The sequence below is a fragment of the Limnohabitans sp. Rim28 genome, from assembly GCF_000293865.2.
Classification (GTDB): Bacteria; Pseudomonadota; Gammaproteobacteria; order Burkholderiales; family Burkholderiaceae_C; genus Limnohabitans_A.
Genome location: NZ_ALKN02000015.1, coordinates 1 through 55816 on the forward strand (window position 1 = coordinate 1; position 55816 = coordinate 55816).

Genomic DNA, 55816 nt, shown 5'->3' on the forward strand with positions numbered 1-55816 from the left:
AGCACGTTAGACCTTGGCGCCGAGCCTTGCCAGTTCGCGGGCCGTGGCTTCACCGAGACCAGAGCCTCCGCCGGTGACCAGTGCGGCTTGTCCTTGGATGTTCATGTCAGTTCCTTTTGTAGATGTTGTTCTTTTTTTGTAGGAGCCCACCCTGTGGGCGATGGTTTTTTAGGGCGTGTGCCACGCCCATCGCCCACGGGGTGGGCTCCTACATGGGGGTTATGCTGCTTCGGGGTTTTCGATCAAGAGCGCAATGCCCTGACCGCCGCCCACGCATGCGCTGGAGATGCCATAGCGCAAGCCGCTGCGTTGCAATTCGCGCGCCAAGGTGATCGTCAGGCGCACGCCAGTAGCGGCCAGGGGATGGCCGAGGGCGATCGCGCCGCCGTTGACGTTGAGTTTGGACATGTCCAGCCCCAACTCGCGGCCTACGGCCAAGGTTTGCGCGCCTTGGGCTTCGTTGATCTCAAAGCGGCCAATGTCAGACAGCTTCAAGCCGGTGCGCTCGAGCAACAAGCGGATGGCAGGTGCCGGGCCAATGCCCATGATTTCGGGCGGCACACCCACGGCCGCAGCGGCCACCACGCGGGCCAATGGTTTTTTGCCTTGGGCTTTGGCCAATTTCTTGGCGAACTCGCCCGAAGTGACCACACAGGCCGCTGCCGCATCGACCAAGGCCGAGCTGTTGCCACCGGTCTGCACGCCGCCCTCGTAAACGGACCGGAGCTTGCCCAGCACCTCGGCAGGGGAGATGCGCGGGTGCGTGTCTGCACTGACTTCGGTCACTTTGCCTTGCAGCTTGATGCCGCGAGCGATGTAGCCTTCCAGCTCGAATTTTTCGGTCACCACCGGCACGATCTCGCCCGCATGAAAACCTGCGGCTTGAGCGGCCACCGCTTTGGCAAACGATTCAGAGGCGAATTGGTCCACCTCTTCACGGGTGATCTTGTACTTTTTGGCCAGGTTCTCGGCGGTCTGGATCATGTTGATGCCTGCGGCCGGGTCCTTCAGGGCTTCCCACATGAAATCCTTGAAACCCACGGGCGCGCCCAGCTTGAAGCCAGTGCGGTGGTCAAAAGCAGCAATCGGGTTGCGCGTCATGCTCTCGGTGCCGACCACCAAGGCGGCATCGCACACCCCCGCTTGAATTTGTTCGCCAGCTTGTCGAAACAGCTCAAAGCCGGTGCCGCAAATGCGCTGCACCATGATGGCGGGTACCTCTTGCGGTACGCCTGCGTAAAGGCCGATGTGGCGTGGCAGCACAAACTGGTCGAAGTCGCCCGGGGCCATGTTGCCGGTAATCACCGAGCCGATTTCGCTCGGCGCGATGCCCGCGCGCTTGAGCGCCTCGCGCGCCGCTTTGATGCCCAGGTCCGTGGGCGAGATGTGGCCCAAAGCCCCGCAGTAATCGACCATGGGCGTGCGCACGCCCTCGTGCATCCACACATCGGCAAATGCGTTGAAAAATCCTTTGGCGCTCATGGTTTTCTTTCTATGTTGTGTAGGAGCCCACCCCGTGGGCGATCCCCTTCGGTTTGTCCAGCGGCTAATCGCCCACAGGATGGGCTCCTACATGGGAGTCATTGGGGTTTGAGGATGTTGGGCAAGCCATCTGCGTGCAAAGCGGCCACTTGGTCGGCACGGTGCGCCAGCACCGAGCGCTGGTTGATCGAGCCTTTGTCGGTGATCTCGCCTTTGTCGATGGTGGGTGGCTCACTCAGCAGGCAAAGGCGGGCAATGCGGTTGGCGCTGCCCGTGGCGGTTTGCGCCAGTTCATTGACGATGGCTTGAAACTTGGCCAGCACGGCAGGTGATGCCAGCACATCGGCCAAAGGGGCCCCGGCGGGCAAGTCGCACAAACTGCGCACGGCGGGAGTTGGGAAGATCATGGCACCGACTTCTTTCAGGTTGATGCCTGTCAGGACTGCATCTTGGATGAAGGGCGCGCCCAAAGAGATGATCTTGGCCCGAAGAGGGCCCACGCTGACGAATGTGCCCGTGGCCAGCTTGAAGTCTTCGGCAATCCGGCCGTCAAATTTCAAACCCAAGTGTGGGTTGGTTTCGTCGATCCATTGGACGGCATCGCCGGTTTTGAAGAACCCTTCTTCGTCAAAAGCGTCGGCGGTCTCTTGCGGTGCGCGCCAATAACCGGGTGTGACGTTGGGGCCGCGGTAGCGCACCTCGGTCTTGCCTTGCATGTCCACCAGTTTGAGTTCCATGCCCGGGGTGGGCACGCCCAAATCACCCGCCTTGACGTTGGGGTTGGTGACAAAAATACCAAATGGACCCGATTCGGTCATGCCCAAACCCGTGGTCATCACAATCCGCTCACCCACTTCTCGCTCTTGTGATTCGTACAGGCTGTCCCAAATCGGTTGAGCCAATGCCGCCCCGGCATAGAAAAACATTTGCACCCGCGAGAGCAAGGTTTTGCGCAGCGCGTCGTCGGTTTTCATGGCGCTGGCAATGGCGTCGAAACCCGTCGGCACATTGAAGTAAACCGTGGGGGCAATTTCGCGCAGATTGCGCAGAGTCTCTGGGATGAGGGCCGGTGTGGGCTTGCCATCGTCGATGTACAAGGTGCCGCCATGGAACACCGTCATGCCAAAGTTGTGGTTACCGCCAAAGGTGTGATTCCACGGCAGCCAGTCCACCAGCACCAGCTCCGTGTCGGCCAAAACGGGCATGGATTGAGCCATTTGCTTTTGGTTGGAACACCACAGTCTTTGTGTGTTGATCACAGCCTTGGGCAGCTTGGTCGATCCGCTGGTGAACAAAAATTTAACAATGGTGTCCGGTCCGGTGGCTGCAATCGCAGCGTCTACTTGCGCGGTGGCCGGTGTGTCGCACAAGCTGTCAAATGAGGTGGTGTTGTGGCCAGGCACCGTGCCTTGTGCCATGACCACTTCCATGTCAGGGCTGACCGTTGCGGCGATGGCTTTGGCGTAGCGTTCATCCGACGCAAACACCAAGCCCGGTGTGACGGTGCGCAGCACATGCTTGAGTTTGTCGTAATCAACACTGACCAAGGAGTAGGGCGGGGAAGTCGGCACAAAAGGCACGCCGGCCAGCATGCAACCCAAAGCCAACAGCGCGTGTTCCAGGCTGTTCTCGCTCAGGATGACGACGGGCCGTTCGGTGTTCAAGCCTCGGTTGATCAGACTTTGCGCAATGTTGCGTGCGGTGTGCCAAGCCTGTCCGTAGGTCAGGTGTTTCCAGTCGCCCCAGGTGCCATCGGCTTGCGGGACACGCCGCGCCATGAAGGTGTGCTGTGGCTTGACTTGCGCCCAATGCTGCAGCCGGTCGGTCAACCGGTCGGGGTAATCTTGCAGCGCTTGGTCGGCTTGGACGTATCGGGTGCCTGGGGCGCCGTCTTTGAGGGCCACGCGCGTGACGCCAAATTTCAGGGGGCGGAATTGAATGTCGCTCATGGAGTCAGTGCCTCGGTTGGGGCTGGGTGTTCAGCTTTTTTGGACCTTGGCCGCTTTGCCTTCGAGGAAGGCACGCACGCGGGCTTTGGCCTCGGGTGCCGCTTGGGCGATCGAGGCCATCAGGGCTTCTGTGAACAGACCGTGGTCAGCGGGTTGTTCGGCAATGCGCGGCATGGCATGCGTGAGCGCAAAATTGGTCAAAGGCGCGTTGGTGGCGATGCGTGTCGCCAGCTCAATGGCTTTGCTCAAAGCCGAGCCTGTGGGCACCCGGTATTGCGCAAAACCCACACGTTCGCCCTCTTGCGCGTCGTACACGCGGCCTGTCAGCATCATGTCGACCATGCGCGCTGTGCCAATGAGTTTGGGCACGCGCACCGAGCCACCGCCACCCACAAAAATGCCGCGGGTGCCTTCTGGCAAAGCGTAAAAAGTGCTGTCGTCGGCGACGCGGATGTGGCTGGCGCTGGCCAGCTCCAGCCCACCGCCCACCACCGCGCCGTGCAGGGCGGCGACCACCGGCACCCGGCCTTGTTCGACGGCATTCAGGGCCACGTGCCATCCGCGCGAATGGTGAATGCCTTCACCTGCATCGCGCTCTTTGAGCTCCGACAGATCGAGCCCTGCGCAAAAATGATCGCCTTCACCGTGGATGACTGCTGCACGGGCTTGGGCAGGTAAATTTTGAAACACGTCGCGCAGCGCTTCGATGAGGCCGTCGTTCAGCGCGTTGCGCTTGGCTGGACGGCACAAACGCACCACCGCCACAGCCCCTTGCATGTCCAAGGCCACGCCGTTGGCTGCCGCACGTTCAAGGATGGGGTTGGGCGCGAGAGAGGGAGAAAGGGTCATTCATGGCTCCAAGGAGGGCTTGGCGTAAAGGCCAATAAGGTTATTCTTGATAATCATATTGTCCCCACATGAGTGGCGGTTGAATCTAGGTGATTTCCCTTGGTTTTGAACCCCAAGGGGTGAGCCAAATCGCTGCGGCGGTCAGGACGCCGTAGGCCACCATGGCCACGGCCACCAGCATGTAAAAGTGGCTGGCGGTGCCTTGGTTTTGTGCCAAAACATAGCCAACACCGGCCACCAACACCAGCCGTGCCGTGCCCGCCAACACGGGGCCTATGACTTGCCCTGCCCCTTGAGACGCAAAGTACAAGGTCAAGCCCAAGCCAAAAAAGGGAAAAGCGGGGCCGGCGGTCACCAAGTATTGCCGTGCAAAGCTCAGCACCGCCTCGTCTTGGGTGAACATGCGGGCCCACAGGTCGGGTGCGAATGTGACCACGGCGCCGATCAATCCCAAATTGAAGGCCGATACACCGCCTGCCGTCCAGGCGACCCGCCGTGCGCGGTCCACCAGGCCAGCGCCCATGGCCATGCCCACCATGGGAACAGCCGCCACGCCGATGCCAAATGCGATCGGGATCAATAAAAACTCCAAGCGCTGCCCAATGCCGTAACCGGCCAGGGCTTCGGTGCCTTGTTGCGCCAACAGACCCGTGAAAACCAAGATGGCCAATACCGATTGAACCGGCGACAAGCAGGCGACGGCACCGACTTTGAGGATGTCGGAAAACATGTTTTTTTGCAGCGCAAACCGCTGCACTTTCAACTGCAAGCGGCCTTGCCCTTGCACCAGATAAACCCAAAAATAGGCCACGCCAGCCGCACTGGCGATCAGGTGTCCCCAAGCCAAACCCACCATGCCCATGGCGGGAAAAGGCCCTGCGCCCAAAGCCAAGACGCCGCTCAACACGATTTGCAGTCCGGCTGTTGCCACCAAGATCACCGATGGGGTCTTCATGTTGCCAGTGCCGCGTAAAACCGAGGCCAGTGTGTTGAGCAACCAAACCAAAACAGCCCCTGAGAACAAGACCTGGCCATATTGAGTCGCCTCTCGCAGGACCTCTCCTTGCCCGCCAAGCAGGGCATAAAAGTGAGGCCCACCCCACACAAAAATCAGGCTGTACAAGACACCCGCGCTCAGACCAATCACCAGGGCATGCTGCAGCAAGGAGTGGGCCCGAACCAGGTTGCCTGCGCCCAAGGCTCGGCTGATGGCCGCCGACACGCCGCCGCCCATGGCGCCCGCAGACAGCATCTGCGTGAGCATGGCAAACGGAAAGACCAAAGCCATGGCCGCCAAGGGTGCTGTGCCCAGTTGCCCCACAAAATAAATCTCGGCCACGCCCACCAGCACCGACATGGTCATGGCCAGCACATTGGGCGCAGCCATGCGCAACAAAGTGGGCAAGATGGGGGCGGTCAACAGCCGCTGCAAATCGGGGTGTGCCCCGCTCACAGTCCAGACCCCTGCGGCGCTGAGACGGGTGTTTGCAACAGCAGGTCCATGGGCCAATGGAGCAGTTCGGCCAAGCGGCACACCACCCAGCGCGCCTCCAGGGGCGTGACCACGGCAGGCGAGGTCAATAAACCGGTTTCGCATTGCTGCAACACCAAATCTTCGGTGATGCCCAAGGTGAACTGCAGGTTGGCGGCTTTTTCAGTCAGCAAGTTGGCCAAGTCTTCGCACAACTCATAGCGCCCAGCCAGGTCGCGCTGCCCCAATGTGGGTTTGATTTTGCCGGGTGGCACATACAAGGCCATGAAAGAGGGCGGGATGTCGATCTGGAATTCGTCGGTCATGCAGGTGCGTTAAGTGAAAAACGGGCGCATCAAGCCCAAAGCTGTGCAAACACCCAAAACAGTGACCACGCCCATTTGGCGCTTGATCAACAGCCAGGTGGCCAATGCCGTCAGGGCCATGGCCGCCAGATCTGGGAGCATGTGCCAGCCGCCGGGCAGCCAGGTTTGCCTTGCAAAAACGCCAGCCAATTGAACGATCACACCGATCACAGCCGCCATGATGCCCTGCAGTGGCCCAGCCAGCGAGGGCATGTGGCGGGTCGATTCGACCAGAGGGCCACCCGCCAAAATAAAGACAAATGAAGGCAAAAAAGTGAACCAGGTCACCACGCAGGCGGCCACCACGCCGCCCAGCACCGGGTGGCCGAGCAGGGCTTGGCTGTGTCCGCCCAAAAAGCCCACAAAGGCCACCACCATGATCAAAGGCCCGGGTGTGCTTTCGCCCAAGGCCAGGCCATCCATCATTTGCGGTGCGGTCAACCAACCGTACTGGTCGACAGCCGCTTGCGTCACATAAGGCAAAACCGCGTAAGCGCCGCCAAAGGTGAGCACAGCCGCTTTTGTAAAAAAACCACCCATTTGCGTCAAGGCGTGACCCAGCCCCAACAGCAGCGCGAGCAGCCCCAAGCTCAGTGCCCACAAACCCAGCCCCAAGCCCAAGGCGCGCAGCAAACGGGGGAGGCTGAAGCGGGTGTGGGCGGGTTGCGGCGTCTCATCGTTCAGCCAAGTCATGCGGCTGTCGGGGTCTGCATGGGGTGCGGCTTGAGGCGACCCATGGGGCTGAGCGCTCGATGGCGCAGGCCTTGGCGAAAGCGGCCCATCCGTGCGGGTCATGTAAAACCCAGCCGCTGCTGCGCCCAAAATGATCCAAGGAAAAGGCAGCCCCCACAGCATGCCCAGCAAAGACAAGGCCGCTACCCCCCACAACCAGCGCGCTTTCAAGGTGCGCAGCCCCAAGCGGTAGGCCGCATGCACAACCAGTGCGGTCACCGCAGGCTTCAGGCCCCACAGCAAGGCCTGACCCCAAGGGTGACTGCCCCAAGCGGTGTAAGCCCAGCTCAGCAGCACCAACAACACCAAAGAGGGCAGCACAAACAAGGCACCTGCGGCAAGACCGCCGCGCGTGCCGTGCATCAACCAACCGGTGTAGGTGGCCAATTGCTGCGCCTCAGGGCCAGGCAGCAGCATGCAGTAATTCAGGGCGTGCAGGTAGCGTTTTTCAGAGATCCACCTGCGGCGCACCACCAGTTCCTCATGCATCAGGGCGATTTGTGCGGCAGGTCCGCCAAAACTCACGCAGCCCAGCCAAAACCAAAACCTCAAAGCCTGCCTGAAGCTGACCGGCGCCGTGGCCCCAGTGGGGTCTGGGTGAGGCCCTGCAGTGCTCATGCCAGATCGAACTGTTCGCAAAATGCTTGGACAAAAGCTGGCGTGCCGCTGAGGGTCAGGCTGAGCGCCATGTGTTGGTCGGCCTGGGGCTGAGGCATCAGGCTCAGCTGGCCGGTGCTGGGCACAAAGCGGGGGGCGACCACCTGCGGTGCTTGGCCTTCGGGCAGCAAGGTGATCTGAAGGTCAAAGTCCCAGTTGGCGCCATTTTCCAGGGGGCCTGGGCCTTGGGTGTCAAAACTGTGGGCCCAGACCAAGACCTGAACGACCTCTTGAAGCAAAGCGGGGTTGAACGCAGGAGCCGGTTGTGCCAAAGCATCCCAACAGACCACCCCCTCGGCGTCGTCACTGCAGTCAAAGTCCAGCAATTGCAAATTCATGTCGGCTCACTCCTTGTGGGCCTGATTGTCACCGCCTTGCGCCTCGTTGATGGGCATGGAGACGGGTTTGATGCAGCTTTTTATCAAGGACATCATGCGGAACTCGGCATTTTTGGGATACAAAGATGCGGTTTTGGATGGGTTTTTGGCCGAAAATAGAATCATTGAAGTTTTTTTTGTATACATTGAGGGGTTGAGCCCAACCCATTTGGTTTTTTTGAACAGCATGCACGCCATCTCTCACACGGCCACGCTAGACCCTGCCATTCATGGGTCGGAGGAAGGCGGCTCTCAAGCCGTCAAGGCCCAACAGCGCCTGCGAGAACTGATTTTGGCGGGCGACTTGTCTGCGGGCACCCGCATCACCGAGTTGGCCATGGTTGAGCGCTTGGGCATGTCGCGCACGCCGATCCGCGCGGCCTTGATGCGTTTGGGCCAAGAGGGTTTGCTGTTGGCTTTGCCCCACGGGGGCTATGCGGTGCGAACATTTTCCGAGGGTGAAGTGGCCGATGCCATCGAACTGCGCGGCACGCTGGAAGGCTTGGCGGCTCGTTTGGCTGCGGAGCGTGGCGTGGCCCCGGTCTTGCTCAGTGAAGCGGGTGCCTGCTTGGACCAAATTGATGAGCTCTTGCGTGAAGGCGGTTTGGACGACGAGGCCTTTTCGGGCTATGTGCGCTTGAATGCGCAATTTCACAAGCTCTTGTCGGACATGGCCGACAGCAGCGTGTTGGCGCGGGAGATCGAGCGGGCTTGCAGCTGGCCTTTCGCATCGCCTTCTGGTTTTGTCGGTGTTCAGGCCCACAAGCCAGGTGCACGCGATACCTTGGTGGTGGCTCAGCACCAGCACCGGCAAGTGCTTCAAGCGATTGCGCAGCGCGAGGCCGGGCGCGCCGAAGCCTTGGTGCGCGAACACTCGCGCATCGCCCGTCAACACCTGAGTCTGGCCCTCCAAAATCCACAACACGCGGCCACGCCGGGTGTTCAACTCATTCGAAAAAAGGGGTAATGCATGTTCATCAAAAACACTTGGTATGTGGCCTGCACCGAGGCCGAACTCGAGGGCATGGGCACCCGGCCTTTGGGACGCACCATCTGCAACGAGAAGATGGTTTTTTTCAAAGGCCCGGACGGCCGAGTTGCCGCGGTCGAAGATTTTTGCCCGCACCGCGGCGCACCTTTGTCGCTGGGCAAAGTGTGCGACGGCAAGCTGGTGTGCGGCTACCACGGCCTGGAGATGGGCTGCGAAGGCAAAACCGTGCACATGCCGGGTCAGCGCGTGCGCGGTTTTCCGGCCATCAAGGCGTATGCCGTGACCCAGCGCTATGGCTTTGTCTGGGTCTGGCCAGGTGACCCCTCCAAGGCCGATGTGGCCCAAATGCCGGTGTTCGAGTTCTTTGACAACCCGGCATGGGCTTATGGCGGCGGGCTGTACCACGTCAAGGCCGATTACCGCCTGATGGTCGACAACCTGATGGACTTGACACACGAGACCTATGTGCACGCCAACAGCATCGGCCAGCCCGAAATCGACGAAACGCCTTGCGAAACCAAGGTGGAGGGCGACCAGGTCATCCTGCAGCGCCACATGCAAGGCATTCAAGCCCCGCCGTTTTGGCAAATGGCCATGAGCGCTAACGGGCTGGACCCGCAGGCCAAGGTCGACCGCTGGCAAATTTGCCGCTTCACGCCACCGACCCACATCATGATCGACGTGGGTGTGGCCCTGGCGGGCAAAGGCGGCTTTGACGCTGCGCCCGAGCACAAGGCCTACAGCGTGGTGGTGGACTTCATCACACCCGAGACCGAAACTTCGCATTGGTACCACTGGGGCATGGCACGTCAGTTCAAGCCGCACGATGCTGAGCTGACGGACAAAATCCGCGCAGGGCAGGGCGGCATCTTCAACGAAGACATGGAGATGTTGCAATTGCAACAAGCCAACATCAACCAGTGGCCTGACCGCAAACTGCTCATGCTGAACATCGATTCGGGCGGCGTGCAGTCGCGCCGCATCATTGACCGCATGCTGGCAGCCGAGCAGGCCCAGGGAGAAACCGCATGAGCCAGACCGATCTGACCCAAACGCCGGTGCCCTCCGATGGCTGTTTTGAGTTGCATTTGCAAAAAAGTGCCAAAACTTTGCAGGTACAGCCCAGCCAATCCATCCTCAAGGTCCTGCAAGACGCCGGACATGAGGTGCCTTTTTCTTGCTCTGAAGGCGTGTGCGGCACCTGCCTGACCCCGGTGCTGGCGGGTCAACCCGACCATTGGGACATGTACTTGACCCCCGAAGAGCAAGCCAAGGGCGATGTCATCATGGTGTGTTGTTCTCGCAGCCAAACGGCACGCTTGGTGCTCGATTTGTGATGGCGCTTGGGCAGTGCAAGCTGTTTGACCCCTTCAATTGACAGCCGACCCGCTGTCGGTTGGGGCATCAGTTGGGGTTGAGCCACTGCACAGCCAATTCGGTCAACAAGGCCAATGTGGCTTGCTGCGTCAAAGTGCTGGGGCGTTGCGCACTGATGGCGGTGGTGAGTTGGATGTTCAGGGCCGGTTGTTGGAGGCGCCGAACAGAAAATGCCGAAGGCCGAACCGAGCGCATGACGGCATTGCGCGGCAAGATGGCATAACCCGCGCCGTCGGCCACCAAGTCGAGGATGGCGCTCACGCCGTCGATCTCCAGCGCAATGAGGGGGCGGCAGCCGATGGCCGCCATTTCAGACTCTACGTGCATGCGAATCGCGTTGGGGCGGGTGGGGATCACCAGGGGCAGGGCGGCGACTTCTTTCAGATGGATGGCGGGTGGCGGCGGGTCTTCTTGCAAGCCCGGCGGGCGCGGCTGCACCAGCAGCAGTTCTTCTGCGACCAAAGGGGTGTGTTCGATGCCCGGCATGGGGCTGGGGTTGTAGAGCACGGCGATGTCCAAGCGCCCGTTTTGCAAGTTTTCCTGCATGGCGCTCGACAGGCCTTCGCTGATGGACAACTGGGCTTCGGGCATCTTGGCGCGGAAGGCGCGGGTCAAGGGCACCGTGAGCACTCGCGCCACGCTGGGCGGCAGGCCCAAAGCCACTCGGCCCGAAAGCCCTGTGCGCACCCGCCCCAGTTCTTCTCGCGCCCGCTCCACCTGGTGCAGGATGCCTCGGCCGTGTTCCAGCAGCAGCAATCCGGCTTGGGTGGGCGTGGCGCCGCGCCCGTTGCGGACCAACAAGTTTTGCCGCAACTCAACTTCGAGCAGTCGCACTTGGCGGCTCAGGGCCGGTTGGGCGATGTTCAGAGCTTGGGCGGCACGGGTGAAACTGCCCAGTTCGGCCACGCGCACAAAATATTCGAGTTGTTTGAGGTCCATGAGGATCTGAGGGAAAGGGCGTTCTGTTGATCTGATTTTGTCATACCTAATGCTGGGTTATGCGAATTTGTTCTAGCTGGTAGATGGGCCGGAGGCTTGGGTCGTCCGCCAGGAGCCTGCACAATCTGAACCAACCCTTTGTCCATCAGGATTGACCATGAGCCCAACGAAACCCTTGATCATCGACGTGCACGGCCACTACACCACGGCCCCTAAAGCGCTGGAAGACTGGCGCAACAAACAAATTGCGGGCATCAAAGACCCATCTTCCATGCCCAAAGTGTCCGAGCTCAAGATCAGCGACGACGAATTGCGCGAAAGCATTGAGCTCAACCAACTGGCCAAGATGAAAGAGCGCGGCTCGGACATCACCATCTTCAGTCCCCGCGCCAGCTTCATGGCGCACCACATCGGTGACTTCAACGTCTCTTCGACATGGGCGGCGATTTGCAATGAGCTGTGCTACCGCGTGGGGCAACTGTTTCCTGACCATTTCGTGCCTGCGGCCATGCTGCCGCAGTCCCCCGGCGTGGACCCCGCTACTTGCATTCCCGAGCTGGTCAAATGCGTCGAGCAATATGGCAACGTCGGCATCAACCTGAACCCCGATCCGTCGGGCGGCCACTGGACTTCACCACCCCTGAGCGACAAGGCCTGGTACCCGATTTACGAGAAGATGGTCGAGTACGACATCCCCGCCATGATCCACGTGAGCACCAGCTGCAACAGCTGCTTTCACACCACCGGCGCGCACTACCTGAACGCCGACACCACCGCCTTCATGCAGTGCCTGACCTCAGACCTCTTCAAGGACTTCCCGACCTTGAAGTTTTTGATCCCCCATGGCGGCGGTGCCGTGCCTTACCACTGGGGCCGTTTCCGCGGCTTGGCGCAGGAGCTGAAAAAGCCCCTGCTGACCGAGCACCTGCTGAACAACATCTTTTTTGACACCTGCGTGTACCACCAGCCCGGCATCGACTTGTTGACCAAGGTGATCCCGGTCAAAAACATTTTGTTTGCCTCCGAGATGATCGGTGCGGTGCGCGGCATTGACCCCGAAACCGGCCACTACTTTGACGACACCAAGCGCTATGTGCAAGCCACAGCCAACCTGAACGACGAAGAGCGTTACATGGTCTACGAAGGCAACGCCCGCCGCGTGTTCAAGCGTCTGGACGACCAACTCAAGGCCAAAGGCATCTAAGGACTTTGCGTGACAGATCTTTAGCTCTGTCACCAACTGATTAACAAAGGAAAGAATATGTACGAACTCGGCGTTGTTTACCGCAACATCACCCGCGCGGACCGCGCAGCCGCTGACGGCCTGGGTGCACTCGGCTCGGCCACTGTGCACGAGGCCATGGGCCGCGTCGGCCTCATGAAGCCATACATGCGACCCATCTATCCCGGTGCGCAAGTCTCGGGCACGGCCGTGACGGTGCTGCTGCACCCTGGCGATAACTGGATGATGCATGTGGTGGCCGAGCAGATTCAGCCCGGCGACATCGTGGTCGCGGCCATCACGGCCGATTGCACCGATGGCTACTTTGGCGACCTGCTGGCCACCTCTTTCCAGGCCAGAGGCGCACGCGCTTTGATCATCGACGCCGGCGTGCGCGATGTGAAAGAGCTGCAAAAAATGAACTTCCCTGCATGGAGCAAAGCCATCAGCAGCAAGGGCTGCATCAAGTCCACCATTGGTTCGGTCAACATCCCTGTGGTGTGCGCCGGCATGGTCGTTCACCCTGGTGACGTGATCGTGGCCGACGACGACGGCGTGGTGTGTGTGCCCCAGGCACTGGCTGCCAAAACGCTGGCGGCCGCACAAGCCCGTGAAGCCAACGAAGGCGAAAAACGCGCCAAGCTGGCCTCGGGTGTGCTGGGTCTGGACATGTACAAGATGCGCGAGCCGCTGGCGGCTGCGGGCCTGAAATACATCGACTGAAGCTTGGGTGATGCCATTTTTTGAACTGACCGAATCAACTGAAAGACTGGAGATGCTATGCCTTTGAAGCGAAGATTTTTGAACACCCTCTTGATCGCATTTGCCGTTTTTTTGAGCGCTTGTGCCAGCTTCCAAACGCTTCCAGATCTCAAAGTTCGTGAGGCTTTGGCACCAACCGGTACGCTGCGCGTGGGTGTCTATCAAGGCAGTCCCACTTCCTTGGTGGTCGATGCCAAAACGGGGCAGCGCGCCGGGGTTTCACTGGAAATGGGGCCTCTTTTGGCGCAGAAACTCGGTGTCCCTGTGCAGGTTGTCGAGTTTCCGAGGCTGGCGCTTGTTCTCGATGCGCTCAAAACCGGTCAAATTGACTTCACCGTCACCAATGCCACAGAAGCGCGTGCCCGCGACATGGACTTCACCCGGCCACTCGTCCAGTTGGAGTTGGGTTACTTGGTCATGAAAGACTCGCCCATCGCCTTGATTGAGCAAATCGATCTGGCCGGTGTTCGGGTGGGTGTGAGTCAGGGCAGTACATCCCAAGGCGTGTTGACGCGTGAGTTCAAAAACGCCAAGGTGGTCCCCGCTGCGAGCCTCAAACAAGCACAGGACATGCTCAAACAAAAAACCATCGATGCTTTTGCCACCAACAAAGGCATTTTGTTTGAAATGTCTGACGAGTTGACCGGTTCCCGAGTCCTTGCGGGACGCTGGGGCCTTGAAAACTTGGCCATTGCCATCCCCAAGGGCCGCGATGCTGGACGACCTTTTGTGAATGCGTTCGCGGAGCAGATCCGTGAGAACGGTCAATTGCAAAAATCTGTGCAACGAGCGGGTTTGCGCGGCACCACGGCAGCGCCTTGAGCCCTGGAACTTCAGTTCTGATTGAGAAATTTCATGAGCAAACCTACATCTGGTGACTTCACCAAAACCGCAGGCTGGATGGACTGGTACACCGGTCCGTCCAAGCCTACATTCAAACTGCCCGCAGGCGCGGTCGATGCGCACTGCCATGTGTTCGGCCCCGGCGCAGAGTTCCCTTATGCGCCCGAGCGCAAATACACGCCTTGTGATGCCTCTAAACACCAACTGTTTGCGTTGCGCGACCATTTGGGTTTTGCGCGCAATGTGGTGGTGCAAGCCACTTGCCACGGGGCAGACAACCGGGCGCTGGTCGATGCACTGCTTCATTCAGGCGGTAAGGCGCGCGGCGTGGCCACGGTCAAGCGCAGCGTGACCGACGAAGCAATCCAGGCCATGCACGACGCGGGCGTGCGAGGTGTGCGCTTCAACTTCGTCAAGCGCTTGGTGGACTTCACACCCAAGGATGAACTGCTGGAAATCGCTGGCCGCATCCAGAAGTGGGGCTGGCATGTGGTCATCTACTTTGAAGCGGTGGACCTGCCCGAGCTGTGGGACTTTTTCACCGCGCTGCCCACCACGGTGGTGGTGGACCACATGGGGCGGCCCGATGTGTCGTTGCCGGTGGACGGCCCGCAGTTCGCGCTGTTCCAGAAGTTCATGCGCGAACACAGCAATGTGTGGAGCAAAGTGTCTTGCCCCGAGCGGCTGTCGGTGACCGGCCCCAAGGCTTTGAACGGTGAGCAAAATGCCTACCAAGACGTGATCCCATTTGCCAAGCGCATCGTGGAAGAGTTTCCCGACCGCGTGCTCTGGGGCACCGACTGGCCCCACCCCAATCTGAAAGACCACATGCCCGACGACGGCCTCTTGGTGGATTTCATCCCGCACATCGCCCCAACCGCAGCGCTTCAAAAAAAACTGCTGGTGGACAACCCCATGCGCCTTTATTGGCCGGAAGAAGTGAAAGCTTGAACCATGGCCCTCGACAAACCCTATTTGGATGTGCCCGGCACCATCATCTTTGACGCCGAGCAATCGCGCAAAGGCTACTGGCTCAACCAGTTTTGCATGTCCCTGATGAAGGCCGAGAACCGCGAACGCTTCAAGGCCAACGAGCGGGCTTATCTCGACGAGTGGGAGATGAGCGAAGAGCAAAAGCAGGCGGTGCTGGCGCGCGACCTGAACTGGTGCATGCGCACGGGCGGCAACATCTACTTTTTGGCCAAAATTGGTGCGACCGACGGCAAGAGTTTTCAGCAGATGGCGGGCTCTATGACCGGTATGACCGAAGAGGAATACCGCAACATGATGATTGCAGGCGGACGCAGCGTGGAAGGCAACCGCTACATTGGCGAAAACGGCAGCGCCCAAGCGCAGAACCAGCCCCAAGGCGCAGCCGGGAAGAAAGCATAAACATGGCCAAAATTACCGCATCCGTTTACACCTCGCATGTGCCTGCCATTGGCGCAGCCATGGACTTGGGTAAGACGCAAGAAGACTATTGGAAACCCGTTTTTGCGGGCTATGACTTCTCCAAGCAGTGGATGAAAGACAACCGTCCCGACGTGATCATCTTGGTGTTCAACGACCACGCCACCGCCTTCAGCTCTGACCTGATCCCGACGTTTGCCATCGGCACGGCGGCCCAGTACTTGCCGGCAGACGAAGGCTGGGGGCCACGTCCGGTGCCCGTGGTCAAAGGCCATCCTGAGCTGGCCAGCCACATTGCGCAGTCGGTCATTCAGCAAGACTTTGACCTGACCATCGTCAACAAAATGGATGTGGACCATGGCCTGACGGTTCCACTGTCGCTCATGTGTGGTGAGCAAGACCCCAAGCAGGGCGCGTGGCCTTGTCCGGTCATTCCATTTGCGGTGAATGTGGTGCAGTACCCCGTGCCCAGCGGCCAGCGCTGCTTCAATCTGGGTCAGGCCATACGCAAAGCGGTAGAAAGTTTTGACGAAAACCTGAACGTGCAAATTTGGGGTACGGGCGGCATGAGCCACCAGCTGCAGGGTGCGCGCGCAGGCCTGATCAACCGCGCATGGGACAACGCTTGGCTGGACCAGTTGATCAAAGACCCGGCAGCCTGTGCGGCCACACCCCACATCAACTATGTGCGCGAAGCAGGCAGTGAAGGCATCGAGCTGGTCATGTGGCTGATCGCTCGGGGGGCGATGAGCGATATTGAAAGTGGCCAAGCCACGGGCCCAGCGCCTCAACTGCGTCACCGTTTCTACCATGTGCCCGCCAGCAACACGGCGGTCGGGCACGTCATCCTTGAAAACACCTGAGAGGTTTCACCCATGACTCAAACCATCAAAGTCGCCCTCGCTGGCGCAGGTGCCTTCGGCATCAAACACTTGGACGGCATCCAAAACATCGACGGCGTTGAAGTGGTCTCGCTGATCGGCCGCGAGTTTGCCAAAACCCAAGAAGTGGCCGACAAATACGGCATTGCCCACGTCACCACCGACCTGAACGAGTCCTTGGCGCTGAAAGAAGTCGACGCCGTGATTTTGTGCACACCCACGCAGATGCACGCCAGCCAGAGCCTGGCTTGCCTGAATGCGGGCAAGCATGTGCAGGTCGAGATCCCGCTGTGCGATGTCTACAAAGAAGGCCAAGAAGTTTTGCGTGTGCAACAGCAAACCGGGTTGGTGGCCATGGTGGGGCACACCCGCCGTTTCAACCCCAGCCACCAGTGGGTCAACCACAAGATCAAGGCCGGTGAATTCAACATCCAGCAGATGGATGTGCAAACCTATTTTTTCCGCAGAACCAACATGAACGCCTTGGGTCAGGCGCGCAGTTGGACCGACCACCTGTTGTGGCACCACGCTGCGCACACGGTCGATCTGTTCGCCTATCAGTGCGGCAGCCCCATCGTCAAAGCCAATGCGGTTCAAGGCCCGATCCATCCCGCTTTAGGCATTGCCATGGACATGAGCATTCAGCTGCAAGCGGCCAATGGTGCGATCTGCACTTTGTCGTTGAGCTTCAACAACGATGGTCCGCTGGGCACTTACTTCCGCTACATCGGCGACACCGGCACTTATTTGGCGCGTTACGACGATTTGTTCACCGGCAAGGAAGAAAAGATCGACGTGTCCAAAGTGGATGTGTCGATGAACGGCATTGAGTTGCAAGACCGCGAGTTCTTTGCTGCGATCCGTGAGGGCCGTGAGCCCAATTCGAGCATCGCGCAGGTCTTGCCTTGCTACCAGGTCTTGCACGATCTCGAACAGCAATTGGCTTGAGCGTGCTCACTTTGACGCCAGCGCAAGAACGCCAGCACCTTCAGTTGTTGGGCCTGGCGGGCTTTGCCAGCATGGCATCGATGCGCATTTGCGACCCGATGCTGGTGGTGCTCAGCGAGGAGTTCCAAGTCAGCACCGGCGATGCATCGGCGGTGGTCTCGGTTTATGCCGTGGTGTACGGACTGTCGCAGCTGTTTTTCGGGCCCTTAGGGGACCGATTTGGCAAATTGCGGGTGGTGTCTCTGGCGATCTTGGCGTGTGCCGTGTTCAGCGCCATCACCGCACTGTCTGTCAGCCTGCCCATGCTGGTCATCATGCGTGGCTTCATGGGTGCGGCGGCGGCAGGTGTGATTCCTCTGTCCATGGCATGGGTGGGTGACCGTGTGCCTTATGAGCGGCGTCAGGAAACCTTGGCCAAACTCATGAGCGCCACGGTGATTGGCATGATGAGCGGCTTGTGGTTTGGTGGCTTGACGGCCGACACTTTGGGCTGGCGTGGCGCATTCGTGGTCTTGGCGATCTTGTTCGCCATGGCGGCTGGGCTGCTGCTCAAGCTGCTGCGGGGTCAGGCCATGCCCGTGTCAGCGGATGCGCCCGGTTTGTGGGCCTCTTTTCGCAACACCGGGCAGTTGTTGGCCACGCCGCGTGTGCGTTGGGTTTTGGGTGTCACGGCGACCGAGGGCGCTTTGGTGTTTGGCACCATGGCTTTCATGCCCACGCATTTGCACCAGCACTATGACTTGAGTGTGGTGGCCGCAGGCTCGGTGATGATGCTGTATGGGGTGGGCGGCTTGCTTTACAGCCAAATGGCGCGTCGTTGGCTGGCCTGGTTGGGTGAGCGCGGCTTGGTCAAAACCGGGGCTGCTTTGGTGGCCACAGGCATGCTTTTATTGGCGTGGGGTACTTTGCCTTGGATGGGCATGTTGGCCTGCGGCATGGCTGGGCTTGGCTTTTACATGCTGCACAACACCTTGCAAGTGCAAGCCACCCAAATGGCGCCAGCTGCGCGGGGCACTGCCGTCACTTTGTTTGCCAGTTCGCTGTTTTTTGGCCAGTCCACCGGTGTCTTATTGATGGCGCAAAGTGTGGACATGGGCTGGCTGGCCTATGCCTTCAGCGCCGCCGCTGCCGGTGTGGTGGTCTTGGGGGGTGTGGTGTTTCGCCTGGTGGGGCGGCACTGAGCCCTGAAAAATTCAGCCCCCATCTTCAAGCTGTCAGTTCAGCGCGGACGTGGGGGTGTGGATTGCAAAAGTTCGCCCACCTCTTTTTGCCAAAAGCGTGCGTTGCCTGTGGTGCCGTGGCCCAAGGTGTCCGGACTGCCTGGGATGATCAGGGCTTTGGCTTTGGCGATCCGTGGCAAGGCCTTTTCCAAAATACCCAACTCGGGCGGGTTACGCTCGTCGTCGGCGGAGTTGATCACCAACACCGTGGCCTTGATGCGCTCCAAGTTGGCAGAGGGGTCGTAGTCTTTGGACGATTCCCATTGAAACAGGTGGTCGTTTGCATCCCCTGGCATGCGGGCTGTCAGGCGTTGCTTGAGCAAAGCATCGCCTCTGTCGCTGGACGGTGCTATTTTTTGCAGGCCTTGGTTGCCGCCGTTGGTGGCCGTGGCGAAAAATACCGATGCCAACTGCCAGCTCGGCGGTGGCTCTTTGTAATTGCCACCCATCCAAAGTGGGTCTTTGCGAATCGACTCGGTCATCAATCGGCGCAGCATCCAATTGCGCCCGGACATGGCTGAGGGCAAAGACGCCATGGGCACAGCGATGTCCATCATGTCGGGGAATTTCACGGCCCACATCCAAGTTTGCATGCCGCCCATGGAGTTGCCCAGCACCAAACGCAAATGGCGAATGCCCAAATGCTCGGTCACCAATCGATGCTGAGCATTGACCATGTCGTCGTAGTTGTAAGCGGGGAATTTCGCACGCAAACCGTCCGATGGTTTGCTGGACTTGCCCGTGCCAATGGCATCGGGCAGGATGACAAAATATCGCTTGGCATCCATGATCTGGCCCGGCCCAAACAGCGCGCCACCAAAGTTGGCGCCCAGCATGCCTTCGCCAGAGCCTGCGGTGCCGTGCAAGATCAACACCGCTTCGTTTTTGGGGTCACCCAGCGTGGTGTAGTTCAGGCGCAATTCAGGCAGCACCTCACCCGTATGGAATTTGAAATCTTTGACGATCCAGCTGCCGCTCTTGGGGGTTTCTTGCGCATGCGCGTTCAAGCCGACACCCACAAGCAAAGTGAAAAAGCAAGACCAAAGTTTTCTGGCCATGTTCATGGTGGTCTCCTGTCTGGGAATACACCTTCAATCTAGGTCATGTTGCCTACAGGCTCTGACGCATTGGTGTCAGGCGGTTCAGCTTGATCAGGCGGGCTGTCGTGGCCGCTAAGATCAGGGCCATCTCATGCAGCCGCTGGCTGGAACACCTTATGACTCATCCAATCTCTGACCGTTATGCCGTGATCGGCAACCCCATCGAACAAAGCAAGTCGCCCCTCATCCACACCGCCTTCGCGCAGGTGATGGGTCAAGTCATCCACTACACCAAGCTGTTAGCGCCCTTAGATGGCTTTGCTGCAGCAGTGGATGCATTCCGAGCCAGTGGCGGGCGGGGCATGAACGTGACAGCGCCCTTCAAGCTCGATGCTTTCGCTTACGCCACGGATCTCGCGCCCAGCGCACAAATGGCCGGGGCGGTCAACGCGATGAAGTTTGAGGGCGACAAGGTCTATGCCGAAAACTTTGACGGCGTCGGGCTGGTGCGTGATGTGGTGCACAACCTGCAATGCCCGTTGAAAGGGCGGCGTGTGTTGATCTTGGGGGCTGGGGGCGCCACGCGCGGGGCTTTGCTGCCGCTGTTGGCCGAGCACCCAGCCGAGCTGGTGATCGTCAACCGCACCGTGGCCAAGGCGCAAGAGCTGGCGGCCTTGGCGCAGCAGCACCAAAGTGGCCAAGTGCCGGTGGTGGGGTTGGGGTATGAAGCGGTGCAAGGTGTTTTTGATGTGGTGCTCAACGCCAGCTCGTCCAGTCTATCGGCCGAGTTGCCACCCTTGCCCGCCAGCGTATTTCGCCCCGGCTGCCTGGCCTATGACCTGACCTATGGCAAAGGTCTGACGCCGTTTTTGAAGCTGGCGCAGCAAGCGGGCGTGACCCATCTGGCCGACGGCGTAGGCATGCTGGCCGAACAAGCGGCCGAGGCTTTTGCGTGGTGGCGCGGGGTCAGGCCCGACACGGCTGCAGTCATCCAAAAGCTGACGGTGCCTTTGGTGTGAGCTTGGCCTGCCAAAGTTTTGCCCGGATGGGGTATGGTGTTTGTTTTGAATCCACGAAAGATCGCATGAAAACGATTTACCACTTGCTGATGGTGTGTGCGGCTCTTGGGGCAGCGCCAGCTTGGGCCTCGGGCGAGGGCACTTACAAAGCCGTTTGCGCCAGTTGCCACGGGCAGGCTTTCCCCAAGTCGCCGCAATTGGGCAACAAAGCCCAATGGGCGCCTTTGATCCGTGAAGGCCAAGTCACGCTCACCGCACATGGCTATGTCGGCGTCAGAGGTATGCCCGCCAAAGGCGGCAAGCCAGATTTGTCGGTGGAGGCCTTTGCCGAGGCGTTGAACCACATGGTCAACCAGTCTGGCGGCAACTGGAAAACCCCAGACGCCAAGACCTTGCAAGCCATTCAGGCCGAGATCGCCAAGCGCCAAAAATCTCAAGCTTCCAAGGCAGGCGGGTAAAGCGCCCCGCCACTGCCCTTGCCCCTCAAGGGCTTGTTTGCGGGTTCTACGGGTTCTGCACCCAAACCCATGGGGCTACACCCTCTGATCGACCCCCAACACCCCTTTGGTGGGATGGCCCCAGGGCCTGAAACGCAAGACGATGCGGGACATCGTTTTGAATCAGGAACACACCATGGGCATGCAGCACCAATTTCGAACGCTCCAAGCTTGGGCTTGGTCAAGCCTGGCGCTGGCCACCGCTGGCTTGGTGGCCTGCGGGGGCAGCGGCGACGGCACGCCCACCGGCACACTCAATCTGGCCATGACCGATGCACCGGCTTGCGGCTATGACCACGTGTATGTCACGGTGAACAAAATCCGCGTGCACCAAAGCACGGCCGCCGACGGGACCGAGCTCTTGGGCTGGCGCGAGTTGAGCATCCCCACCCAGCGCATCGATTTGCTGTCGCTCACCAACGGCGTGTTGCAAGAATTGGGCTCACTGCCTTTGCCCGTGGGCAATTACCAGCAGCTGCGTCTGCTGCTGGCCGAGAACCCGGCCAACCCCACCACGGCCAACCCCTTGGCCAATGCGCTGGTGCTGTCGGGCAGCAATTCCGAAATTCCTTTGACCACGCCCAGCGCGCAGCAAAGCGGCTTCAAACTGCAAGCACGTTTTGATGTGCAGAGCGGGCAGGTGGCCGACATGGTGCTGGACTTTGACGCCTGCCGATCCATCGTCAAGGCCGGGGCTTCCGGGCGCTACAACCTCAAGCCCGTGGTGGCGGTGATTCCGCGGCTGACCACAGCCATCGAGGGTTTTGTAGACCCTGCTGTGGCATCTGGTGTGGTCGTGTCCACACGCGATCCAGACAACAACGTGCGCGCCACCGTGCCCAACCCCGTCACCGGCAAATTCACCTTGGCTTATTTGCCCGAGAACACCAGCTACACCGTGGTGGTGGCCGGCCAAAACCTGAGCACAGCGGCCATCACCAACGTGCCGGTGTCTTTGGCCATGGGCGTGACCAGGCTCAACACGGCGCAAACCCCGATCGTGCCCAGCGTCTCGGCCATGGCCTCGGTCGCGGGTGTGGTCAGTTTCAGCAGCGCGCTGCTGACCGATGCGCGGGTCTCGGCCAGCCAGACGCTCAGCACGGGCCAGTCTGTGCAGGTGGCATCCATGGGCGTGGACCCTGTTACGGCCGAGTACTCGCTGGCCTTGCCCTTGGCTGCAGCCGTCAAGGCGCCTTATGTGTCGGGATCGCCCTTGGTGTTCACCACCGACAGCATGGTGGCCGGGCGCTACAACCTGACTGGAACGGCCACCGGCTACACCACGCAAAGCACCAACCCCGTGCTGGACTTGGGGGTGGCGGGCAGCACCACCGTCAAGGCCTTGGTGTTGGCGCCGTAAAGATAGGCTGATCGGTGTGGTCGGTCAGCCTGAAGTGGCTGACCTGAGCTCAGTGGTTCTGTCGCTTGGCCAGCAGCGTGACCAACTCGGGCACCAGGGCTTGCGGATCGCCTTCATGGCAAGCCGTTTGCAGCGTGTTTTTGATGGCCTCGGCCACCGTGCGCTCGGCCTGCGTGTCGGTGGCCATCTGGTGGTAGTAACTCAGGTCTTTGAGTGCATTGCTCATGCTGAACCGCAGGCCAGACGTTTCACCAGCGGTGATCATGGGTTTCAGGCGGTCCAGCGCCGCGCCCCAGCCGCCGCCTTTGGACAGCACTTCCACAAAGGTATGGGCATCCACCCCCGCACGTTGGGCGCAGGCTGCAGCCTCGGCCAGCAGGGTCACGGTGCCCAGCGACACATAGTTGTGCAACAGTTTCATGCGGTGGCCCGAGCCAATCGGGCCGGTGTGCACGATGTTTTCGGCAAAGCAGGCCAGGATGGGGCGGCAGCGCTCAAACAAGTCCGCGTCGCCGCCCACCAACAAGTTGAGGCGGCCTTCTGCGGCTTCTTTGGGGGTGCGCGTCATGGGCGAATCGAGAAACTGTCCGCCCTGAGCGATGACCAGGGCCGCGACTTTTTCAGTCGAGGCGGGCACGGCCGTGGAGCAGTCGATGACGATGGTGCCGGGGCGCAGGCCCTTCAAGACACCGTCTTCGCCCAGCAACACCGCCTCAACTTGGGGCGTGCCCGTCACGCACAAAATGATCACATCCGATTGCGCGGCGAGGGCTTGGGGCGTGTTGCAGCTGCGCGCGCCTGCAGCCAGCAGGGCGTCCAGCGGCTGATTGCCGGGGTGCTCCAGCACCGTCAGGCTTTGCCCGTGCTTGAGCAAGTTGCTGGCAATGCCGTGGCCCATCATGCCGATGCCGATCATGCCGATGGTGGTCATGTTGTCTCCAGTTTTATCCATTCAAGGACTGTAGCCAAGCCGACTCAAGCCGGGAGTCTCGGGTTTGACTGCTGGAGGCGTCGAAAAACTTGGTGATTCGCCCAAGCTGTAGCCGCGCAAATCAAGGCTGTCCAGGCGGTGTGGCTGGGGTAGTGGGCACCCCTCAGGGTTTGCGCGGCCCCTAAAAAAAGTCCGGTCAGCAAAATGGCGATCAGCCAGACCCACCCCTTGCGCTTGTCTTGCGCTTGCTGAGAGGCCAGCCATGGCATCGCCAAGGCCACAAAGGCCATGACGCTGGATACATGCCCACCTGGAAAACAATGGCCACCGCCGCCATCGCGGGTGCCCCATGACCAGTGCGAGATGTAAGTGGCTGTTCCGCCAAAGGCCTGCAGCTCCCAAGGACAGCTGGTCAAGCTGATGCGTTTGAAGCTGGAGATCAGCAGCAAACTCAGGGTGATGCCGACAAGGACCTCCAGCCTTTGAAGACGGGCGGTGTGACGCCAGGGGCCCCAGGGCGAGACCGTCACCCAGATCACACCCAGGTAGACCACAACAGCCAAGCGTTTGAAGCCGTCATGCAGTACGGTGTTCAGCCACCAGTTGTCGCGCAGTGCGAAACCTTGTTCATGGCCCAGCCAAGACATCACGCGCAGGTCTGCGCCTGAGGCGTCCCAGCCCAAAGTCAGGCACAAGCAGGCGATCCAAAGCCCTAACCCCCATGGTTTTGAGCGAACTGGCGTCTGAGCTGTTGGAGGGTGCATGCTGGGATGGGTGTTGCCGTACTCATGGCCGGGGGATCTGTCGCCAAAAAACCATGCAAGGATTAAAAATCGGCCGGATTAAGCCTGCCTTAATTGGGACGTGTCAGCCTTACGCCATGCACACGAGACCTGACACAATCGAGACTGAACACCACACGGTGCCAAACAAGGACAAAGAGGTCATGCGGGTTTTGATTGTGGAAGACGATGTGGGCATTGCCACCGGTTTGGCCGCTACCTTGAAAGCCACCGGCTATGCAGTCGATGTGACCCCCACACTGGCGCTGGCTTCGGCAGCTTTGGGTGTGGAGCCCTTCGACCTGGTGCTGCTCGATCTGAACTTGCCGGACGGTGATGGCTTGGCCTGGCTGCGGCAGGTCCGCAGGTCTGGCAGTGCCATGCCGGTGCTGATCATGACCGCCCGAGATGCTTTGCCGGACCGGGTGGCCGGGCTGGACGAGGGCGCTGACGACTATCTGGTCAAGCCTTTTGAGCCCGAGGAGCTTTTGGCCCGCATGCGTGCGGCGCTGCGACGCAGCGAAGGCCGCGCATCACCTTTGTTGCGCCATGGCGATTTGGTGTTGGACCCGGCCGCCCACAGCGTGCTGAAAAACGGTGAGCCGGTCGCGCTGCGTGCCAAAGAATATGCCCTGCTGCTGGCGCTGCTGCGGGGCAGTGGGCAGGTGCTCTCGCGCCAGAGGCTGGAGCAAGCGCTTTATGGTTTTGACGAGGTGTTGGACAGCAACGCCTTGGAGGTGCACATGCACCACCTGCGCAGAAAGCTGGGCGACGGACTGGTCAAGACGGTGCGCGGTGTGGGGTATTTTGTGCCCAACCCTGACGCCAAAGGAACGGCTTGATGGCGCTTTTGACCGAGCAAAAGGGCCCCATGGGAACCGCTCAACCCAGGTCCCTGTGGCGGTATTTGTGGGCGTGGGCTTTGGGGGCGGTGATCGCCCTGTGGATGCTGCTGGCCGGCTTGTCTTACTCGACCGGTTACCACGAAGCGGAGGAAATCAGCGATGGCTTGCTGGTCTCCGCAGCACACATTTTGTTGGCTCAGCCGGACGCGGGTGCTGCGCGCATGACCGAAGGTCAACCTCCTGTTCCTGTCCCTCCAGCTCAAACGGCCGCCTTGCCTGCGGCCCTCAGTGAACACCCCAGCCATGCCTATGCCCCTGACCTTCACGTCTTGATTTGGCAAGAAGACCGCTTGGTTTGGGATTCGCACAGCATGCATGGCCACTTGCCCTTGAACATGGCCCTGGGGCATCAAACCCTGCGCATCACAGTTCAAGGGGAAACACAGGAATGGCGTGGGTATGTCGCGGAATCGAAGACAGCGCGCTTGCCGCCTTCAGGGGGTGAGGCCAGGTCTGGGGGGGTGAGCGTGCGGCGAGTGGCGGTATTTTTGGACCCCACGCGGCGCGAGGCATTGGCCGCTGACATCGCGGAGCACATCTTGCTGCCGGCCTTGTTGTTTTTGCCCCTGGTGGCTTTGATTTTGGCCTCGGCCGTGCGACGCGGCTTGCTGCCCCTGCAGCGACTGTCTGGCAAAATTTCGGCGCTCGATGTCGATGCTGGACAAAGTTTGGTGCCGCAACAGCCTTACCAAGAATTGGGTGTGACGGTTCAGGCCATCAATCACTTGGTTCAGCGCCTGCAAGAACAAATTGCCCGTGAGCGGCGTTTTGCGGCCGATGTGGCGCACGAGCTGCGCACACCCTTGACAGCCTTGGTCTTGCAAGCCCGTTTGGCCCGCGATGCAGCTTTGCCGTCCGACCAAGGCAAGGCACTCCAAGCCTTGGAGCAGGGCGCATTGCAGGCCGGTCGGATTTTGTCGCAGTTGCTGGATCTGGCGCGTGCTCAGAGCCTGAGTGAGGAGCAGTCAGAGCCGGTCGATTTGTGTGCCTTGGCTCGGGGCGTGGTGGCCGACCATGTGGCTTTGGCCTACGAATTGGGGCAAGACATTGCGCTGGAGGCGCCCACCGACGCCATGACGGTCCCCGGCCAGTCCACTTTGCTGGCGCTGGCGCTGCGCAATTTGGTGGACAACGCCCTGCGCCACAACCCCACCGGCACCTATGTGGAGGTGCGAGTTGCCCAAGATGCGCAGGGGCAGGTGTGCATGTCGGTGAGCGACGATGGCCATGCCGAGGGCAGTGATGACGTCACGGCCGAATCGCCAAACACCGAGAAACCTGAAGTGGGCGCAGCACAAATTGGCCTGGGCATTGGTTTGACGCTGGTGGAACGCATTGCACAAAGTCAGGGCGCACAGCTGATGCGCGATGCAGGCACGGCACCCTTTGGCAAACGGTATGCATTGGTTTGGCCTGCTGTGACGAATCGTACCGACGGGACTTAATGTTGAGATAAGACTGGGCGATCACCATGGCGGCTTGTGTTTGCCTTGTGTTGCCCATGCCCCCTTTTCTCGACTCTTTTTCTGCTTTTTCCCGTGCCGTTTCAGGGGCCTTTGGCCGTCCTTGGCATCCCTTCAGTTTGTTGTTGGTGATGGCCCTTTGGCTGACCACTTTGGGCAACTTGCCCCTTTGGCGCGCGATGTGGGCATTGACGGAAACCCATGGCTTGCGCACAGGCCTGGGCCTGTTGGGCATGGGGGTGATTGTTTTCACCGCCACCACCGTGCTCCTGTCTTTGCTGGTGTGGCCCCTTTGGCGCAAACCCCTGGGCGTGGTCTTGCTCATGGTCGCAGCGGCCAACAGCTACTTCATGACCGCCTATGGGGTTGTCATCGACCCCAGCATGATGGCCAACACGGTGCAAACCGATGTGCGCGAAGTGCGCGATCTGTTGTCGGGTTCGATGCTGTTGGTGTTGATGCTGGGCGTTGTATTGCCAGGCGCTTGGTGGTGGCGTCAGCCTGTCCAGCAGTGGCCTGCCATGCGGCTGCTCGGCCGCCAACTGGGCTTGGCAGCCGTGGCTTTGGTGCTGATGATGGTGGTCATCTGGGCGTCGTTCCAGGATTTGGCCTCCACCATGCGCAACCACAAATCCTTGCGCTACATGGTCAACCCTTTCAACACGGTCTATGCCAGTGGTCGCTTGCTGGTGGGGCAAACCACCCAAGCTCGCATGTCTTTGCAGCCGATGGGCGAGGATGCGGCCATGGCCAATGCGGGTGTGCCAGCTTCGCCGCCATTGATCGTCTTGGTGGTGGGCGAAACCGTACGTGCTGCCAATTTTGGTTTGGCGGGCTACGCGCGCGACACCACGCCGCAACTGCGGCAACTGCAAAACAGCGGCGAGTTGACTTACTTTTCAAATGTGCGGTCATGCGGTACCAACACCCAGGTGTCTGTGCCCTGCATGTTTTCGCATTTGGGACGAGAGGCCCAGGCCAAAAATGACATTCCGTATGAAAACCTGTTGGATGTGTTGCAGCGTGCAGGCATGCAGGTGCTGTGGCTCGACAACCAATCCGGTTGCAAAGGGGTGTGTGATCGCGTGCCCAATGCCAGCACCTTGACCTTGAAAGACCCCAAGCTGTGCCCTGATGGCGAATGCTTTGATGAGATCTTGCTGCGCGTCCTGCCAGAGCGTTTGGCCGAACTGGACAAAGCGCGTCCGGCTGGCCAGCCTTCAGCGGGCACTGTGGTGGTGTTGCACCAGATGGGCAACCATGGCCCGGCCTATTTCAAGCGCACACCGGCCGACATGAAGCTGTACCAACCCGAATGCCGCACCAACGTGCTGCAAGATTGCCCCGCACAAGACATCGTCAATGCGTACGACAACGCGGTGCGCTACACCGATCATTTTTTGGGGGAAACCGTGCGTTGGCTCAAAACCCAAAAACGCCCAACCGCCATGCTTTACGTGTCAGACCACGGCGAATCTTTGGGCGAAAAAGGTTTGTACTTGCATGGCATGCCCTACATGATGGCGCCGCAAGAGCAAACCCATGTGCCCATGGCCTTGTGGATGTCCAAATCCTTGCAGAAGCAAAACGGTTGGGAGGCAAACTGTTGGCAGAAACAGGCCGAAAATGCGCTATCGCATGACCATTATTTCCATTCGGTGTTGTCGCTGGCCCAAGTCAAAACCCGTTGGCAACAGCCTGAGCTCGACATGTTCTCAGCGTGCAAGGCCAAACCCGCTCAGCGGGGTTGACCGGGCCAGGCTCAAGCGCTGTACCACCGCCACAGGGCGCTCAGCCAGACGCCGCCACAAAGCAGCAGGCTGAGCAAGACGGCTGCGCTGGCCGTGTCCTTGGCCCTTTTAGACTGGGCGTGCCACTCGGGGCCAGAACGGTCAATGGCCGCCTCAATGCCCGTGTTGAGCAACTCAACCACCAGTACCGCCACGACCACGCCGATCAAAAGGACGGTCTCGGCCCAGCTTTGACCCAAGTACCATGCGCCAGGCAAGACCAGCACGGCCAAGATGGCCTCTTGCCTGAATGCAGGCTCGCTCCAACCGGCTCTCAATCCTTCGACCGAGTAAAAGAAAGCGTGCCAGACCCTTGACAGGCCTTGGCGTTTGGGAGAAACCGATTTTTCGTTGTTCATGAGAGCGTCAGAGAGTTCAGAACTTGCAGCACAAGGCAGCCATGTTAACGGGGCCATGTTAACGGTGCCTTATCTGCAAGCGCCTCTGCTTTTCTCACACGACCTGCCTAAACTCCCGGGTGAGCGTCACCACCACGGGACCCAGCAGCACGGTCAACAGCGATGGGAAAACACAAAAAATCAAAGGGATCAGCAGCTTGACCGGGAGTTTGGCGCCGGCCTCTTCGGCGCGCAAGCGGCGTTGGGTGCGCAACGCGTCAGCGTGCACAGCCAGCGATTCCGACACGCTGGTGCCAAAACGGTCGGCCTGTATCAGCATGGACACCAAGGCGGCAATGTCTTTGAGCCCCACGCGTTGCGACAAACTGCGCAGCGCATCGGCCCGAGAGGATCCTCCCCGCAAGGCCAATCCGGTGAGGGCGAGCTCTTCGGACAGCTCAGGGCGGGCATGGCGCATTTCGCGGCCCACGCGGTCGATGGCGGCATCCAGACCCAGACCCGCCTGTACGCACAGGCGCAACAGGTCCAGCGCATCCGGAAAGGCGTGCACCAGAGCCAGTTGCCGGCGTTGGATGCGCCAATTCAGCAGCACATCGGGCAGGTAATAGCCCAGCGCAGCGGCGGCAAGCACCAGCGTCATCCGCCATGTGAGGGAGGTGGCCGAGGCCTGAGCCTCCAACACCCCCCAAGCCATGAGGGGCAACATCAAAGTCAGCAGGGTCTTGCCGATGAAATAAATCTGTAGCGCCATGGGCGAGCGCCAGCCCGCATGGCCAAAGCGCAGACGCAGTGCAGAAGGCGTGTTGCCTTCACCCCCCGAGAGTCCGGCAGCCCAAGGGCCGAACCAGAGCAGCGCGGACAGCAAGCGCGTCTGTGCACGCTGCCACGCGGAGATGTCCTGGGGTTGATCGGGGAGGTTGGTGGTCAGGCGAGCCAAGCGATCACGTCCGGGGTTGGGCAACCATTGGCTGAGCGCAGCCAGACTCAGCGCCATCACCAGCGCAAAGACAAGGACAGAAAAAATCAAGGTGGAAGTGGTCATGGAACGTCAGGGTGAATGGGCGTCAAACGCGGATCTGAACCAGTCGCCACATCCAAAATATGCCGAAAGCCATCAGGATCAGTGAAACGTACACCAGTTGCAAACCCATGGGGTCAGTCCATAGGCGTGAAACAAAGCCGGGGTTGACCCAACTCATGAACGCCGCCAACACAAAGGGCAGCAGCGCCAAGATGACCGCTGAGATGCGGCCTTCAGCCGATAAAACGCGAACCACGCCGGCGATTTTTTGACGCTCACGGATCAAGCGTGCAGTGTTTTTGAGGATCTCAGCCAAGTTGCCGCCCGTCTCGCTCTGGATGACCACGGCCACCACAAAATAGCGCACAGCCTCACTGGCTACACGCACCGCCAAGGCTTGCAAGGCTTGCGGGGTGCTGATGCCGAAGTTGACCTCTTCAAAGACCGAGCGTAACTCGTGCGACAAAGGCGGGGGGCTCTCTTTGGCCGCAACTTGCATGGCACTGATGAACGCGTGTCCGGCTTGCATCGAGCGGGCCATGAGTTCCAGGGCATCGGGCAAAGCTTGGTCGATCAAGACCATGCGATGGCTTCGGCGGTGCTGCAAAAAAGCCAACCAAAACAAAAAGCCTAAAGCCGCCAAGGCCACGCTCAAGGGAAATGGCCAAGCCAAACTGCTGCCCAGAGCCAAAGCCAATAGCACCGGCAGTGTCGCCACTGACACGGCCTGTGCCAAGCTCAATCTCAAGCCTGTTTGCAGCAAAAAATGGTCCATGGCCATGACGCCGGGCATCCTTTGCAGCCCGCGTTCAGCCCAGTCCCACTGGCTCAGCAGCCGCCTAGACCGAAACTTGAGTGAGGGTTCTGTCAAGGGCGCAGGGCCAAAGGCTGTGGAGGCCTGCAACCTTTTTGCCAAGGCCTTGCGGCGCGGGTCAAAGTGCTCTCGCCACAGCCCGTACACGCCCCAGACGAGGAAGCCCACACTCAAAGCCGCCAAAAAAGCAATGGTCCAAAAAGGCGTCTTCATGCTTCAACTCCAGCGCTCGGTGGGGTTGAACAAGTTGTCGCTGAGGGGAATGCCCCGTGTGACCAGGCGTTGCACAAATTTGGGCCGAATGCCCGTGGCCACAAACAGCCCTTGTACGCGCCCGTCTGGGTCCAGGCCGGTTTGCTCAAAACGAAAAATTTCTTGCATCGTGATCACATCGCCCTCGATCCCGGTAATCTCTTGCAAGCTGGTGATCTTGCGTTGCCCATCGGACAGGCGCGAGACCTGAATCACCACCGACAGTGCTGCACTGATTTGCTGGCGCATGGCGCGCGACTCGGCTTTGAGGCCCGCCATGCCCAGCATGTGTTCGAGTCGGGTCAGGGCATCGCGTGGCGAGTTGGCGTGGATGGTGGTCATCGATCCGTCATGGCCGGTGTTCATGGCCTGCAGCATGTCGAGCACCTCGCCACCGCGCACCTCGCCCATGATGATGCGGTCAGGCCGCATGCGCAGGCTGTTGCGCAGCAGATCGCGCTGTGCAATTTCGCCCTTGCCCTCGATGTTGGGCGGCCGTGTTTCCATGCGCACCACATGGGGTTGCTGCAGTTGCAACTCGGCGGCGTCTTCGATGGTGATGATGCGTTCATCGGCCGGGATGCTGGCCGACATCACGTTCAGCAGCGTGGTTTTGCCGCTGCCCGTGCCGCCCGAGACCAGCACATTCAAGCGCGCTCTGACCAAGCCTTGAATCAGCTCGGCCATGCCGGCGGTCAGTGTGCCCATGGCAATCAAGTCTTGCACACTGAACGGCACCACCGCAAAGCGGCGGATCGAGAGCAAGGGCCCGTCCATGGCCAGGGGAGGGATCACCGCATTCACGCGCGAGCCATCGGGCAGCCGTGCGTCGACCATGGGGCTCATTTCGTCCACGCGCCGTCCAATGCGCGAGACGATGCGGTCGATCACCCGCATCAGGTGGGCATCGTTGTCAAACTGCACATCGGTGCGCACGATCTTGCCATGCCGCTCGGCATACACCTGAAAAGGGCCATTGACCAAAATGTCGGAGACCGTGGGGTCGGACAGCAAGGACTCGATCGGTCCCAGACCCAGCATTTCATCCTGAATGGCTTGGATGATCCCTCGGCGCTCGTTTTCATTGAGCGCCAGTTTGTTTTTGGCGATCAACTCTTCGGTCAGCGCTTGGAGCTCGCTGCGCAGACGATCTGGGGCCATGCTCTCCATGCGTTGCCAGTCCATGAGGGACAAAATCTCTTGGTGAATTTGGCCTTTGATCTCGTCCAGTCTCAGCCCGTGTGAGTGCGGGTGGTCGGCCGGCGCTGGGGCGTTCGCTGGCGCGATGCGTGCCAAGGGCTGCACCTCTGGCTCCACCAGAGTGGCTGCCGGTAAAGGGCGCAACAGCACCTCGTTGGGGGTGGCATTTTCGAATTGGTAGCGCAGGCTGGTTTTCACGCATCACTCCAGTAGGGGCATCTAAGGAACATGGGGAAATTCAAGCGGTTTGCCCCATCCAACGCTGCATCCAGTGACGTTGCTTTTGCGGGGTGCTGGGCAGCAAAGAGGCCGTGGCCTCTCGCAGTGCATGGATGACGGCGGTGTGCTCATTCACAGCAGACAAGGCTTGACCGGTGTGCAAAGCCTCGTCCACCCACTCAGGGCCATTGGGAATGATGTGTTGCGCTGTCAGCCCCACGGCTCTTTGCAAATCGTCCACGCTGACCCAGCCGCCCGTCTTGTGGCGGTTGACCAGCAGGTGCAGCTTCGCATCGTCCAGGCCGAGCGCACGCAGCATCTTGACCAAGCGTTGCGCATCGCGGACATCTTGGGTCTGGCTTTGCATCACGATGAACACCGTGTCGGCCATGTCCAACACCTTGAGCGTCAAGGCGTTCAGGTGCCGCGGCAGGTCCACCAGCGTTTGCTCGTGAAAACCGCGCACCAAGCCGAGGACTTTTTCGATGTCTTGCGCGCTGATGGCGATGGCGTTTTCCAGTGCATGGGGGGCCGCCAGCAAGTTCAGCTTGGGTGTGACGGCATGCAGGCAGCTGAGCAGCAAGGGCGCATCCAGCCGGTCGATTTGCCGCGTCAGGTCGCCCAGGCTGTGTTGGTTGGCCCCGCTGCCCAGATAAAAGGAGGCGTCGCCGCATTGCAGGTCCAAGTCCACAAAGGCACATTTTTTGTCAAATTCACGGGTCAAGATGTGGGCCATGTTGGCCGCGATGAAACTGGTGCCTGTGCCGCCTTTGCATCCCATGAAGGCCACCAGCCGACCCGACCGCGAAGGTGCCGCATCCGCGCTCTCTGGTGGCTGGGCAGGGGTGTTTTGGCGGATCAGGTCAGAGCGCTCGCTCAGCCGTTTGAGGCTTTGCGCGAGCTCGTCGGGGTCGGGTGGCAGGGGCAAGACTTCGCGCACACCGGCGCGCATGGCCCGCATCAGCAATGATTTGCTGTTGTCTTCACTCAGCAGCAGCACGTTCAGCTGAGGTCGCTGTCGCAGCCATGTCTCCAAAGAGGCCAAGTCATCGCTCGCTGCATCGCTGGCATTGGCGGCGTTGTTGGGGCGCACAGGGCTGTCCAGCAGCACGATGGTGCCGGGTGGCGCATCGTCCAGGGTTTGCAATTGCTGCAACAAGCTGGGACCGGGTGGCCGCAACACGGCGCTGGCCAGCGGCAAGGCATTTTGCTGCAGGCTGCTGCGCAGCGTACCCAGCAAAGTCTCATTCGAAGCGATCACATGGATGGACATGGCAGGGTTCTTTCAAGGGGCTTTGGGCGTGCCAAAACCGACGTTGATGACAGGTGAGAGTGCGGCCGGGGCTTGAAAGCTTTGCTGGTAACGCGCCACGGCCGCATCGGCAGAAACGCCGTCTGTGTCGGCCACAGGCGCCGAGCTGGCGCGCAAGGGGCTGGGCTGGGTTTGCTGGGCTTGTGCGCGTTGCACCGCCAAGCCAAAGTGCCGGTCGATCAGGCTGGGTGCGCTGGCACAACCCGAGAGTGCCAATGCCAGTACCAAAGTGGGAAGCCATTTCAGGGGGTCAAGCCTGACAGGCAGCAAAGTGTCGGTGTTCATGGTGCAGTTCTCCTGGGTCAATCCGAGGTTTGGGGTGAGGGCATAGGCGCAGGCACAGGAACAGACACAGGAGCAGGCATGGCCGCAGGTGGTGTGCCTTCAAGCTGGCCGCCCCAAAAGTATTCGCTGCGGCTGGGTTGGATGTAGCTGTCGGTGGGCAGGGCATAGTTGCTGGGCAAGACCCGCGCCAGTCGCGGTGTCACCACAAACAAGAGTTCTGATTTGTCGGTCTGAAAAGCCGTGCTGCGAAACAAGGGACCCAAAATCGGCAGTTCGCCCAAAATCGGAAAAGCCTTGATGGTCTGCGTCACATTGCTTTTGACCAAGCCGCCAATTGCAAAGCTCTCGCCGTCGCGCAGCTGCACTGTGGTGGAGGCCCGCCGCGTGGTGATGGTGGGCAACAAGCTGGTTTGCCCGCCCAAACCCTTGACTGTGGTGCCCAATTGGGACAACTCCGACACCTCGGGCGTCACGCTCAAGTTGATCAAGCCGTCTTCCAACACCGTGGGCAAAAAGCGCAAGCCCACGCCGAATTCCTTTTCTTGCAAGGTGATCGTGGTGCCACCGGCGGCATTGGTCTGGGGCACAGGGATGTAAATTTTTCCGCCCGCCAAAAACGAGCCCTCTTGACCGCTGATGGCGGTGATGGTGGGTTCGGCCAGCACTTTGATCAGGCCTTTTTTCATCTCAGCGGTCAGCGTCACCGTGCTCAGGCCATTGGCACGGGCCATGGTCAGTGATGTGGCGCCTGCGCTGAGCAGTTGTGACAGCAAATTGACGGAAGTGTTGCCCATGGTGCGGGTCAGGTTGATGTCCACCCCCAGTTCGTCAAGCAAAGTTTTGGACACCTCGGCCACCTTGACTTCGAGCATGACCTGTTGCGTGCCGTGCACGCTCAGCAGGTTGATGACTTTTTTGTTGCCATTGAAGGCTTCGGTCAGGGCCATCAAGCGTTGCACTTTCATGCCGTCACTCACGCGCCCGCTCAGCACCAGGCTGTCGGCCACGCTGTCCACGCGCAGGTTTTCGACGCTGGGCACGTATTCGCGCAGCTTGGCGTGCAGGCTGTCGGTGTCAGCGCCCACGCTGATGTCGCGCAAGGTGGTGCTGCCTTGCGCCGTCCACACCAGCAAATTGGTGTGCCCTGATTTTTTACCCAGCAGGTAAATTTCGCGCGGGTTGATCAACACCACATCGGCCACATCGGGGTTGCCCACCGACAGGCGTTCGGCCTTTTCAGGCAAGTGCAGCAGCATCGACTTGCCCGCCGTCAAACGCAGGGGGGCGGCCATTTGCACAGGCCCTTGGGTTTGCACCTCGGGTTTGGTCGAGACCTTGCCGACGGTGGGCAGCTTCGAGAGGCTGGCGGCCACGGCATTCAGGCCCATCGCTGTGTTGGCCCATGCGCAGGGCCCCCAGACGCCGCTGATGCTGAAGGCCAAGATCAAGCCACTCCAAGGTGAACGGACAGGCCGCCGTTCAGTGTGTTGCACCGTGGGCAAGGGCTGGGTGCGTTCGCTGTACCCATGTGAGGATGGGGCTTTCGATGCGGCCAATTTGGAATGGGACATGTTTTTATTCCTGAGAGACAGACAAGCCGCGGATGACTTCCAACCGAATCGGTTCTGGCGAGAGTGCAGGCGCAGGCGCAGTGGCTGTCGCAGGCCGGCTGGTGCGTGGACGGGGTGCCACGGCTTTGGTGCTGGTGGCCATCGGCATCGCTGAGGCGACCACAACAGGGGCATGGGGCAGCAAGTCCAGCTTGCGCGCACCGGTGGTGAGCACAGGCAAGTCGTCGCTGTGGCTGCGCAGCACCAAAGACAAAGTGCCCACGCTGCGCGCCAGATCAATTTGCTCGGCCTGTTGCGGACTCACCTGCAAGGTCACGGCATTGACCACGCGGGGCTTGCTCTCGTTGGTGGAGGCGTCTTGCGCCACGGCCAGCACCTGGATGCGTTCGATCACGATTTTCGAGACCGGTTGGTTCTCACCGTCTGGCGTATTGACCATCACGTCCACGTAGTTGCCTGGCAGTGCGAAACCGGCCACGCCCATGATTTCATTTACCTTCACGGTCACCGCACGTTGCCCCGGAGCCAGCACCGAAGACAGCCCACCTTTTTCGCCCATGGGTGCCAATTTGCTGTGCAGCAAGGGCTCGCCGCGCAGCAAGGGCGTGCGAATGACCCGGCCAACCGCTTGGTCCAGGGTGGTCAATGGGCCTTGTATGGCTGCGGCTTTGGGCCAGTCCAGGGTTTGAAGCATGTCGGGTTGAAGCCGCGTGCCCATGGTCAAATCGCGTTCGGCCACGATCACTTGAAAGGTGTTGGCGGAGGCTTGTTGCTGCAACCAGCTGGCGGCATAGGCCGCAGCGGCCAAGCCCAAAGCCAAGGCCAGCAGCAGCGCGCCCATGGGTCGAATGTTTCGCATGGCAAGGGGTCCTTAAAAGGGCGGTGAATTCAGGACAAAGGCCAGCGCTGCAGCGCATGCACCGCTGTGCCCGCACCAATGGCCAGTGCATAGGGCATGCGCGTTGTGCTCACAGGAAAAACCAAGCGATCGGCGTTTGCCCCGTGTTGGCGGCTGAGCCAAAGTTGCGTCAAGCCGCTGCTCAGGTTGTGCAAGGTCTGTCGCAGTTGGCCGCTGAACACCGCCCATGTGATGGCCAGCCAACATCCCGCCAACAAGATGAGCAGGTTGACCCACAGCATGTCGGGGTGGCCCACAAACAGGCCCGTGGCGGCGGCCAGTTTGACATCGCCTGCGCCCAACGTGCGCAGCAGGTAAAACACCCCAAACCCCAAAAAACCCACCATGCCCCCCGCCAGCGCCGACCCCAAGCCGATGCCGTGCGGCGACAGCGACAGCCCGAGGGCTGTCAAGCTGCCCCACAACACCACGGTGTTGGGAATTCGGCGCGAAGCGGTGTCGTGCCACATGGCCGCCAAAAGCATGGCGGCCAGTGCGGCCAGGTGTGTCCAGTCAAACAGGCTGGGAGGCATGGGTGTTTCTCAGAAAGGATGTCAGAGCATCCAACGATTAAGCCGTCGAGAGCTTAGTTGAAAGGCGTTGGAACAAGCCTAGGACATCGGTGCCTATTGTTCCGACAACAGTGACGATCACACCCGCAATCAGCCCGGCCAGCAAGCCGTATTCGATGGCAGTTGCGCCCTCTTCATCGGCCAAAAATGTCTTGAAAGATTGAGAAAAGTTTTTCATGTGGCTAACTCCAGAGTTGAAAAGTAGAGGAGAACTGCAAGCCTCTGGTGGGTCTCCAAGGCCTGTATCTCAAGCCCATCAACGTCCCAAGGTCCTTGCATCGGTTTTGAACAGCCAAAACCGACAATCCAATGTAAAAAAAAATCCCAAGCGGGACGGTATGCCAACGCACCAAAGTACGAATGTGTACGGGTTTTGCACAGGGGTGTGAGGCAACGCACCGAAACACCGGATCGCGCTCTTTAAGGTCAAGGCTTTCCAAATGGCCGTGACCGGTCACTTTCAGGAGCTTGCCCATGAACAGGCCTACACCTGCACGCCGACAAGCGTTGGCATTGAAAAGTCAACGAGGTGCGGCTGTGATCGAGTTCGCGCTCATCTTGCCCCTCCTTTTGATCGTGCTGGTGGGCACCATGGATGCGAGCTTGGCCTTGTACGACAAAGCCGTGATCACCAACGCCAGCCGCGAAGGTGCACGCGCAGGCATCGTGGCACGCAGTCCTCCACTCACCGATGCACAAATTCAGCAGATCGTCCAGAACTACTTGCAAGGTGCATTGGTCAGCTCGGGCAGCACTTCGGCACTGCCCGCAGTGCAGATCCAAAAGGGCACTTGGAACGGCGATGCCATCTTGACCGTCACGGTGCGTTACACCTTTCAGGGCTTGGGCTTGGGCAGTTTGTTGGCCAGTTTTGGCAAGCCGTTGGACTTGCAGTCCAGCACGGTGATGGTTTACGAATGAGGGGTGCAGGTATGAAAAAAATCACGCGGTATTCCACGCCACAAAAAGGCGCTGTCACGGTGCTCGTGGCGCTCTTGTTACCCGTGCTCTTGGGCCTTGGGGCTTTGGCGGTGGATTTGGCCTACCTGCATGTGGTGCGCAACGAGTTGCAAAACGATGCCGACGCCGCTGCCATGGCCGGAGCGCGCAAACTCTTCACCAAGGGGGCTTCGGCGCTTGACTGGTCGGGCGCCGCCACCACGGCCAGCAGCGCGATCAACCTCAACCGTGCGGCAGGTCATGCCTTGGCGGATGGCCAAGTGCTCACGGGCTATTGGGATACGACCCAAACTTCTAAAGGCCTACAAATTTTTCCCATGACGCCAGGGGCGACCGATGCCCCTGCAGTGCAAGTGACATTGGGCAAAACCGAGGGGCAGAATCAGGGACCAGTGCGGACCTTTTTCGCCAGCATCTGGGGGGTGTATGACAAGCCGGTGAGGGTCACCGCGGTGGCCGGCGTGCACAGCCCGTCCAGCGCGGCCTTGACTTTTCCTGTGGCCGTCGCGCAGTGCATGTACCAAACCTATTGGGACCTGAGCACCCAGCCCCCAGCGCCGAAAGTTGACCCTAAAACCAACAAACCTTTTGTGTTTGAAATCGCGAAAGAAAAGTCTGAGGACCCTTGCGCCAAGGGCCAATGGACGGCCCTCAATTTCGAGGGCAAAGGGGCCAATTTGATCGATGACATGATTGCGCACAAACCGTCTCTTTTTGACCCGCCGCCGCCCATGTTGTCGGTGGGGGATCAGGTGACCATGGAGAGCGGCGCCAAAACCAGCCTTTACAAAGCCGTTCAGGACTGCATTGGTGCTTCAAGCAACCCCTGTGATTTGGTGGTGCTGCCTATCCTGGAGCAAGTGAACGCAGGCGCCACAGGCACGATCAAGGGTTTTGCGTGCATGAAGTTATTGGGTGCTGAAGGCGGAAAAGACAAATACATCCAAGTCCAGATGAGCAACGAATGCCCCTCCTTGCAATCCGGAGGCATCGGCCCGAATTACGGCGTCATTTCACCACCGAGTTTGTTCAAGTGAAGCGGTGCAAGTCATCTGACGCGCTTGCCGCTTTTGCCCGCAAATACGAGCCAATGGGTATAGACCTTTGTGCACACACCAACAGACCGGAAGGTCAATGGACATCCCGTTAGACCGGCCTGAGCATCAAGCCATGGTTTGAACTGCAATGCTTGCAGTGACCTTCAACTTTGGAGACAAGCATGTTGAACCCCCATACCATCCACACCTCGCGCACATCGTCCGTTCCGTTGGTCAGCGCGCCTGAATTGCAGGCCTTGTTGCATGGCCATTTCTCGGCGTCTGGGGCGCACGCCGATCAAGCGTCTGCCGATGTTTCACCGTGGCGTTCAAACGGCATGAACACAGGCCAGGCACCCTTGCCCGACAATTTGATTTTGTCGTCCTTGTCGGCCGCCGAGTTGGCCCATTTAGCACCTTACCTCGAACGCATGACCTTGGCGACAGGACAGGTCATCGGCCAGCCCGGTCAAGCCTTGCAGCATGTTTATTTCCCCATGAGTTGCAGCTTGTCATGGGTGTCGCACACGGCCGATGGCGAGTCCGACGAGTTGGCCCTGGTGGGGCGTGATGGCCTGATCGGGGTGCCCTTGGTGTTGGGCGGTGCGGCCATGCAACACACCGTGCAAGTGCAATGCGGTGGGGAGGCTTTGCGCATGAGCGCCGATGTGTTCGTGCGGCAAATGTCGGAGCAATCGCGCTTGCACAAACTTGCTTTGCTGTATGTGCAGTGGCAAATGGGTCAAATGGCGCAAAGCATCGTGTGCAGCCGCCACCATGCCGTGTCTGAGCGCCTGAGCCATTGGTTGCTGAGCAACGCCCAAGGTGCCAATACCCAAGAGTTGCGCGTCACGCATGAAACCATTTCACACATGTTGGGTGTTCGCCGCGAGTCCATCACCCAAGCTGCGGGACGATTTCAAGCCGCAGGCTGGATCGCCAACAGCCGTGGCAAGATCACTTTGAAAGACCCCGAGGGCTTGAGTGCCATGGCTTGCGAATGCCATGCGCGCAGCCAAGTTGAATCCAAACGCTATCTTCAGCAGTTGGCGCAAATGGCGCAGAACGCAGCTTCAAATGATCGTCCTGAAAACTTGCCTGAACCTTTGACTTTGACACCCTATGGCTTGCCCAACGAAGCCCTGGGGCCGATGGAGGACAGTTTGCAAAAGTATGTCGATGCCTATGACTTTGCGCCGGTAGGCTTTGTGACCTTGGATGCGCAGGGGCGAATCTTGCAGACGAATCTGGCCGGTGCCATCTTGCTGGACATTCAGCGTTCGCAGTGCCAACACCATGCGTTCTCGGATTTTTTGGCAGACGATTCGCAGGCTTCTTTTGCACGCTTTCACCATGAGGTTTTGGGCGGCCAGTGCCGTCGCCACTGCATGGTGCATCTCACAGCCACAGCCCACCGCAGTGCTTTGCAGGTTCGGATCGATGCCACGGTGGACGAGTGGGGTGTTGAAAATCGCATGGTGCTGATCGATGTGACCGAACAAGCCCAATGGGCTGCTGGACGAGATCCGCATTGGCATGACGATGCCGTGTCCTCCGCTTTGGACGCCCCGTTTCGCCGAATGTGAGCTTGGTTTTTGATCCGCCAGGGCCCGCTTGCGCGCAACGGGGTGCTGGTGAGCCGCATTTGACACGCATGCCATGAGGCTTGGCTAAGATAGGCGGCATGAAAAACCGTCAATTGGCCTCTTTTTCCGTCAGCGCTCTTGGCCTGGGCTGCATGAACTTCAGCCATGCCTATGGCGCGCCTGTGTCGGCCCAGCAGGCTGAACGCGTTCTGCTCACGGCCTTGGACCAAGGCGTGACTTTCTTTGACACCGCCGCGATGTATGGGTTTGGCACCAACGAAACCCTGGTGGGGCAAGTGTTGAAGCCGCACCGCAACCGTTTTACATTGGCCAGCAAATGCGGCATGCAAGGGGTTGAGCAAAGCGATGGCAGCAAGGTGCGTGTGATCGATGGTCGCCCCGAGACGATCAAAAAGACCTGTGAGGATGCGCTGCGCCGTTTGCAGACCGATGTGATCGACCTGTATTACCTGCACCGCTGGGACAAAAAAGTGCCCATCGAAGACAGCGTGGGCGCTTTGAGTGACCTGGTGCGCCAAGGCAAGATTCAGACGATAGGCTTGTCCGAAGTGTCGGCGGGCACCTTGCGCAAAGCCCACGCGGTGCATCCCATTGCCGCTGTGCAAACCGAATATTCTCTGTGGACACGCAACCCCGAGATCGCGGTGCTGCAGGCTTGCCGCGACTTAGGCGTGGCCTTTGTGGCCTTCAGCCCTGTGGCCAGGGGGTTTTTGTCCGGCCCTGCTTTGGATGTGACGGGCTTTGACGCCAAAGACATCCGCCGCGGCATGCCGCGCTTTGCGCCCGACAATTTCGCCGCCAACCAAAAACTCTTGCCCGCCTACAACGCGCTGGCCCAAGAAGCAGGCTGCAGTCCTGCACAACTGGCGCTGGCTTGGTTGCTGCACAAGGGCGAAGACATCATTCCTATTCCTGGCACGACCTCGGTCGATCACCTGCTGGACGACCTGGCCGCGGTGGATGTGAAGCTCGATGCCGGTTTGCTTGCGCGTTTGGAAGCACTGATCAACCAGCGCACCGTGGCCGGTAACCGCTACAACGCGCAGTCCAACAGCGAAGTGGACACCGAGGTGTTTGCTTGAGTGATCTGTCATTCTCGGGCTTGCCCGAGGATCCATATACAGAGATTGGCTCCGACCAATCATTGATTCGAAGACAAACAACAAGCCTTAGGTGCGCTGAAACACTGATCGATCATCCAATTGCGGCCATGATGAAATTTCAATAAAGAAAAGCGTTTTATCCCAGCACACCTGTTGAAAACCATCACGGAGCAAAACCATGAACTTGCCGATGGCCATGACATTTCAGCGCGCCCCGACCTCTTTCCCACATTTCATGCCGTTGGATCCGGCGCGCACGCAGTTCAGCCATGGCCCAAACAGCCACCCGGGCTCGCTGCCCCGCGTCGCTGTGCTGCACCAGGGCCATGTGGACAACCACCACGCCTTGCGCGCTCAATTGCAAGAACGCGGTTACCCCTTTGAGACCAACAGTGACGGCGAACTCATCGCGCACCTGATCGACGCCATCCACCCAGGCAACCCTTTGCAAGCCGTGCAGCGCGCCATGGCCCTGCTGCAGGGGCAAAGCACGTTTGCGGTGCAATTTCACGACCACCCCTATCGCCTGATCACGGCCCAGTCAGCCACCGCTCAAACGCCCAGCCAATTGATCGATATGAGGGGCTGAAGCCTGCAAAAAAGTGTGAGGGAATAGAGGCATGACCTGATGTCTCGCATTGCACGAATGCCAAGCCTGAGGCTGATGTTTTGCGCCTGCCATAGAAGGCTTGGATGGCTGGCTTCGCTGTCGTCCGTGACTTCAGTCCGCTGTGTGCACCATCGCACCGACACGCAGCCACTGTCACATGCAATATGTCTTCGTGGATCGCTTGACGTTAACGCGTCAGTCCGTTGGCGGGCCATTGCACTTTGGCACCCTGACGACAAACCCCTCCAGATAAGGAACCCCCCAATGAAAACGCCAACACGCAGACGCTTTATCGAAATCACGCCCTTTGCCGGTTTTGCACTGTTGGCCGCTTGCTCGCCCAAAGTCGAACCACAGAGTGCGCCGATGGCGACCACGCCCGCCCCCAATCCGGCACCCACGGCCGCACCAACACCATCAAAGACGGTCATCAATCTTCCGATGGTCGAAAAAGGCGACGCCCAAGCCGTTGTATTTGGCTATGTGGACGACGCCACCCAAGCGGACAAGGTGAAATTCAAAAACCACGTGTCTGGCAGTGCTTGCAGCAACTGCGCCTTGTACCAAGGCAAGGCAGGCGATGTCGCCGGTGGATGCCCTCTGTTTGTCGGCAAGCATGTGGCGGCCAAGGGTTGGTGCACGTCCTGGGCCAAAAAGGCCTGAGCCACCCAAAGATGGTCATCCGTGTCCATAAGATCACCATGACGCATTGGCGACGACTTTCCCTGCTTCCGCTGTTGCTTGCCGCGCTGACACTCGGTGGATGCCAAACCACCACCCGTGGAGGTGCGGTCGGCACGGACCGTAAACAGCTCCTTCTGGTTTCGTCCCAGCAGCTTGAACAAATGGCGGCGCAAAGTTACAGCAAGTTGACTTCCGAAGCCGCTGCAAAAGGCACCCTCAATACCGATGCTTCCATGCTTCGGCGCCTTCGTGCGATTGCCCAAAGAATTGAACCCCAGACGAAAATTTTTCGTCCCGACGCGCCCGATTGGAAATGGGAAGTCAACATGATCCACAGCAGTGAACTCAATGCATTCTGTATGCCGGGTGGAAAAATCATTTTTTACTCAGGCCTGATCCGGCAACTGAATCTGACCGATGAAGAAATAGCCGTGGTGATGGGGCATGAAATTTCGCATGCATTGAGGGAACACTCACGCGAGCAGGTCTCACAGGCCTTGGCTGCACAATCCGCCATAGGACTGGGCGCTGCACTGTTCGGCTTTGGCCAAGGTTCTGCCGACATGGCAGGAGTCCTGTACCAGTCTCTCGTTGCAACCCGCTTCAGCCGGACCGATGAGAATGAAGCCGATCGCATGGGTCTGGAACTCTCAGCGCGGGCTGGTTATGATCCGCGCGCCGGGGTCACGCTGTGGCAGAAAATGATCAAAGCCAACAGTGGAGGCAGCCCCCCCATTTTTTTAAGCACTCACCCAACAGAGGCCAGCCGCGTGCAACAAATCGAAGAACTGCTGCCGACGGTCTTGCCTTTGTACAAAGCTGCGCGCCGAGACTGACATCACAAGGGCCCCGAAGGGCCCTTGCTTTTGTGGGTGTCGCTCAGCCAGCGTCAGGCTGCTGTCCCGGTGCAGCTTTTTGAAAAGCTTCCAGCGCCATGCAGGCTTTTTCCACCGCCATGATGTGTGGCCACTGCGTCAGGTTCACATTGAAGCGGCGTGCGCTTTCCACTTGGGGGATCAAATACACATCGGCCAGGGTAGGGGTGTCGCCGAAGCTGAAGCGGCCACGTGTCTTGTCAGCCGCAATCAGCGCTTCGTAGGCGTCAAAGCCTGCGCTGATCCAGCTGGCGCACCAGGCGTTGATGGCGTCTTCGTTGGCGCCGAATTGTTTGCGCAGCGTTTGCAACACGCGGCGGTTGTTGAGGGGGTGGATGTCACAACCCACCATGGCCGCCAGCGCACGCACATGGGCGCGGTCGTCCGCGCCTGCAGGCAACAGGGCGGGCGTGGGGTGTTTTTCTTCCAGCCATTCGATGATGGCCGGCGATTGGATCAGCACCTGCTTGCCGGTGTCCAGCGCGGGCACCATCTGCTGGGGGTTGACCGACTTGAAGGCTTCGCCTTGCTGTTCATCGACCCGCAGGTCCACCGCCACGTAGTCGGTGGCAATGCCTTTGAGGTTGAGCGCAATGCGCAGGCGGTGTGAGGTGCCGCTTCGGAAAAAACTGTAGAGCTTCATGGGTTTACGCCGCAGCGCCAATGGTCAATGCAAGTTCAGCCACGCCTTCAACGCGGCCAGTGATTTTGTCACCGGTCACCACCGCGCCCACACCTTCGGGCGTGCCGGTGTAAATCAAGTCGCCAGGCTGCAGGTGGTAGTAGGTGGACAGGTCGGCGATGATTTCGCGGATGTTCCAGATCAGCTTGTCGACGTTGGACGACTGCTTGGTGGCGCCATTCACTTCCAAAGCAATCGCGCCGTTCTCGATCACCACGCCGGGCATGGGCACGATCTCGGAGCAGACCGAGCCTTGCTCGATGTCTTTGCCCGTGTCCCACGGGCGGCCTTTGTCGCGGGCCACCAATTGCAGGTCGCGGCGCGTCATGTCCAGGCCTGCGCCGTAGCCATAGACCAGTTCATGCGCGTTGGCTTCGCTCACGCGAAAACCGGCTTTGCCAATCGCCAGCACCAGCTCCATCTCGAAGTGGTAGTTGTTGGTGCGCGGTGGGTAGGCGACGGTGGCACCGCTTTCCACCAAGGTCTGTGGCGACTTGGTGAAGTAGAACGCCTGCTCGACGCTCTTGTCGACAGGGCGGCCCATCTCGACGGCGTGCGCATGGTAGTTGCGGCCTACGCAGAAGATGCGGTTGATCGGGAAACGTTCTTGTTGGCCACGGATGGGCAGGGAGGGGACGGCAGGAGGGGTGAAGAGGTAAGAGGTCATGTTGTGGAGAGTAAAAAATCAACCGCGGTTTTCGTAAACACCCAACTTGCGGTGCAAAGGCGATTCGTCGGCAATAAAGATGAAAGCGGGTTTGTCCGCTTGCAGGTTTTTCAGCGTCACGGCCTCGTAGCCAGGTGCGCAGCAGGTGTCGGCCTCAAGCAGGGTGAAGGTGCTGGCCACGATCTGTGCTTGCACCGCACCTTCAATCACATGGAACACCTGTGCGGGTGAGCGGGCGCTCAAGCGCAGGGTTTGGCCGGGACGCAGCATCAGGGCGTAAAAGCCCAGGATGTTTTCTGCATCGCTGCCCGTTTCGGGGTTGGTGTAGGTCACTTGCACCTGCTCCAAACCGGCATCGTCAGCGGCCAGCGATTCGAGCGCCGCCTTGGCGTCTTTCCAGGCGTAGCGCAGCATGGGGTAAGCCTTCTTGCTGCGCTCAAACACATGCGAGGGCACCACGCCACCACGGGCGTATTGTTTGTCGCCTTGGCCGGGCACCACGGTTTGGCGGTCGCCGTTGATGTGGTAGCTGGCCTCCATGTAATAGACCAGCGGCAAGTCCAGCACATCGAGCCAGATCACGGGCTCGGTGCCGTCGTGGCCGTGTTCGTGCCACAGGCCTGTGGGCGTCAAGATCAAGTCGCCCCGGCTCATGGGGCATTTGGCGCCGTCTACCGTGGTCCAGGCGCCTTCGCCTTCCACCACCATGCGCACCGCGTTGGGTGTGTGGCGGTGGCTGGGGGCCCATTCACCGGGCATGAGCAGTTGCATGCCCAGGTACATGGCGGCGCTGGCCTGCATTTTGTCGAGGCCGTGGCCGGGGTTGGCCAGCACCAGCACGCGGCGTTCGGCTTTTTTAATCGGGGTCAGCTCGCCCGCTTTGAGCAGCAGCGGCTTGATGTCTTGGTAAGCCCAGCAGGTGGGCTGGGTTTGGCGCGTGGGCACTTTGGGCGGCAGCACGCCGCGCAGGCTGGGCCACAGGGGCACCAGGTTCACCTTGCGCAGGTCTTGCACGTAGTCCGCGGGCAGGTCTTCGATTCGGCCAAGGTCGTTCATTTTTATCTCCTGATCAGGCGCTGTGTTGGGCGGCGTCGAGGCAGTTGCCCACGTTCCAGCCATAGAGCCATTGCATCGCATCATAAAAGCGCTCGGGACTGCGGCCGCGCCACAGGTCATTGCGCACCAAGCGCTCCACGCCCTTGGCGTGGTAGATGCGGCCCATCTCGCGGCTGGACAGCACGATGCGGGCCGTGCGGGCCACGCGGGCGCGTTGGTACATGTCCAGCGCTTGGGGCCAGTCGTTGTGGTGGGTGCGCAGGGCTTCGCCCAGCGTCACAGCGTCCTCCATGGCCATGCAGGCGCCTTGCGCCATGTATTGGGTGGTGGGGTGGGCGGCGTCGCCCAGCAGGGTCACGCGGCCGTAGGTCCACTGGCCAATCGGCTCGCGGTCGGCCGTGGCCCAGCGTTTCCAGGTCTTGGGCAGGTCAATCAATTGGCGCGCCTTGGGGCAGATGCCCTGGAAGTAGCTTTGCACCTCTTCTTTGCTGCCGTCTTTGACGCCCCATTCCTCTTGTTCGCGGCTGTGGAAGGTCACGACCACGTTGTATTGTTCGCCCCCACGCAAGGGGTAGTGCACCAGGTGGCAGTTGGGCCCCACCCAAATGGCGGCGGCGTTCCATTGCAGATCGGCTGGAAAGTCTTTTTTCTCGACCACGGCGCGGTAAACCACATGGCCCGTGACGCGGGCCGGGTCTGCCACAAATTGTTCGCGCACCACCGATTTGACGCCGTCGGCCCCGATCAAGGCGCAACCCTTGAAGGCCTTGCCATTTTGGTCCCAGACGGTCACGCTGCTGTCGTCTTGCTCAATGCGCTCTGCGCGGGTGCTGGTGTGGAACTGCACTTGGCCGGTTTCTTGCGCGGCTTCGAGCAAAGACAAATGCACATCAGCGCGGTGGATCACGGCATAAGGGTTGCCAAAACGCTCGCGGAATTTCTCGTCGGTGGGGATCTTGCCGACCTGGTACTCGTCGATCGCGTCGTGCATCACCATGAAGTCGGTGTACACGGCGCGGCCCCGGGCTTTGTCACCCACGCCCAAAGCGTCAAACGCATGAAACCCGTTGGGGCCTATTTGAATGCCCGCGCCGATCTCGCCGATTTCGGGGGCTTGTTCCAGCACCGTGACCTGAAAGCCTTGGCGCACCAGGGCCAGCGCTGCGGCCAAGCCGCCAATGCCGCCACCTGCGACCAAGACGGGGAGTTGGGATGGGGTTGCAGTCATGGATTCTCCGAGCAGGGATGATGTACGAATGGGTGAGATTATAAGCATGCTTATTAATTGGGGGAAGCCCACCGCCTGGCTTTTGAAAAGGGAAATCCCTTGGTGTCCATGCGTTTGAAGCCAAGGTAAAGCGACTAAAATTAACCGACCGCTCGGTTGGTTAATTTGAATCGGCCTGGATGTGTACTTTCAAGAAAGCTCCTGTTCATGTCTCAAGTTTTGCAAAGTTTCATCGGCGGCCAGTGGATCGGCCAGCAAGGGGCGCAAGCTCTGCGCAGCGCCCTCAACGGCCAAACGGTTTACCAAACCCACATCGAGGCCATCGATTTTGGCGATGCGGTGCACCATGCCCGCACCGTGGGCCTGCCCAACTTGCTCAAACTGGACTTTCAAGAACGCGCCCAGCGCCTCAAGGCGCTGGCCAAATACTTGGGCGAGCACAAAGAGCAGCTCTACGCCATCTCGGCCCACACCGGGGCCACGCGTGCCGACAGTTGGGTGGACATCGAAGGCGGCGCAGGCACGCTGTTCGCGTATTCGGGCATGGGCAGCAACGAGCTGCCCAGCGGCAACCTGATCCACGAGGGCCCCGCATTTGCCTTGGGTAAGAAGGGCGGCTTTGCGGGCACGCACATCCTGGTGCCGCGTGGCGGCATCGCGGTGCACATCAATGCGTTCAACTTCCCCATCTGGGGCCTCTTGGAAAAGTTTGCGCCCAGCTTTTTGGCCGGCATGCCTTGCATTGGCAAACCCGCTTCGTCCACCAGCTACCTGACCGAAGCCATGGTGCGCTTGGTGGTGCAGTCGGGCATCCTGCCTGCGGGCGCCTTGCAGCTGGTGATCGGCTCCACGGGCGACCTGCTGGACCGCCTGAACGGCCAAGACGTGGTCACCTTCACCGGCTCGGCCGACACCGCCGCCATGCTGCGTGTGCACCCCAATGTGGTCAAGCACAGCATCCCCTTCAATGCCGAAGCCGACTCGCTCAACTGCGCCATCCTCGCGCCCGATGTCACGCCCGACGACGAAGAGTTTGATTTGTTCGTGAAAGAAGTCGCCCGCGAAATGACCGTCAAAGCCGGCCAGAAATGCACCGCGATCCGCCGCGCCATCGTGCCGCGCCAGCACCTGGATGCTGTGGTCGAAAAGCTCCAAGCCCGCCTGGCCAAAATCGTGGTGGGCGACCCGTCGGTCGAGGGTGTGAAGATGGGGGCGTTGGCCTCGCACGCCCAGCAGGCCGACGTGGCCCAGCGTGTGGCCCTGCTGCGCCAAAGCACCGAGTTGGTGTTTGGCGGCGGTATCGATTTCAGCCCAGTGGGCGTGGGCGTGGCCCAAGGCGCTTTCTTCCAGCCCACGCTGCTGCTGTGCCCAAAGCCTTTGCACACCGACAGCGTGCACGACGTGGAAGCCTTTGGCCCCGTCAGCACGCTCATGCCTTATGACGGCATCGACGAAGCCTTGCAACTGGCCGCGCGTGGCCAAGGCAGCTTGGTCGGCACGCTGGTCACGAAAGACCCGCAAATCGCGGCACGCATGATCCCGGTGGCCGCAGCTTTGCACGGCCGCCTGCACATCCTGGACCGCGAAGCCGCCGTGGAGTCCACTGGCCACGGCTCACCTTTGCCCCAGCTCAAACACGGCGGCCCCGGCCGTGCGGGCGGTGGTGAAGAACTCGGCGGCATCCGCGCCGTCAAGCACCTGATGCAGCGCACCGCGCTGCAAGGCTCGCCCACCATGATCGCCGCCGTCACGGGCGAGTACATGCGCGGCGCCAAGTTGATCGAGACCGAGGTTCACCCCTTCCGCCGCCATTTCGAAGAATTGCAAATTGGCGAGAGCTTGCTCACCCACCGCCGCACCGTGGGCGAGGCCGACATCGTGGCCTTTGGTGGCTTGTCGGGCGACTATTTCTACATGCACTTCGACGAGATCGCCGCCAAAGATTCGCCCTTTGGCAAGCGCATCGCGCACGGCTACTTTGTGTTGTCGGCTGCTGCTGGCCTTTTCGTGTCACCCGCACCCGGCCCGGTGCTGGCCAACTACGGTCTGGACACCCTGCGGTTTGTGAAGCCCGTGGGCATTGGCGACACCATCCAGGCGCGCCTGACGGCCAAGCGCAAGATTGACCGCCACAAGAAAGACGCCAAGGGCGTGGGCCAAGGCGTGGTGGCTTGGGACGTGGAAGTGACCAACCAGTTGGGCGAAGTCGTGGCCAGCTACGACATCCTGACGCTGGTGGCCAAGAAGGGTTGAAACTGTGTCATTCAGGCCGACCTTGCATATACGCAGGGGCTGACTTTGTAGGAGCGCACCCCGTGCGCGATGGATGTTGCACACGGCCTGAAAAACTTTGCTCTCGGTGTTGAGTGAACACGGCAGGAGGCCGTTGCGATGAATGTTTATGACCGCTACGTCTTGCCTTACCTGATCGACTTTGCTTGCAGCCTGCCCATGGTGCAGGCACAGCGCCGCCAACTGGTGCCCCAAGCGCAGGGCAGGGTGCTGGAGATTGGCATGGGCACTGGGCGCAATTTGCCGTTTTACGATCGCAGCCGCATCACCCGTTTGGTGGGTGTGGACCCCGCCATGCAGATGCACCGCTTGGCCCAAAAACGCAGCCGCAAGGCAGGCATTGAAGTGGAGTTGATGGGCTTGTCGGCCGAGCAGTTGCCCACCGCCGATGCCAGCTTTGACACCGTGGTCTGCACCTACACCCTGTGCAGCATCCCCGATGCGGCGCAAGCCCTTCGGGAGATGCGTCGCGTGCTCGTGCCTGGCGGCAAGCTTTTGTTTTGTGAGCACGGTCGGGCGCCTGATGAAAGCGTGCGCCGCTGGCAAGACCGCTTGCAGCCGCTGTGGGGTCCGCTGGCCGGTGGTTGCCAGTTGGGGCGCGATATTCCCGCCTTGCTCGAAGAAGCAGGCTTTGCGACCCAAACCCAATCGGCTTATCTGGCCGGGCCGCGCCCCATGACTTTTCATTACTGGGGTCAGGCGCAAGCGGCCTGAGAACGATTGCAGAAAACCTTGGGCCTCTTTCGTGGTCTGATCCGGATTTGTTGCGTGGTGCGCAACATGTTACAGTCCTTGGATGATCAAGTCGTTTCGTCACAAAGGCTTGCGCAGTCTGTTTGAGTCAGGCAAGGCGGCCGGTGTGCAAGTCAGCCATGTCAAGCGCTTGCGCATGCAATTGGCGGCGCTGGACACCGCGCAAGCCATTGACGACATGGACATTCCGGGATTTCGTTTGCACGCACTCAAAGGCGAGATGCGGGGGCGGTGGTCCATCACCGTCAACGGCAATTGGCGCTTGACCTTTGAGTTTGAAGATGGCAACGCCTACATATTGGATTACGAGGACTACCACTGATGGCCATGCACAACCCCCCTCATCCAGGTGAGTTCATTCAGGAAATTTACCTAGAACCGCACGGCATTTCCGGTCGAGAACTGGCTGAAAAACTCGATGTGGCGCCGTCCACCCTGAGCCGCATTCTCAAAGGCAGCAGCCGGGTCACGCCTGAGATGGCGCTGCGTTTGTCAAAGGCTTTGGGCCGCACGCCCGAAAGCTGGTTGAGCCTGCAAGATGCCCACGATCTGTGGATCGCGCGCCAAAACGTGGACATGAAACGCGTGATGCCCTTGCAGTTTTCTGCGGTTTGATGACCCTATGAGATCCCCCATTGCCGTTGTTGACGTTGACCGTTGCGAAACCTGGACCCGCTACAAAGCCGGTTTGTGCGACACCTGTGCGGCCAACTGCTGCACCATGCCGGTCGAGGTCAAGATGGCCGACTTGGTGCGGCTGGGCATGGTGGACCCGTTTGAGGCCGAGCACGATGACCCCAAGCAGATTGCCAAGCGCCTGAGCAAAGCGGGCTTGATCGACCACTTCAATTTCAAGAACAGCATCTTCAGCCTGGCGCGGCGCGCCAGCGGCGACTGCCATTTGCTGGATGCCAAGACGCGCCGATGCACCGTGTACGACAAGCGTCCCAACACCTGTCGCCTGCACCCGCAAGTGGGGCCGCGTCCCAACCATTGCCCCTACGGCAACAAAGCGCAGTCGCGTTGACCGATGACAAACCGCACAGGCCAATACGCCGAATTCACATCGCCAGACCAGCACCGTTTCCGTGCGTTTGTGGCGCACCCCTCCAGCCCCCCTCGAGGCGCTTTGATCCTGTTGCATGAGATGGATGCCAGATCGCCCAACCGCGTTCATGCCAGTGCACATGCCGACCCCATGCCCGGGCTGAGCCAGCGCATTCGGTCCTTGGCTCAAGAGCATGCGGCCAGAGGTTATCTGGTGGTGGCGCCATCCCTCTTTGGCCGTGGCCGGGCAGGGCAGGACCACGGTTACCGCTACCAGATGGGTTTTTCGGGCGAGCAGTTGGTGAAACCTTTGCAGCCGGTGGATTCAAGCCGCGCCATGCTGGACATCCAGACGGTGGTGGATTGGGCGCAAGGCCAGATTCCTCAGGGCAAAGTGGGCCTCATGGGCTTTTGCTGGGGCGGCTTGCTGGCCTGGCAAGCCGCTTGCACCATGCCCGAAGTTTCCGCAGCCACTTCCTTTTATGGCGGGGGAATGACCCATCCGGAGGTCAACGCTTGGCGGCCCATGTGTCCAGTGCTGGTCCATTTGCCCTCCAAAGGCTTGCTGATGACGCAAGCGTCGATGGACGAGTTTGTGGCGGTGCAGCGCGATCACTTTCCTGCCCACGGCGCGGTCAGCCCGGATCAAAAAGGCCCGATGGTTCAGATCGAACACTACGCTGCGGGGTATGGGTTTGACCATGCGGGCAGCCGCCACCACGATCCGATGGCATCGCAATCGGCCAGACGCATGACCAACACGTTCTTCGACCAGCACCTGCAAGTGCATGGGTGACTGCCAAGACGGTTTCAAGCACCTTTGGCGGGCAGCAAGTGCGTTGGCAGTGCCAGCACATCTTGCAGCGCGATGGGCTTGGAGAAATAAAAGCCCTGAGCCTGTTGGCAACCCAGGCTGATCAGCGTGTCCTGTTGGAATTGGTTTTCCACACCTTCGGCGGTCACCTCGAGTGACAAAGACTGCGCCAAGGCCAAAATGGCAGAGGCGATCTTGATATTTTCTTCTCGCTCCATGCCTGCCGTGAATGACATGTCGATTTTCAGTTTTTGAATGGGCATGCTCGCCAGGCGCGACAAAGAAGAATAGGACTTGCCGAAATCATCAATGGCAATGCGCACGCCCAAACCCATGATGGACTGAAGTTGACTGGCCAGCTCTCGGGGGCTCAAGGCGAAATCTGTTTCTGTGATTTCCAGCACAAAGCCCTCCAAACCATTTTCAATTTCGGCGGACAAATGCGAAAGAATGTTCAAAAGACGCTTGCCCGCCAGCAACTGAGGTGATGAGTTCAATGCGATGCTGGCCTGTGGAAAGCGGGCGCGGATGGCATGGCTGTCTTTGACCACTTGGGCAAACAAGCGCTCTGTCAATGGGTCTATGGCGCCTGATTGCTCCGCCAGTGGAATGAATTCGGCAGGGCTGACCATGCCCAGCTCTTCGTCGTGCCATCTGGCGAGGGCCTCGAACCCGATGATTTTCCCGGTTAGAAGATCCACTTCAGGTTGGTAATGCGGGAAGATTCGATCATCGCGAATGGCCGCGGCCAGCTTGCTCTCGACTTTGGATTTTCGGGTGGTGGCTGTCATCATCTGCGCGTTGAGCCATTTGATCTGATTGCGGCCGGACTCCTTGGCGTTCAGCAGCGCTGTGTCTGCATAAATGAGCAGTTCATGGATCGATTGGGAATGGTCAGGAAACAGTGCCGCCCCAGCACTGAACGTGGCCGTGATCTGCACGGTACCGCCGTGTTGAATCCTGAAAACAGCGGGCTTGAAGATCAGTTTGAGCTTGGCTTGAAAGTCGGCGACCGGCTCATGGATTTCCAGCACGGCAATGAACTCATCCCCTGAGCGACGGCACAAAAAGTGACCCACAGGGAGCATCAGTTGGAGGTGCTGTGCGATCAACCGGATGACTTCATCGCCTTGATCGTGTCCATAGGTGTCGTTGATTTTTTTGAAGTTGTCCAAATCAATGAACACGATGGCGAAGTGCGCACCTTCAACCTTTTGACCGATGTGCGCCAAAAATGCCCGGTAGTTGGGCAGTCCGGTGAGCAGGTCTTCGAGGAGAAGGTTCTGGAGTTTTTCTTCTGCTGCGCGAATCGCCCGGATGTCAGAAAAAACGGAAACATGTCCTTGACTCGCGCCATCGGCATCCAGCAAGGTCGACACCGACAGCAAGACGGGCAAGAGGGTTTGTTGTTTGCTTAAAAAATAGGTTTCACCTCGCCAAGCGCCATGCAAACTCACGGCCTCGGCAATGATCGGAAAACCGATGCCTTTGTCGTTTTGGATGTAAAGCAGTCCGGCATGCTGATGGATGAGTTCTTCTTTCGCGTAGCCGGTCATGTCTGTCAATGCAGCATTCACATCCATCACCAAGCCCTGGCTGTTGGTGATCAAAATGGCTTCGGCGGCCGTCTCAAACACCCTGGAGAAAATCGCCTGTTTCTGTGTGGCCAGTCGTTGCTTTTCCAGCATGCTTTGCAAGGCGTTAGAGACCTTGCCAATTTCATCGCCGGTCTGATCAATGCGGGGTCCATCACCCCGCCCCTCAACGGTGTCGGTGGCCAGTTTCACAAGGCCATCGAGCCTTTGAGTGGTCCGTTCTGAAAAAATGCGGGTCCAGCGTCTGAGCCCTAAAAACAGCAGACCTCCACAGGCCAATGAAATGCCCAGCCCGGTCATGACAAAGAGAAACGCCGACCAATAACCTTGCTGGAGCTGAATGTGAATGGTGTGGTCTTGGCCAGCATCGTTCCATTCAAATGGGAAGGCCTCGCTGTGCTTGGAAAGATCCGATGCAGTTTCGACAAATGGCGCAAGGCTGTAACGGATTTTCAGGTCCTTGGGGAATTTCAGTGTGGCCATGATCTTGTCAAGGTCAATGTGGATCAAGACCAGACCGATGGTGCTTTCCGTGAAGTTGCCTGTGATGGGCACGGTGGCGATCAGATGGTCAGTTTGGCTGATGGGCACCATTTCCAAATGGGTTTGCCCATCCTCGATGGTTTTCTGGATGTTGGCAGGCGTGTCCAACAGCAGAGCCACGGCATTGCTGCTTTGGATGAAAAATCTGCCACGGTAATCGAGCAAGTCATATTTGTGATATTTGTTTTGATTCGCTTTTTCGAGCAGAGGCAGGAGATACGACGCCCTCCCCACCGAATCGGTCAGCCCGGTCCAAACAACGGTGGAACTGGCCAAGTCATTGGCTTGATTGAAGGAAGCGCTGATTTCGGAGCCCAGCCGTGTGGCGATCAGCGCCTTGTAGTGCCTGAACTCTTCTTGCTGGTAGAAAGCAATGCCATAAATGGCCAAGAGCATGCTGATGGTTGTGACGCCCACAATGTAGGTGCCAAACAGCCTGAAAACTTCATGGCTGATCTCGGCTCTGATGGATCTCAATGGGCCCATGTCAGTCTTGCGGAATCAGATGCCCCAAAGGCGTCAACTTGACAAACAAAACTTGCGATTTGTCCAGAGCGTCATGCCGGTTTGGCGTGAAGGGCTTGGTGTAGTGCCTGACGGCGCCATGAAAGGCCGGTAATTTTTCCAGGGCATCCCTGATTTTTTCAGGCGCTGTGGTTTTCGCTGTGTCAATGGCCTGGGCCAGCAGATGGACGGTGTCGTAGGCATGTGCAGCGCCCACGGGGCTGGGAATGTCGTGCCTGCTTTTGATGGCGTTGTTTTTCATGATCCAGTCGGCGAGGTAATCCGCACGGGGCCGCTGGTTGTTGATGAAGGTGAAGGTCTGGATGAAATCGATGCGCACCTTGGACAGTTCTTCACCGACCAACTCATGCAAAGTGCCGCCCACTGCGCCCCAATGCGCCACCACGGGCATGCGCATCGGCTGGGCCTGTTCGGCGATTTCCTTGACCAAAAGAGCGCCTTCTTTTTCATTGCCGACAAACAGGAGTCCTTGGGTGCGTGAGTCCAGGCAGGCCTTGTAGTGTTCCCTCAAAGAAGCGTCCCCCCAGTTGTACCAACGCACCACCGGAAATTGGATCGTTTTAGGACCTGACTTTTCGCGAATCACCTTTTCTGCGGAACGACCCCAGGCTGTATTGGGCAAAATGGCGCAGCCCTGCCGAACACTGTATTTAGAGGCCAAGCGGTTCATCATCGCTTCCACACCCCAGTCGTCCTTGAGCGAGACCCTGAACGAGTAAGAGGGTTTGTGATCGTGATCGGTGATGGGGTCAGCAGATCCCCAGACACTGATCATGGGCACTTTCAATCGGTGCGCCTCGGGCAGGATCTCGACGCTGATGGGGCTGAATTTGCCCGTCAAGACGGCCACCAAATCTGGGGTGCCTGCCAGTTGCACAAAATTGTCTTTGCCTCTGGCCGAGATGCCTTTGTTGTCGGTGGTCATCAGTTTCAGGGGGCGACCATTGAGCACACCGCCCTTGGCGTTGATTTC

General features: G+C 59.6%; 58 protein-coding genes and 1 pseudogene (1 of these 59 cut by a window edge). 30 read left to right on the forward strand and 29 right to left on the reverse strand.

Features of this window, described 5'->3' with window-relative positions; genetic code table 11:
• Positions 1–9 precede the first annotated feature (9 nt).
• The 9 genes and pseudogenes from B472_RS14560 to B472_RS16995 all read right to left on the reverse strand — a co-directional run.
• Positions 10–105, reverse strand: a pseudogene (locus B472_RS14560) (3-hydroxyacyl-CoA dehydrogenase); the annotation flags it as partial.
• Between the two features lie 114 nt (positions 106–219).
• Positions 220–1482, reverse strand: coding sequence for a thiolase family protein (locus B472_RS14565; RefSeq protein WP_019426932.1), 1263 nt, complete (start codon positions 1480–1482; stop codon positions 220–222).
• 98 nt (positions 1483–1580) lie between these two features.
• The gene (locus B472_RS14570) at positions 1581–3431 is read right to left on the reverse strand and encodes a feruloyl-CoA synthase (protein WP_019426933.1); all 1851 of its coding nucleotides are present in this window, start codon (positions 3429–3431) and stop codon (positions 1581–1583) included.
• Positions 3432–3461: 30 nt separating this feature from the next.
• Positions 3462–4208, reverse strand: coding sequence for a crotonase/enoyl-CoA hydratase family protein (locus B472_RS14575; RefSeq protein WP_040505936.1), 747 nt, complete (start codon positions 4206–4208; stop codon positions 3462–3464).
• 157 nt (positions 4209–4365) lie between these two features.
• The gene (locus tag B472_RS14580; protein WP_192877883.1) at positions 4366–5700 is read right to left on the reverse strand and encodes an MATE family efflux transporter; all 1335 of its coding nucleotides are present in this window, start codon (positions 5698–5700) and stop codon (positions 4366–4368) included.
• A 29-nt stretch (positions 5701–5729) separates the two neighbouring features.
• Positions 5730–6077, reverse strand: a complete 348-nt coding sequence (locus B472_RS14585) for a hypothetical protein (RefSeq protein WP_019426936.1) — start codon at positions 6075–6077, stop codon at positions 5730–5732.
• Positions 6078–6086: 9 nt separating this feature from the next.
• Positions 6087–7466 carry a chromate efflux transporter gene (gene chrA, locus B472_RS14590; RefSeq protein ID WP_019426937.1) on the reverse strand — a complete coding sequence of 460 codons (1380 nt, stop codon included), beginning with the start codon at positions 7464–7466 and terminating at the stop codon, positions 6087–6089.
• Entirely contained in the window at positions 7463–7843 is a 381-nt protein-coding gene (locus B472_RS14595) for a hypothetical protein (protein ID WP_019426938.1), read from the reverse strand. Before B472_RS14595 ends, chrA begins: the two co-directional genes overlap by 4 nt.
• A 6-nt stretch (positions 7844–7849) precedes the next feature.
• Positions 7850–8071 (reverse strand): hypothetical protein, encoded by a 222-nt coding sequence (locus tag B472_RS16995; RefSeq protein ID WP_133176109.1) that lies wholly within the window; start codon positions 8069–8071, stop codon positions 7850–7852.
• Between B472_RS16995 and B472_RS14600 the strand changes: the two genes are divergently transcribed.
• From B472_RS14600 to B472_RS14610, 3 genes are read left to right on the forward strand one after another with little or no spacing between them, the layout of a single operon-like run.
• Entirely contained in the window at positions 8070–8849 is a 780-nt protein-coding gene (locus B472_RS14600; RefSeq protein WP_081504958.1) for a GntR family transcriptional regulator, read from the forward strand. The genes B472_RS16995 and B472_RS14600 overlap by 2 nt on opposite strands.
• Before the next feature lie 3 nt (positions 8850–8852).
• Positions 8853–9905, forward strand: a complete 1053-nt coding sequence (locus B472_RS14605; RefSeq protein WP_019426940.1) for an aromatic ring-hydroxylating dioxygenase subunit alpha — start codon at positions 8853–8855, stop codon at positions 9903–9905.
• Positions 9902–10210, forward strand: a complete 309-nt coding sequence (locus tag B472_RS14610; protein ID WP_019426941.1) for a 2Fe-2S iron-sulfur cluster binding domain-containing protein — start codon at positions 9902–9904, stop codon at positions 10208–10210. The genes B472_RS14605 and B472_RS14610 overlap by 4 nt, the downstream gene beginning before the upstream one ends.
• Before the next feature lie 67 nt (positions 10211–10277).
• Here B472_RS14610 and B472_RS14615 read toward each other — a convergent pair whose 3' ends face one another.
• The gene (locus B472_RS14615; RefSeq protein ID WP_019426942.1) at positions 10278–11189 is read right to left on the reverse strand and encodes a LysR substrate-binding domain-containing protein; all 912 of its coding nucleotides are present in this window, start codon (positions 11187–11189) and stop codon (positions 10278–10280) included.
• A gap of 175 nt (positions 11190–11364) precedes the next feature.
• On the opposite strand from B472_RS14615, the gene B472_RS14620 reads away from it, so the two are divergent.
• The 8 genes from B472_RS14620 to B472_RS14655 all read left to right on the forward strand — a co-directional run bounded on the left by B472_RS14620 (position 11365) and on the right by B472_RS14655 (position 18436).
• A complete protein-coding gene (locus tag B472_RS14620) occupies positions 11365–12393 on the forward strand; it encodes an amidohydrolase family protein (RefSeq protein WP_026039532.1) in 1029 nt (342 codons plus the stop codon).
• A gap of 57 nt (positions 12394–12450) precedes the next feature.
• Complete coding sequence (ligK, locus tag B472_RS14625) at positions 12451–13134, forward strand: 4-carboxy-4-hydroxy-2-oxoadipate aldolase/oxaloacetate decarboxylase (protein ID WP_019426944.1); 684 nt, start codon at positions 12451–12453, stop codon at positions 13132–13134.
• A gap of 78 nt (positions 13135–13212) precedes the next feature.
• A complete protein-coding gene (locus B472_RS14630; protein ID WP_238147454.1) occupies positions 13213–13995 on the forward strand; it encodes a transporter substrate-binding domain-containing protein in 783 nt (260 codons plus the stop codon).
• 33 nt (positions 13996–14028) lie between these two features.
• Positions 14029–14967 (forward strand): amidohydrolase family protein, encoded by a 939-nt coding sequence (locus B472_RS14635; protein WP_019426946.1) that lies wholly within the window; start codon positions 14029–14031, stop codon positions 14965–14967.
• 3 nt (positions 14968–14970) lie between these two features.
• The gene (ligA, locus tag B472_RS14640) at positions 14971–15408 is read left to right on the forward strand and encodes a protocatechuate 4,5-dioxygenase subunit alpha (RefSeq protein ID WP_019426947.1); all 438 of its coding nucleotides are present in this window, start codon (positions 14971–14973) and stop codon (positions 15406–15408) included.
• Between the two features lie 2 nt (positions 15409–15410).
• Positions 15411–16289 carry a class III extradiol dioxygenase subunit beta gene (locus B472_RS14645; protein WP_026039533.1) on the forward strand — a complete coding sequence of 293 codons (879 nt, stop codon included), beginning with the start codon at positions 15411–15413 and terminating at the stop codon, positions 16287–16289.
• A gap of 12 nt (positions 16290–16301) precedes the next feature.
• Positions 16302–17255: a Gfo/Idh/MocA family oxidoreductase gene (locus B472_RS14650; RefSeq protein WP_019426949.1), complete on the forward strand. Its 954-nt coding sequence runs from the start codon at positions 16302–16304 to the stop codon at positions 17253–17255.
• The gene (locus B472_RS14655; RefSeq protein WP_019426950.1) at positions 17252–18436 is read left to right on the forward strand and encodes an MFS transporter; all 1185 of its coding nucleotides are present in this window, start codon (positions 17252–17254) and stop codon (positions 18434–18436) included. The genes B472_RS14650 and B472_RS14655 overlap by 4 nt, the downstream gene beginning before the upstream one ends.
• Before the next feature lie 38 nt (positions 18437–18474).
• Here the strand turns inward: B472_RS14655 and B472_RS14660 are convergent, their stop codons facing one another.
• Complete coding sequence (locus B472_RS14660; RefSeq protein ID WP_019426951.1) at positions 18475–19539, reverse strand: alpha/beta fold hydrolase; 1065 nt, start codon at positions 19537–19539, stop codon at positions 18475–18477.
• 164 nt (positions 19540–19703) lie between these two features.
• On the opposite strand from B472_RS14660, the gene aroE reads away from it, so the two are divergent.
• From aroE to B472_RS14675, 3 genes are all read left to right on the forward strand, one after another.
• The gene (aroE, locus tag B472_RS14665) at positions 19704–20534 is read left to right on the forward strand and encodes a shikimate dehydrogenase (protein WP_026039534.1); all 831 of its coding nucleotides are present in this window, start codon (positions 19704–19706) and stop codon (positions 20532–20534) included.
• 65 nt (positions 20535–20599) lie between these two features.
• Entirely contained in the window at positions 20600–20992 is a 393-nt protein-coding gene (locus tag B472_RS14670; RefSeq protein ID WP_116798700.1) for a cytochrome c5 family protein, read from the forward strand.
• A 175-nt stretch (positions 20993–21167) separates the two neighbouring features.
• Complete coding sequence (locus B472_RS14675) at positions 21168–22391, forward strand: DUF4382 domain-containing protein (RefSeq protein ID WP_026039535.1); 1224 nt, start codon at positions 21168–21170, stop codon at positions 22389–22391.
• A 49-nt stretch (positions 22392–22440) separates the two neighbouring features.
• On the opposite strand, the gene B472_RS14680 is transcribed toward B472_RS14675, so the two are convergent.
• Together B472_RS14680 and B472_RS14685 are read right to left on the reverse strand one after the other, a co-directional pair.
• Positions 22441–23322, reverse strand: a complete 882-nt coding sequence (locus B472_RS14680) for an NAD(P)-dependent oxidoreductase (RefSeq protein WP_019426955.1) — start codon at positions 23320–23322, stop codon at positions 22441–22443.
• A gap of 44 nt (positions 23323–23366) precedes the next feature.
• On the reverse strand, positions 23367–24017 hold the full coding sequence (locus tag B472_RS14685; protein ID WP_019426956.1) for a phosphatase PAP2 family protein: 651 nt from the start codon (positions 24015–24017) through the stop codon (positions 23367–23369).
• Positions 24018–24268: 251 nt separating this feature from the next.
• Between B472_RS14685 and B472_RS14690 the strand changes: the two genes are divergently transcribed.
• Genes B472_RS14690 through B472_RS14700 form a run of 3 tightly spaced genes read left to right on the forward strand, consistent with a single transcriptional unit; the run spans position 24269 to position 28223 of the window.
• Positions 24269–24946: a response regulator gene (locus tag B472_RS14690; protein WP_026039536.1), complete on the forward strand. Its 678-nt coding sequence runs from the start codon at positions 24269–24271 to the stop codon at positions 24944–24946.
• A 29-nt stretch (positions 24947–24975) separates the two neighbouring features.
• Positions 24976–26454 carry a histidine kinase dimerization/phospho-acceptor domain-containing protein gene (locus tag B472_RS14695; protein ID WP_192877879.1) on the forward strand — a complete coding sequence of 493 codons (1479 nt, stop codon included), beginning with the start codon at positions 24976–24978 and terminating at the stop codon, positions 26452–26454.
• 56 nt (positions 26455–26510) lie between these two features.
• Positions 26511–28223, forward strand: a complete 1713-nt coding sequence (locus B472_RS14700; protein WP_238147455.1) for a phosphoethanolamine transferase — start codon at positions 26511–26513, stop codon at positions 28221–28223.
• Between the two features lie 11 nt (positions 28224–28234).
• Here the strand turns inward: B472_RS14700 and B472_RS14705 are convergent, their stop codons facing one another.
• The 10 genes from B472_RS14705 to B472_RS14750 all read right to left on the reverse strand — a co-directional run bounded on the left by B472_RS14705 (position 28235) and on the right by B472_RS14750 (position 36943).
• A complete protein-coding gene (locus B472_RS14705; protein WP_019426960.1) occupies positions 28235–28621 on the reverse strand; it encodes a diacylglycerol kinase in 387 nt (128 codons plus the stop codon).
• Positions 28622–28715: 94 nt separating this feature from the next.
• Complete coding sequence (locus B472_RS14710; protein WP_019426961.1) at positions 28716–29663, reverse strand: type II secretion system F family protein; 948 nt, start codon at positions 29661–29663, stop codon at positions 28716–28718.
• Between the two features lie 22 nt (positions 29664–29685).
• The gene (locus B472_RS14715) at positions 29686–30669 is read right to left on the reverse strand and encodes a type II secretion system F family protein (protein ID WP_019426962.1); all 984 of its coding nucleotides are present in this window, start codon (positions 30667–30669) and stop codon (positions 29686–29688) included.
• 3 nt (positions 30670–30672) lie between these two features.
• Complete coding sequence (locus B472_RS14720) at positions 30673–32052, reverse strand: CpaF family protein (protein WP_369908504.1); 1380 nt, start codon at positions 32050–32052, stop codon at positions 30673–30675.
• A 94-nt stretch (positions 32053–32146) separates the two neighbouring features.
• Positions 32147–33400: an AAA family ATPase gene (locus B472_RS14725; protein WP_019426964.1), complete on the reverse strand. Its 1254-nt coding sequence runs from the start codon at positions 33398–33400 to the stop codon at positions 32147–32149.
• Positions 33401–33412: 12 nt separating this feature from the next.
• On the reverse strand, positions 33413–33724 hold the full coding sequence (locus tag B472_RS14730; RefSeq protein WP_019426965.1) for a hypothetical protein: 312 nt from the start codon (positions 33722–33724) through the stop codon (positions 33413–33415).
• 17 nt (positions 33725–33741) lie between these two features.
• Entirely contained in the window at positions 33742–35295 is a 1554-nt protein-coding gene (locus B472_RS14735; protein ID WP_019426966.1) for a type II and III secretion system protein family protein, read from the reverse strand.
• A gap of 4 nt (positions 35296–35299) precedes the next feature.
• Positions 35300–36154 (reverse strand): Flp pilus assembly protein CpaB, encoded by an 855-nt coding sequence (gene cpaB / locus B472_RS14740; protein ID WP_026039538.1) that lies wholly within the window; start codon positions 36152–36154, stop codon positions 35300–35302.
• A 29-nt stretch (positions 36155–36183) separates the two neighbouring features.
• Positions 36184–36726: a prepilin peptidase gene (locus B472_RS14745; RefSeq protein ID WP_019426968.1), complete on the reverse strand. Its 543-nt coding sequence runs from the start codon at positions 36724–36726 to the stop codon at positions 36184–36186.
• A 37-nt stretch (positions 36727–36763) separates the two neighbouring features.
• Entirely contained in the window at positions 36764–36943 is a 180-nt protein-coding gene (locus tag B472_RS14750) for a Flp family type IVb pilin (protein ID WP_019426969.1), read from the reverse strand.
• 296 nt (positions 36944–37239) lie between these two features.
• Between B472_RS14750 and B472_RS14755 the strand changes: the two genes are divergently transcribed.
• From B472_RS14755 to B472_RS14785, 7 genes are all read left to right on the forward strand, one after another.
• Positions 37240–37686, forward strand: coding sequence for a TadE/TadG family type IV pilus assembly protein (locus B472_RS14755; RefSeq protein ID WP_019426971.1), 447 nt, complete (start codon positions 37240–37242; stop codon positions 37684–37686).
• Positions 37687–37697: 11 nt separating this feature from the next.
• The gene (locus B472_RS14760; RefSeq protein ID WP_019426972.1) at positions 37698–38762 is read left to right on the forward strand and encodes a TadG family pilus assembly protein; all 1065 of its coding nucleotides are present in this window, start codon (positions 37698–37700) and stop codon (positions 38760–38762) included.
• Positions 38763–38944: 182 nt separating this feature from the next.
• A complete protein-coding gene (locus B472_RS14765) occupies positions 38945–40348 on the forward strand; it encodes a helix-turn-helix domain-containing protein (RefSeq protein WP_019426973.1) in 1404 nt (467 codons plus the stop codon).
• Between the two features lie 98 nt (positions 40349–40446).
• A complete protein-coding gene (locus B472_RS14770) occupies positions 40447–41451 on the forward strand; it encodes an aldo/keto reductase (protein WP_019426974.1) in 1005 nt (334 codons plus the stop codon).
• 199 nt (positions 41452–41650) lie between these two features.
• A complete protein-coding gene (locus B472_RS14775; RefSeq protein ID WP_019426975.1) occupies positions 41651–42061 on the forward strand; it encodes a hypothetical protein in 411 nt (136 codons plus the stop codon).
• 285 nt (positions 42062–42346) lie between these two features.
• Positions 42347–42745: a high-potential iron-sulfur protein gene (locus B472_RS17500; RefSeq protein ID WP_019426976.1), complete on the forward strand. Its 399-nt coding sequence runs from the start codon at positions 42347–42349 to the stop codon at positions 42743–42745.
• An 11-nt stretch (positions 42746–42756) separates the two neighbouring features.
• Positions 42757–43602 (forward strand): M48 family metallopeptidase, encoded by an 846-nt coding sequence (locus B472_RS14785; protein WP_238147456.1) that lies wholly within the window; start codon positions 42757–42759, stop codon positions 43600–43602.
• Positions 43603–43645: 43 nt separating this feature from the next.
• Here B472_RS14785 and maiA read toward each other — a convergent pair whose 3' ends face one another.
• From maiA to B472_RS14805, 4 genes are read right to left on the reverse strand one after another with little or no spacing between them, the layout of a single operon-like run.
• Positions 43646–44284, reverse strand: a complete 639-nt coding sequence (maiA, locus tag B472_RS14790) for a maleylacetoacetate isomerase (RefSeq protein ID WP_019426978.1) — start codon at positions 44282–44284, stop codon at positions 43646–43648.
• A 4-nt stretch (positions 44285–44288) separates the two neighbouring features.
• On the reverse strand, positions 44289–44990 hold the full coding sequence (locus tag B472_RS14795) for a fumarylacetoacetate hydrolase family protein (protein ID WP_019426979.1): 702 nt from the start codon (positions 44988–44990) through the stop codon (positions 44289–44291).
• An 18-nt stretch (positions 44991–45008) separates the two neighbouring features.
• A complete protein-coding gene (locus B472_RS14800) occupies positions 45009–46046 on the reverse strand; it encodes a cupin domain-containing protein (protein ID WP_019426980.1) in 1038 nt (345 codons plus the stop codon).
• Between the two features lie 13 nt (positions 46047–46059).
• Complete coding sequence (locus tag B472_RS14805; RefSeq protein WP_019426981.1) at positions 46060–47274, reverse strand: 3-hydroxybenzoate 6-monooxygenase; 1215 nt, start codon at positions 47272–47274, stop codon at positions 46060–46062.
• Positions 47275–47481: 207 nt separating this feature from the next.
• Between B472_RS14805 and paaZ the strand changes: the two genes are divergently transcribed.
• The 6 genes from paaZ to B472_RS14835 all read left to right on the forward strand — a co-directional run bounded on the left by paaZ (position 47482) and on the right by B472_RS14835 (position 52162).
• Entirely contained in the window at positions 47482–49527 is a 2046-nt protein-coding gene (paaZ, locus tag B472_RS14810; protein ID WP_019426982.1) for a phenylacetic acid degradation bifunctional protein PaaZ, read from the forward strand.
• Between the two features lie 138 nt (positions 49528–49665).
• Positions 49666–50280: a class I SAM-dependent methyltransferase gene (locus tag B472_RS14815; protein ID WP_019426983.1), complete on the forward strand. Its 615-nt coding sequence runs from the start codon at positions 49666–49668 to the stop codon at positions 50278–50280.
• A gap of 82 nt (positions 50281–50362) precedes the next feature.
• Positions 50363–50641: a type II toxin-antitoxin system RelE/ParE family toxin gene (locus tag B472_RS14820; protein ID WP_019426984.1), complete on the forward strand. Its 279-nt coding sequence runs from the start codon at positions 50363–50365 to the stop codon at positions 50639–50641.
• Positions 50642–50646: 5 nt separating this feature from the next.
• Positions 50647–50934 carry a HigA family addiction module antitoxin gene (locus B472_RS14825; RefSeq protein ID WP_238147457.1) on the forward strand — a complete coding sequence of 96 codons (288 nt, stop codon included), beginning with the start codon at positions 50647–50649 and terminating at the stop codon, positions 50932–50934.
• A gap of 7 nt (positions 50935–50941) precedes the next feature.
• The gene (locus B472_RS14830) at positions 50942–51346 is read left to right on the forward strand and encodes a YkgJ family cysteine cluster protein (RefSeq protein ID WP_019426986.1); all 405 of its coding nucleotides are present in this window, start codon (positions 50942–50944) and stop codon (positions 51344–51346) included.
• A gap of 3 nt (positions 51347–51349) precedes the next feature.
• A complete protein-coding gene (locus B472_RS14835) occupies positions 51350–52162 on the forward strand; it encodes a dienelactone hydrolase family protein (RefSeq protein WP_019426987.1) in 813 nt (270 codons plus the stop codon).
• Between the two features lie 14 nt (positions 52163–52176).
• Here B472_RS14835 and B472_RS14840 read toward each other — a convergent pair whose 3' ends face one another.
• Both B472_RS14840 and B472_RS14845 read right to left on the reverse strand, forming a co-directional pair.
• Positions 52177–54804 carry a bifunctional diguanylate cyclase/phosphodiesterase gene (locus B472_RS14840; RefSeq protein ID WP_019426988.1) on the reverse strand — a complete coding sequence of 876 codons (2628 nt, stop codon included), beginning with the start codon at positions 54802–54804 and terminating at the stop codon, positions 52177–52179.
• Between the two features lies 1 nt (position 54805).
• Positions 54806–55816 carry the 3' portion of an ABC transporter substrate-binding protein gene (locus B472_RS14845; RefSeq protein ID WP_019426989.1) on the reverse strand. It continues 225 nt past the right edge of the window, so 1011 of the gene's 1236 nt are visible here — the last part of the coding sequence; the start codon falls outside the window, past its right edge; the stop codon is at positions 54806–54808.

Coding starts and splice junctions, on each gene's coding strand:
- B472_RS14565 (WP_019426932.1), bottom strand. CDS start 1,482: ATGAGCGCCAAAGGATTTTTCAACGCATTTGCCGATGTGTGGATGCAC.
- B472_RS14570 (WP_019426933.1), bottom strand. CDS start 3,431: ATGAGCGACATTCAATTCCGCCCCCTGAAATTTGGCGTCACGCGCGTG.
- B472_RS14575 (WP_040505936.1), bottom strand. CDS start 4,208: ATGCAAGGGGCTGTGGCGGTGGTGCGTTTGTGCCGTCCAGCCAAGCGC.
- B472_RS14585 (WP_019426936.1), bottom strand. CDS start 6,077: ATGACCGACGAATTCCAGATCGACATCCCGCCCTCTTTCATGGCCTTG.
- chrA (WP_019426937.1), bottom strand. CDS start 7,466: ATGAGCACTGCAGGGCCTCACCCAGACCCCACTGGGGCCACGGCGCCG.
- B472_RS14595 (WP_019426938.1), bottom strand. CDS start 7,843: ATGAATTTGCAATTGCTGGACTTTGACTGCAGTGACGACGCCGAGGGG.
- B472_RS14600 (WP_081504958.1), top strand. CDS start 8,070: ATGCACGCCATCTCTCACACGGCCACGCTAGACCCTGCCATTCATGGG.
- B472_RS16995 (WP_133176109.1), bottom strand. CDS start 8,071: ATGCTGTTCAAAAAAACCAAATGGGTTGGGCTCAACCCCTCAATGTAT.
- B472_RS14605 (WP_019426940.1), top strand. CDS start 8,853: ATGTTCATCAAAAACACTTGGTATGTGGCCTGCACCGAGGCCGAACTC.
- B472_RS14610 (WP_019426941.1), top strand. CDS start 9,902: ATGAGCCAGACCGATCTGACCCAAACGCCGGTGCCCTCCGATGGCTGT.
- B472_RS14615 (WP_019426942.1), bottom strand. CDS start 11,189: ATGGACCTCAAACAACTCGAATATTTTGTGCGCGTGGCCGAACTGGGC.
- ligK (WP_019426944.1), top strand. CDS start 12,451: ATGTACGAACTCGGCGTTGTTTACCGCAACATCACCCGCGCGGACCGC.
- B472_RS14635 (WP_019426946.1), top strand. CDS start 14,029: ATGAGCAAACCTACATCTGGTGACTTCACCAAAACCGCAGGCTGGATG.
- ligA (WP_019426947.1), top strand. CDS start 14,971: ATGGCCCTCGACAAACCCTATTTGGATGTGCCCGGCACCATCATCTTT.
- B472_RS14645 (WP_026039533.1), top strand. CDS start 15,411: ATGGCCAAAATTACCGCATCCGTTTACACCTCGCATGTGCCTGCCATT.
- B472_RS14650 (WP_019426949.1), top strand. CDS start 16,302: ATGACTCAAACCATCAAAGTCGCCCTCGCTGGCGCAGGTGCCTTCGGC.
- B472_RS14660 (WP_019426951.1), bottom strand. CDS start 19,539: ATGAACATGGCCAGAAAACTTTGGTCTTGCTTTTTCACTTTGCTTGTG.
- B472_RS14670 (WP_116798700.1), top strand. CDS start 20,600: ATGAAAACGATTTACCACTTGCTGATGGTGTGTGCGGCTCTTGGGGCA.
- B472_RS14675 (WP_026039535.1), top strand. CDS start 21,168: ATGGGCATGCAGCACCAATTTCGAACGCTCCAAGCTTGGGCTTGGTCA.
- B472_RS14680 (WP_019426955.1), bottom strand. CDS start 23,322: ATGACCACCATCGGCATGATCGGCATCGGCATGATGGGCCACGGCATT.
- B472_RS14690 (WP_026039536.1), top strand. CDS start 24,269: ATGCGGGTTTTGATTGTGGAAGACGATGTGGGCATTGCCACCGGTTTG.
- B472_RS14695 (WP_192877879.1), top strand. CDS start 24,976: ATGGGAACCGCTCAACCCAGGTCCCTGTGGCGGTATTTGTGGGCGTGG.
- B472_RS14700 (WP_238147455.1), top strand. CDS start 26,511: ATGCCCCCTTTTCTCGACTCTTTTTCTGCTTTTTCCCGTGCCGTTTCA.
- B472_RS14705 (WP_019426960.1), bottom strand. CDS start 28,621: ATGAACAACGAAAAATCGGTTTCTCCCAAACGCCAAGGCCTGTCAAGG.
- B472_RS14710 (WP_019426961.1), bottom strand. CDS start 29,663: ATGACCACTTCCACCTTGATTTTTTCTGTCCTTGTCTTTGCGCTGGTG.
- B472_RS14715 (WP_019426962.1), bottom strand. CDS start 30,669: ATGAAGACGCCTTTTTGGACCATTGCTTTTTTGGCGGCTTTGAGTGTG.
- B472_RS14725 (WP_019426964.1), bottom strand. CDS start 33,400: ATGTCCATCCATGTGATCGCTTCGAATGAGACTTTGCTGGGTACGCTG.
- B472_RS14730 (WP_019426965.1), bottom strand. CDS start 33,724: ATGAACACCGACACTTTGCTGCCTGTCAGGCTTGACCCCCTGAAATGG.
- B472_RS14735 (WP_019426966.1), bottom strand. CDS start 35,295: ATGTCCCATTCCAAATTGGCCGCATCGAAAGCCCCATCCTCACATGGG.
- cpaB (WP_026039538.1), bottom strand. CDS start 36,154: ATGCGAAACATTCGACCCATGGGCGCGCTGCTGCTGGCCTTGGCTTTG.
- B472_RS14745 (WP_019426968.1), bottom strand. CDS start 36,726: ATGCCTCCCAGCCTGTTTGACTGGACACACCTGGCCGCACTGGCCGCC.
- B472_RS14750 (WP_019426969.1), bottom strand. CDS start 36,943: ATGAAAAACTTTTCTCAATCTTTCAAGACATTTTTGGCCGATGAAGAG.
- B472_RS14755 (WP_019426971.1), top strand. CDS start 37,240: ATGAACAGGCCTACACCTGCACGCCGACAAGCGTTGGCATTGAAAAGT.
- B472_RS14760 (WP_019426972.1), top strand. CDS start 37,698: ATGAAAAAAATCACGCGGTATTCCACGCCACAAAAAGGCGCTGTCACG.
- B472_RS14765 (WP_019426973.1), top strand. CDS start 38,945: ATGTTGAACCCCCATACCATCCACACCTCGCGCACATCGTCCGTTCCG.
- B472_RS14770 (WP_019426974.1), top strand. CDS start 40,447: ATGAAAAACCGTCAATTGGCCTCTTTTTCCGTCAGCGCTCTTGGCCTG.
- B472_RS14775 (WP_019426975.1), top strand. CDS start 41,651: ATGAACTTGCCGATGGCCATGACATTTCAGCGCGCCCCGACCTCTTTC.
- B472_RS17500 (WP_019426976.1), top strand. CDS start 42,347: ATGAAAACGCCAACACGCAGACGCTTTATCGAAATCACGCCCTTTGCC.
- B472_RS14785 (WP_238147456.1), top strand. CDS start 42,757: ATGGTCATCCGTGTCCATAAGATCACCATGACGCATTGGCGACGACTT.
- maiA (WP_019426978.1), bottom strand. CDS start 44,284: ATGAAGCTCTACAGTTTTTTCCGAAGCGGCACCTCACACCGCCTGCGC.
- B472_RS14795 (WP_019426979.1), bottom strand. CDS start 44,990: ATGACCTCTTACCTCTTCACCCCTCCTGCCGTCCCCTCCCTGCCCATC.
- B472_RS14800 (WP_019426980.1), bottom strand. CDS start 46,046: ATGAACGACCTTGGCCGAATCGAAGACCTGCCCGCGGACTACGTGCAA.
- B472_RS14805 (WP_019426981.1), bottom strand. CDS start 47,274: ATGACTGCAACCCCATCCCAACTCCCCGTCTTGGTCGCAGGTGGCGGC.
- paaZ (WP_019426982.1), top strand. CDS start 47,482: ATGTCTCAAGTTTTGCAAAGTTTCATCGGCGGCCAGTGGATCGGCCAG.
- B472_RS14815 (WP_019426983.1), top strand. CDS start 49,666: ATGAATGTTTATGACCGCTACGTCTTGCCTTACCTGATCGACTTTGCT.
- B472_RS14820 (WP_019426984.1), top strand. CDS start 50,363: ATGATCAAGTCGTTTCGTCACAAAGGCTTGCGCAGTCTGTTTGAGTCA.
- B472_RS14825 (WP_238147457.1), top strand. CDS start 50,647: ATGCACAACCCCCCTCATCCAGGTGAGTTCATTCAGGAAATTTACCTA.
- B472_RS14830 (WP_019426986.1), top strand. CDS start 50,942: ATGAGATCCCCCATTGCCGTTGTTGACGTTGACCGTTGCGAAACCTGG.
- B472_RS14835 (WP_019426987.1), top strand. CDS start 51,350: ATGACAAACCGCACAGGCCAATACGCCGAATTCACATCGCCAGACCAG.
- B472_RS14840 (WP_019426988.1), bottom strand. CDS start 54,804: ATGGGCCCATTGAGATCCATCAGAGCCGAGATCAGCCATGAAGTTTTC.